Source organism: Actinomadura sp. NPDC023710 (assembly GCF_040639875.1).
GTDB lineage: Bacteria > Actinomycetota > Actinomycetes > Streptosporangiales > Streptosporangiaceae > Spirillospora > Spirillospora citrea.
Window position 1 is genome coordinate 1 of the sequence record NZ_JBFAGB010000016.1, and the last position, 57671, is coordinate 57671.

Annotated in this window: 50 protein-coding genes (1 of these 50 running past the window's edge); 19 read left to right on the forward strand and 31 right to left on the reverse strand. The window is 72.2% G+C overall.

The window, feature by feature from the left end; translation table 11 throughout:
- From AB0H37_RS19730 to AB0H37_RS19745, 4 genes are all read right to left on the reverse strand, one after another.
- A partial coding sequence (locus AB0H37_RS19730) for a right-handed parallel beta-helix repeat-containing protein (protein ID WP_360614201.1) occupies positions 1 to 1429 on the reverse strand: 1429 nt, incomplete at its 3' end.
- A gap of 190 nt (positions 1430 to 1619) precedes the next feature.
- Positions 1620 to 2981: a M28 family peptidase gene (locus AB0H37_RS19735; RefSeq protein WP_360614202.1), complete on the reverse strand. Its 1362-nt coding sequence runs from the start codon at positions 2979 to 2981 to the stop codon at positions 1620 to 1622.
- A 437-nt stretch (positions 2982 to 3418) separates the two neighbouring features.
- Positions 3419 to 4081, reverse strand: a complete 663-nt coding sequence (locus tag AB0H37_RS19740) for a hypothetical protein (protein ID WP_360614204.1) — start codon at positions 4079 to 4081, stop codon at positions 3419 to 3421.
- 11 nt (positions 4082 to 4092) lie between these two features.
- Entirely contained in the window at positions 4093 to 4782 is a 690-nt protein-coding gene (locus AB0H37_RS19745; protein ID WP_329098110.1) for a hypothetical protein, read from the reverse strand.
- A 244-nt stretch (positions 4783 to 5026) separates the two neighbouring features.
- Between AB0H37_RS19745 and AB0H37_RS19750 the strand changes: the two genes are divergently transcribed.
- Entirely contained in the window at positions 5027 to 6970 is a 1944-nt protein-coding gene (locus AB0H37_RS19750; RefSeq protein ID WP_360614207.1) for a twin-arginine translocation signal domain-containing protein, read from the forward strand.
- Here the strand turns inward: AB0H37_RS19750 and AB0H37_RS19755 are convergent.
- Positions 6960 to 8969, reverse strand: coding sequence for a PQQ-binding-like beta-propeller repeat protein (locus tag AB0H37_RS19755; RefSeq protein ID WP_360614209.1), 2010 nt, complete (start codon positions 8967 to 8969; stop codon positions 6960 to 6962). The genes AB0H37_RS19750 and AB0H37_RS19755 overlap by 11 nt on opposite strands.
- A 134-nt stretch (positions 8970 to 9103) precedes the next feature.
- Between AB0H37_RS19755 and AB0H37_RS19760 the strand changes: the two genes are divergently transcribed.
- The 8 genes from AB0H37_RS19760 (at position 9104) to AB0H37_RS19795 (ending at position 16974) form a co-directional block, all read left to right on the forward strand.
- Positions 9104 to 9871, forward strand: a complete 768-nt coding sequence (locus AB0H37_RS19760) for an amidohydrolase family protein (RefSeq protein ID WP_360614211.1) — start codon at positions 9104 to 9106, stop codon at positions 9869 to 9871.
- The gene (locus AB0H37_RS19765) at positions 9868 to 10629 is read left to right on the forward strand and encodes an amidohydrolase family protein (protein WP_360614213.1); all 762 of its coding nucleotides are present in this window, start codon (positions 9868 to 9870) and stop codon (positions 10627 to 10629) included. Before AB0H37_RS19760 ends, AB0H37_RS19765 begins: the two co-directional genes overlap by 4 nt.
- Positions 10630 to 11197: 568 nt before the next feature.
- Complete coding sequence (locus AB0H37_RS19770; protein WP_360614215.1) at positions 11198 to 12454, forward strand: sugar ABC transporter substrate-binding protein; 1257 nt, start codon at positions 11198 to 11200, stop codon at positions 12452 to 12454.
- 70 nt (positions 12455 to 12524) lie between these two features.
- A complete protein-coding gene (locus AB0H37_RS19775; RefSeq protein ID WP_360614217.1) occupies positions 12525 to 13490 on the forward strand; it encodes a sugar ABC transporter permease in 966 nt (321 codons plus the stop codon).
- Positions 13491 to 13495: 5 nt separating this feature from the next.
- Positions 13496 to 14326, forward strand: coding sequence for a carbohydrate ABC transporter permease (locus AB0H37_RS19780; RefSeq protein ID WP_360614219.1), 831 nt, complete (start codon positions 13496 to 13498; stop codon positions 14324 to 14326).
- A gap of 7 nt (positions 14327 to 14333) precedes the next feature.
- Positions 14334 to 15029, forward strand: coding sequence for an amidohydrolase family protein (locus AB0H37_RS19785; protein WP_360614220.1), 696 nt, complete (start codon positions 14334 to 14336; stop codon positions 15027 to 15029).
- Positions 15026 to 15802 (forward strand): amidohydrolase family protein, encoded by a 777-nt coding sequence (locus AB0H37_RS19790; RefSeq protein WP_360614222.1) that lies wholly within the window; start codon positions 15026 to 15028, stop codon positions 15800 to 15802. The genes AB0H37_RS19785 and AB0H37_RS19790 overlap by 4 nt, the downstream gene beginning before the upstream one ends.
- Entirely contained in the window at positions 15799 to 16974 is a 1176-nt protein-coding gene (locus tag AB0H37_RS19795) for a DegT/DnrJ/EryC1/StrS family aminotransferase (RefSeq protein ID WP_329098096.1), read from the forward strand. The genes AB0H37_RS19790 and AB0H37_RS19795 overlap by 4 nt, the downstream gene beginning before the upstream one ends.
- Here AB0H37_RS19795 and AB0H37_RS19800 read toward each other — a convergent pair.
- Positions 16956 to 17927 (reverse strand): LLM class flavin-dependent oxidoreductase, encoded by a 972-nt coding sequence (locus tag AB0H37_RS19800; protein ID WP_360614224.1) that lies wholly within the window; start codon positions 17925 to 17927, stop codon positions 16956 to 16958. The genes AB0H37_RS19795 and AB0H37_RS19800 overlap by 19 nt on opposite strands.
- Positions 17928 to 18037: 110 nt before the next feature.
- Here AB0H37_RS19800 and AB0H37_RS19805 point away from each other — a divergent pair, with 110 nt between their 5' ends.
- Positions 18038 to 19153, forward strand: coding sequence for a dipeptide epimerase (locus AB0H37_RS19805; RefSeq protein ID WP_329098093.1), 1116 nt, complete (start codon positions 18038 to 18040; stop codon positions 19151 to 19153).
- Between the two features lie 20 nt (positions 19154 to 19173).
- Entirely contained in the window at positions 19174 to 20136 is a 963-nt protein-coding gene (locus AB0H37_RS19810) for a dihydrodipicolinate synthase family protein (RefSeq protein WP_329098091.1), read from the forward strand.
- A gap of 138 nt (positions 20137 to 20274) precedes the next feature.
- Here AB0H37_RS19810 and AB0H37_RS19815 read toward each other — a convergent pair whose 3' ends face one another.
- Positions 20275 to 21456 carry a DegT/DnrJ/EryC1/StrS family aminotransferase gene (locus AB0H37_RS19815; protein WP_360614227.1) on the reverse strand — a complete coding sequence of 394 codons (1182 nt, stop codon included), beginning with the start codon at positions 21454 to 21456 and terminating at the stop codon, positions 20275 to 20277.
- A gap of 160 nt (positions 21457 to 21616) precedes the next feature.
- On the opposite strand from AB0H37_RS19815, the gene AB0H37_RS19820 reads away from it, so the two are divergent.
- A complete protein-coding gene (locus AB0H37_RS19820) occupies positions 21617 to 22846 on the forward strand; it encodes a hypothetical protein (protein ID WP_360614228.1) in 1230 nt (409 codons plus the stop codon).
- 49 nt (positions 22847 to 22895) lie between these two features.
- Here AB0H37_RS19820 and AB0H37_RS19825 read toward each other — a convergent pair whose 3' ends face one another.
- The 19 genes from AB0H37_RS19825 to AB0H37_RS19915 all read right to left on the reverse strand — a co-directional run bounded on the left by AB0H37_RS19825 (position 22896) and on the right by AB0H37_RS19915 (position 40478).
- Complete coding sequence (locus AB0H37_RS19825; protein ID WP_179837936.1) at positions 22896 to 24338, reverse strand: aldehyde dehydrogenase; 1443 nt, start codon at positions 24336 to 24338, stop codon at positions 22896 to 22898.
- Positions 24335 to 24535, reverse strand: a complete 201-nt coding sequence (locus AB0H37_RS19830) for a tautomerase family protein (RefSeq protein WP_179837937.1) — start codon at positions 24533 to 24535, stop codon at positions 24335 to 24337. The genes AB0H37_RS19825 and AB0H37_RS19830 overlap by 4 nt, the downstream gene beginning before the upstream one ends.
- Entirely contained in the window at positions 24535 to 25140 is a 606-nt protein-coding gene (locus tag AB0H37_RS19835; RefSeq protein WP_360614231.1) for an isochorismatase family cysteine hydrolase, read from the reverse strand. Before AB0H37_RS19835 ends, AB0H37_RS19830 begins: the two co-directional genes overlap by 1 nt.
- On the reverse strand, positions 25137 to 25862 hold the full coding sequence (locus tag AB0H37_RS19840) for an FCD domain-containing protein (RefSeq protein ID WP_360614233.1): 726 nt from the start codon (positions 25860 to 25862) through the stop codon (positions 25137 to 25139). The genes AB0H37_RS19835 and AB0H37_RS19840 overlap by 4 nt, the downstream gene beginning before the upstream one ends.
- Positions 25859 to 26983, reverse strand: coding sequence for an amidohydrolase family protein (locus AB0H37_RS19845; protein WP_360614235.1), 1125 nt, complete (start codon positions 26981 to 26983; stop codon positions 25859 to 25861). The genes AB0H37_RS19840 and AB0H37_RS19845 overlap by 4 nt, the downstream gene beginning before the upstream one ends.
- Positions 26973 to 27302, reverse strand: coding sequence for an extradiol ring-cleavage dioxygenase (locus AB0H37_RS19850; protein ID WP_179837941.1), 330 nt, complete (start codon positions 27300 to 27302; stop codon positions 26973 to 26975). Before AB0H37_RS19850 ends, AB0H37_RS19845 begins: the two co-directional genes overlap by 11 nt.
- A gap of 32 nt (positions 27303 to 27334) precedes the next feature.
- Positions 27335 to 28183: a hypothetical protein gene (locus tag AB0H37_RS19855; RefSeq protein WP_179837942.1), complete on the reverse strand. Its 849-nt coding sequence runs from the start codon at positions 28181 to 28183 to the stop codon at positions 27335 to 27337.
- On the reverse strand, positions 28176 to 29060 hold the full coding sequence (locus AB0H37_RS19860) for a creatininase family protein (RefSeq protein ID WP_360614237.1): 885 nt from the start codon (positions 29058 to 29060) through the stop codon (positions 28176 to 28178). The genes AB0H37_RS19855 and AB0H37_RS19860 overlap by 8 nt, the downstream gene beginning before the upstream one ends.
- A complete protein-coding gene (locus AB0H37_RS19865; protein ID WP_229810081.1) occupies positions 29053 to 29874 on the reverse strand; it encodes an ABC transporter ATP-binding protein in 822 nt (273 codons plus the stop codon). Before AB0H37_RS19865 ends, AB0H37_RS19860 begins: the two co-directional genes overlap by 8 nt.
- 53 nt (positions 29875 to 29927) lie before the next feature.
- On the reverse strand, positions 29928 to 30716 hold the full coding sequence (locus AB0H37_RS19870; protein WP_360614239.1) for an ABC transporter permease: 789 nt from the start codon (positions 30714 to 30716) through the stop codon (positions 29928 to 29930).
- The gene (locus tag AB0H37_RS19875) at positions 30713 to 31513 is read right to left on the reverse strand and encodes an ABC transporter permease (RefSeq protein WP_218935434.1); all 801 of its coding nucleotides are present in this window, start codon (positions 31511 to 31513) and stop codon (positions 30713 to 30715) included. Before AB0H37_RS19875 ends, AB0H37_RS19870 begins: the two co-directional genes overlap by 4 nt.
- A 27-nt stretch (positions 31514 to 31540) precedes the next feature.
- On the reverse strand, positions 31541 to 32536 hold the full coding sequence (locus AB0H37_RS19880; protein WP_360614242.1) for an ABC transporter substrate-binding protein: 996 nt from the start codon (positions 32534 to 32536) through the stop codon (positions 31541 to 31543).
- Between the two features lie 41 nt (positions 32537 to 32577).
- Positions 32578 to 33363 (reverse strand): fumarylacetoacetate hydrolase family protein, encoded by a 786-nt coding sequence (locus tag AB0H37_RS19885; protein WP_329098068.1) that lies wholly within the window; start codon positions 33361 to 33363, stop codon positions 32578 to 32580.
- Between the two features lie 284 nt (positions 33364 to 33647).
- Complete coding sequence (locus AB0H37_RS19890) at positions 33648 to 35210, reverse strand: ATP/GTP-binding protein (RefSeq protein ID WP_329098067.1); 1563 nt, start codon at positions 35208 to 35210, stop codon at positions 33648 to 33650.
- Positions 35207 to 36688, reverse strand: coding sequence for an SCO6880 family protein (locus AB0H37_RS19895; protein WP_360614244.1), 1482 nt, complete (start codon positions 36686 to 36688; stop codon positions 35207 to 35209). The genes AB0H37_RS19890 and AB0H37_RS19895 overlap by 4 nt, the downstream gene beginning before the upstream one ends.
- Positions 36689 to 36712: 24 nt before the next feature.
- Positions 36713 to 38176 carry a hypothetical protein gene (locus AB0H37_RS19900; protein WP_360614246.1) on the reverse strand — a complete coding sequence of 488 codons (1464 nt, stop codon included), beginning with the start codon at positions 38174 to 38176 and terminating at the stop codon, positions 36713 to 36715.
- Positions 38177 to 38245: 69 nt separating this feature from the next.
- Positions 38246 to 39289 (reverse strand): hypothetical protein, encoded by a 1044-nt coding sequence (locus AB0H37_RS19905; RefSeq protein WP_360614248.1) that lies wholly within the window; start codon positions 39287 to 39289, stop codon positions 38246 to 38248.
- Positions 39290 to 39342: 53 nt separating this feature from the next.
- On the reverse strand, positions 39343 to 39651 hold the full coding sequence (locus AB0H37_RS19910) for a hypothetical protein (protein WP_179837952.1): 309 nt from the start codon (positions 39649 to 39651) through the stop codon (positions 39343 to 39345).
- A 254-nt stretch (positions 39652 to 39905) separates the two neighbouring features.
- Positions 39906 to 40478, reverse strand: coding sequence for a DUF6668 family protein (locus AB0H37_RS19915; RefSeq protein WP_360614437.1), 573 nt, complete (start codon positions 40476 to 40478; stop codon positions 39906 to 39908).
- 435 nt (positions 40479 to 40913) lie between these two features.
- On the opposite strand from AB0H37_RS19915, the gene AB0H37_RS19920 reads away from it, so the two are divergent.
- From AB0H37_RS19920 to AB0H37_RS19935, 4 genes are all read left to right on the forward strand, one after another.
- Positions 40914 to 42080, forward strand: coding sequence for an NlpC/P60 family protein (locus AB0H37_RS19920; protein WP_360614250.1), 1167 nt, complete (start codon positions 40914 to 40916; stop codon positions 42078 to 42080).
- A complete protein-coding gene (locus AB0H37_RS19925) occupies positions 42077 to 42682 on the forward strand; it encodes a hypothetical protein (RefSeq protein ID WP_360614252.1) in 606 nt (201 codons plus the stop codon). Before AB0H37_RS19920 ends, AB0H37_RS19925 begins: the two co-directional genes overlap by 4 nt.
- Before the next feature lie 141 nt (positions 42683 to 42823).
- On the forward strand, positions 42824 to 44641 hold the full coding sequence (locus tag AB0H37_RS19930) for a TraM recognition domain-containing protein (protein WP_360614254.1): 1818 nt from the start codon (positions 42824 to 42826) through the stop codon (positions 44639 to 44641).
- Positions 44642 to 44861: 220 nt separating this feature from the next.
- On the forward strand, positions 44862 to 47228 hold the full coding sequence (locus AB0H37_RS19935; protein WP_360614256.1) for a hypothetical protein: 2367 nt from the start codon (positions 44862 to 44864) through the stop codon (positions 47226 to 47228).
- Here the strand turns inward: AB0H37_RS19935 and AB0H37_RS19940 are convergent.
- The 4 genes from AB0H37_RS19940 to AB0H37_RS19955 are packed head-to-tail and all read right to left on the reverse strand — an operon-like array spanning position 47204 to position 53502.
- Complete coding sequence (locus AB0H37_RS19940) at positions 47204 to 49429, reverse strand: transglutaminaseTgpA domain-containing protein (protein ID WP_360614258.1); 2226 nt, start codon at positions 49427 to 49429, stop codon at positions 47204 to 47206. The two genes, AB0H37_RS19935 and AB0H37_RS19940, sit on opposite strands and share 25 nt — an antisense overlap.
- Positions 49414 to 50556 carry a DUF58 domain-containing protein gene (locus tag AB0H37_RS19945; protein ID WP_360614259.1) on the reverse strand — a complete coding sequence of 381 codons (1143 nt, stop codon included), beginning with the start codon at positions 50554 to 50556 and terminating at the stop codon, positions 49414 to 49416. The genes AB0H37_RS19940 and AB0H37_RS19945 overlap by 16 nt, the downstream gene beginning before the upstream one ends.
- Positions 50557 to 50559: 3 nt before the next feature.
- A complete protein-coding gene (locus AB0H37_RS19950) occupies positions 50560 to 51546 on the reverse strand; it encodes an AAA family ATPase (RefSeq protein ID WP_329098048.1) in 987 nt (328 codons plus the stop codon).
- Positions 51547 to 51558: 12 nt separating this feature from the next.
- Complete coding sequence (locus tag AB0H37_RS19955) at positions 51559 to 53502, reverse strand: hypothetical protein (protein ID WP_360614261.1); 1944 nt, start codon at positions 53500 to 53502, stop codon at positions 51559 to 51561.
- Between the two features lie 340 nt (positions 53503 to 53842).
- Here AB0H37_RS19955 and AB0H37_RS19960 point away from each other — a divergent pair, with 340 nt between their 5' ends.
- Positions 53843 to 54271 (forward strand): peptidase inhibitor family I36 protein, encoded by a 429-nt coding sequence (locus tag AB0H37_RS19960; protein ID WP_360614263.1) that lies wholly within the window; start codon positions 53843 to 53845, stop codon positions 54269 to 54271.
- 25 nt (positions 54272 to 54296) lie between these two features.
- Here the strand turns inward: AB0H37_RS19960 and AB0H37_RS19965 are convergent, their stop codons facing one another.
- Positions 54297 to 55802: an MFS transporter gene (locus tag AB0H37_RS19965; RefSeq protein ID WP_360614265.1), complete on the reverse strand. Its 1506-nt coding sequence runs from the start codon at positions 55800 to 55802 to the stop codon at positions 54297 to 54299.
- Positions 55803 to 55960: 158 nt separating this feature from the next.
- Here AB0H37_RS19965 and AB0H37_RS19970 point away from each other — a divergent pair, with 158 nt between their 5' ends.
- Positions 55961 to 56884, forward strand: a complete 924-nt coding sequence (locus AB0H37_RS19970) for a LysR family transcriptional regulator (RefSeq protein ID WP_360614267.1) — start codon at positions 55961 to 55963, stop codon at positions 56882 to 56884.
- 443 nt (positions 56885 to 57327) lie between these two features.
- On the forward strand, positions 57328 to 57671 hold the 5' portion of the coding sequence (locus AB0H37_RS19975) for a DurN family substrate-assisted peptide maturase (protein ID WP_360614269.1). Its footprint extends 28 nt past the window's final position; only the first 344 of its 372 coding nucleotides appear in the window; it begins with the start codon at positions 57328 to 57330; the stop codon falls past the right edge of the window.

A 57671-nucleotide genomic window follows, 5' to 3' on the forward strand; every position in this document is an offset into this window, starting at 1 on the left:
CCGGCGGCAAACCCGCCAACCGCCGCCGCTCAGCCACCTTCTGCAAATTCGTCAACTTACGAATCTCACGCTTCACCCCCGCCAAACCGACCATCGCCTCCAAGCGCGCCAGCAGCACATCCGCCGACCCGCCGACCTGCTCCTGCGACACGGACGGCGCCGCCTCGGGCTCGGCCGGTGCTTCGCTCCCGGCCCCGGCCGGCGCGTCTCCCCCGGGCTTGGCCGGCGCCCCCTTCGCGCGCTGACCGGTCGCGGCGGCGAGATCGAAGTCGAACCGGTCCGGCTTCCCGTTGCGGACGCTCGTCAGGTTCTCGATCTGCACGCTCGTCCCGAGGCAGGTGAGGATGCCCCGGCCGATGTTGTCCGCCAGCGTGCAGCCGCGGATGGCGAGCTCGCCCCCCGGTTCCACGCTCACGCCCGCGAGCTTGTTGCCGGTGATCGTCGTACCTTCCATCAGGACGCGCGAGCCGGCGTCCAGCTCGACGCCGACCCGCCCCGTGTCGGCGACCCGGCCCCGGACCATCATGAGGTTCGCATCCCGAGCGAGGTAGATGCCGTTGGAGGGCGCGTTGACGACCTCGCAGTCGTCCAGGCGGACGGTGCCCTTCTCGACGACCATGCCGGTCCGCTGCGGCGACTCCACCTTGACCCGCCGCGCGGTCAGCGAGCCGCCGGTCGCCACCCACAGCGCGTCCGCGCCCGCGTCCACGATCAGGCAGTCCTCCGCGACCGCCTTGCCCTTCTCCACGGCGACCAGGGACGTCCGGCCCGAGCCGCGGAATTCGCAGTCGCGGAGCTCGGCCTCCGCGCGGTCGTCGACCCGGATCCCCGAAAGGGCCGGACCGCTGACCGTGCACTGGTCGATGAGCGGCTTGGACCCCTCGGTCGCCCAGATGCCGTGCCCGCCCGCGTCGATGATCCGGCACGACCGCAGGGTCACCGTGCTGCCGCTGCGGATCGCCACCGCGTTGCCGTCGGTGCCGGTGACCGAGGTGCCCTCCATGCCCCCGGACGAGGCGCTGTACACGACGGCGCCCTCCTGGACCTCGCAGTCCCGCAGGGTGAGCTGGGCGCCCTTTGACGCCCGCACGGCGATTCGGGACCGGGTCATGAACTCGCACTGCTCCGCCAGGATGGTGCCTTCCGCAACCTCCAGCGCGAGGCCCTTGTCACTCCAGTTCCGGACGATGAGCCCCTGCAGCGTCACCTTTCCGGTGACTTCGATCGTGCCGACGGTACGGCCGTCGAGCGTCACCGAACCGAGGCCCTCCACGGCCGTCATGACGAAGTCGCCCTTGCTGCGGAACCCCGTGTTCGGGTACGAGCCCGGCTCGATCAGAATATGCCGCCCACGCGGTGCGCCCGGCGGCAGCGGCGCGTTCAGCGCCTCCAGTACCGTTCGATACGCCCCGGGGGAGGTCAACGACACGACCAGACTATGCAACGGATCTCCTCACGAATCACCGTTATGGTGGCATGAGGAGACCCGTTCCCGCTTCTGCCAATCCCTCGAAGTGTGGAGGCGGTGGCCCGGACTCGTCTCGGCCGGCGCCTCGACGTGGACCGGCGAGAATGGTCTGCGTTCGGGCGGGCTGGTGCGGAGGCCTCGCCCGTTCTCGCTACTTGCGGCGCGCTACGTCGTAGAGGGCGCAGCCGATCAGTTCGAGGGACACCTGCAGCCGCTCCCGGCTGACGTTCTGGGCGATCGTGTCCTCGGGCGAGTGGTAGAAGGGCTCCAACTGGCTGGGCGCCTCACTGCCGCGCCAGCTGAAGTTGCCCGCCGGGATGCCGCGCTCGTAGAAGGCCTCGTGGTCGCTGGAGCCTCGGGCGGTGGGGCCCTTGGTCTGACCGGCGTAGCCGAGCCGGTGCGCGGCGGCGTTCACCGCGGCCGTGGTGGTGTTGTCCGCGCCGTCCACGGACAGCAGCCAGTACGTGCCCGCGGGGGGATGACTGGTGGCGACCATGTCGTTCTGGAAGCAGCCGGTGATCTGCGCGACGCCCGCCGCGTCGAGTTGCTTCACGTAGTGCCGGGCACCGACCAGGCCGTACTCCTCCGAACCCCACAGGCAGACGCGGATCGCCTGCTGGGTCGGCAGCCGCCTCAGCACGCGCGCCAGTTCCAGGCAGAGCACGGTTCCGCTGCCGTCGTCGTTGGCGCCGGGTGAGCCGGGGACGCTGTCGTAGTGTGCGCTGACGATGACGGCCTTGCCGGTGGGGTTGGGCAGCGTCGCCTTCCGCTCGGCCAGGACGTTGTACGAGGTCAGCCCCGAGTGATGGGTGACCGCGAAGGACAGCCGCCGGGCGCCCGCGCGGATCCGCTCGCCGTGGTATTCGGCCAGGCCCAGCACAGGGATCGCGACCGTCTCGTTCATCGTCGGGACGAAGGAGCCGGGCTTGCGCTCGGGATAGGTGACCGAGCGGGCGTTGACGATGAGGGCCGCCGCTGCTCCGGCGCCCGCGGCCGCCTTGGCCTGCGCGGTCTCCATACCGGGCACCCGGTCGAACAGCACGAGTCTGCCGCGCACATCGCCGGTGACCTCGGTGGCCTGGCCCACGTCCACCACCGTGCCGTCCACGGCGGCGACGGCCCCCTGCGGGGAGGCACTGCACTGCCAGACCCGCTCGCCCCGGGAGCGGATCTCCGCCAGGTACTTGTCCGCGACCGGGAAGGGCTGCAGTTCGACCGTGTAGCCGAGATCGCGCAGACGGCCGGCGATGTAGCGGGCGGCGCGGTGCTCCGACGGGGTGCCGGCGATGCGCCAGCCGATCTGGTCGCTGAGCACTTCCAGGTGCCGCAGCGCCCGGCGGGCGTCGACGCGGGCGACCACCGCCCTGTCGCCGGCGGTGAGGGAGGGTGACCGGAGGGCACCGGGGCGCTGCCGGGTCGCGGCGGCGGCGGTGCCGGGGAGCAGGCCGACGGTCGCGAACCCGGTGAGGGCCGCGGCCCCGGCCAGCAGATCACGGCGTTTGACCTCGGACATGGCGTCTCCTCGGGAGATGGGCGGCCGGCGCGCGGCCGGCCTCGGATCTCGGCGTCGGCAACGGACGGCGAGACAACGAACTTCCCCCGGTTGAAGCGAACATACAAAATCGCCACAAAACCGACAAGACTCTTACGGTCCACAGACCAGATCGTGATCAAGCTTGCGGCACAGCCCCCATGGACCACCAGTTTCCGCCGGATCACCCGGCCTGAGGCATGCCAATGGGAAACCGGCCGAGGTGAATGGCATTGCATTCCACGTGCAGGCTCATCGGTAGCGACACATTCGCGAGGGCGAGGACATCGCCGACGAACTGCTTGGTCCTTTTATACGGCTCGGAACTCGTCCGGCGCCCGGGCAGTTCGCACGGACGGTGGGCGCCGGGCGTGCCGGATCATGCGCGGCGCCGAATCGATCAGCTTGGGCCGCTGGGTTCAGTGCCCGGGCGTCAGACCTGAGTAGACCGACTGGACGTAGTCCGGGGCTTTGGCACCGCGGCGGGGCCGGAAGTCGAACGCCGACCCGTCGGTGAAGTCGATCCGGATGAACCATTCCGGCCGCGGGGTGCGGCCGAGCGGCACCGCCCGCAGTCCTCGGACCGCCGTGAACGGAATCTCCCAGCAGGTCGTCAGGGGCCCGGCCGGGTCGTCCGAATGGTCGCCGCGAGCGCCGCGGACGCGACCACGCAACCCGCCCGGCCTCGCGGAGGGACGCGCGAACCGTGACTCGACGGACACCGCGAGCCGCCGGTCCGTGAGCAGCAGCCACGCCTCGTCGGTGTACCCGGTCATGTGGGCGGCGACCGCGGCCGCCGCCGCGTCCGGTCCGGGCGCGTGCGCCCACCCCCAGATCACCGGGTCGTCGGCCCATTCGTCGTACCAGAACCGGCCCGTCCGGACCGGATCGGTCGGCAGGGGCCACGACGGGTCCGGGACCGACGAACCGCCCGGGACGGCGGGCGGGTGCGGGGCCGCGCTCAGCCCCCGTACGGTCGCGCCGATGTGCCCGGCCGCGTGGTCGCCCATGACCAGCCTCTCGCCGGGCGCGCACCAGTGCGCGCGGGCGATCTCGTACAGTTTCTGCTCGTTGCGAGGCACGTGGTCACCCGTCAGGAACGTTGCGTGGCGAGGCGGGCGAGGCGCTCTGCCGCCTCGTCGTCCGGTGCGGTGACGTCGAAACCGGAACCGTCCCGGAGCCCGATCCGCAGGACAGGGACCTTGCGGGGGCGGTACCCGGACGGCAGCTTGCGCCGGTCCAGGCCGAGGTGCGCGATCTGCGCCGCCGGAACCTCCGCGAGACCTGCGACACGTGACAGCGGCACCGGTTCACCCGCTGGATAAGGATGGTCACGAGCGAGCGCGCGTCCCAGATCCGCCGCCCCGGCGGCGATTCTGCGGGCCCGTGACAGCACGCCCGCCTGCGACTCGCGTTGCTCTCCGGACTCGGCGGCCTCGCCCCGCGTCATCGCGACGATGCCGATCCGGTACGGAGTGAGGACCCAGTAGCGAGTCTCCGGGGAGTCGGGAAGCGTCACCCGCGCGGCCGTGCCGCTGCCCGGCCCGTAGACCACCATCGCCGGCGGGTCGAGGTTCTCCTCGCGGAACGCCGAATCCATGCCGGCTCCGACGGCGTTCAACACGGCGCGTCCGCCACCGCCCGGGACGCCCCGCCAGTTGTGGCCGTCCACATCGAAACGCAGGGCGGGACCATGACAGTAGAGGCACAGCAGGACGGGCTCATCCGGCCGGCACCAGTGCCGCCGCAGCGCCAGCGTCCCGCTGAGCTCGCGTCCGCTCATCCCGGCGCCCTCCCGATCATGATGGCGTGATCATAGTGGGGCTCCGCGATCGGCCGCGGGCCAGGCACGCGCCCCTCTTCCCACACCTGGCATCCCGGCGTCCCGGGAGGGCCTGTGGGAGACGGGCGATGCGAGTGATCGATCTAGGAGCTCGCGGCGGTCTCGCGAATTTGGGTCCTGACCGAAAGGTCGGTGGACGCTAGTGTGAGGGGCGGCTTCCGGTCCTGACCGAAAGGGTTCTATCATGATCCAGCGTCGCCAGTTCCTCCAGACGGCCGCGGCGGCCGCCGTCGCAGGCGGTACGCCCCTCCTGTCCCCCGGGCTCGCACGTGCCTCGGACCGCTCCCCGGACGAGGTGGAGGGCACGGTCACCGATCTCGGACCGGCCAGCGTCACCACCCCGCTCGGCAACGGCGAGTTCGTGAACGGGGTTCTCTACGCGGGCACCCGCGGACTGTCCCCCAACGTCGTCGGCGCGTACGACCTGGCAAAGGACGCCGTCACCGCCCACGTCGACATCCCGACCGGCATCGGCGTCTGGGCGATGTGCAAGGTCGGCACCGACGTCTACGTGGGGACGCACAGCCAGTCCGACCTCTACCGCCTGGACACCCTGACCGGCTCGGCGGCCAAGGTGGGCGCGTACCCCTATCACTTCATCTGGAACCTCGCCGCCTCTCCCGACGGCAAGGTCTTCCTGGCCATCTCCGAGCCGGGCCGCGTGGTGGAGTACGACCCGGCGAGCGGTGAGAGCCGCGACCTCGGCGTCACGGTCGAGGGCGAGGCGTACGTGCGCAGCATCGCCGCCGACGAGACCACGATCTACGCGGGCGTCGGCGCGCGCGCCCACCTCGTGACGATCGACCGCGCCACCGGCGCCAAGCGCGACATCCTCCCGGCCGCGCTCGCGGGACGCGACTTCGTGGCCAGCCTGGACGTCTCCGGCACGCACCTCGCGGGCGGCATCTCGTCCAACGGCGAGGTCCTGGTGATGTCCAAGAGCGACCCCGCCGACCACCGCATCCTCACCACGTCCGAGAAGTACGTCCCGTCCGTGCTCCTCCACGACGGCTTCGTCTACTTCACCGGGCGCCCCTCGGGCACGCTCTACCGCTGCGCGCTCGACGGCGGCGAGGTGGAGGCGCTCGGCATCGCGCAACCGGAGGCCGCCACGCACCGGCTGCTCGCGCACGAGGGGAAGGTGTACGGGGTGCAGGACGGCGCGGTCCTGGTGTTCGACCCGGCCACCAAGGCGCTCGACTACGTCAACCTCGTCCAGCGCGGGTTCAGGGCCGCGCCGGAGCAGCCGATGTCGGTGCATTCCGACGGCAGGCGCGTCTACGTGGGCGGCAAGGGCGGGGCCGACATCCACGACCTCGCCACCAGGACCCGGACGCGGCTCGGCATCCCCGGGGAGCCCAAGACCGCGCTGACCGTGCGCGACCGCACCTACCTCGGTGTCTACACCCAGGGGCTGCTCTACTCGCATCGGCCGGGCGAGGCCGAGGCGACCCTGCTCGCCAGGACGGGCAACCAGCAGGACAGGCCGCGCGATCTGGCCTACGACCCGGCGACGGGCCTGATCGCGATGACGACGCAGCCGGAGCCGGGGCACGTCAACGGGGCGCTGTCGCTCTACTCGCCGCGCACCGGACGGTTCGAGACCCACCGGCCGGTGGTCGAACGGCAGAGCCTCTACGCGGTGACGTGCCGGCGGGGCGTCGCCTATATCGGCACCAACGTCCAGGAGGGGCTCGGCCTGCCGCCCGTGACGACGACCGCCCGGCTCGCCGCGTACGACCTGCGTCGCCGCAGGCTGCTCTGGCAGGTGGAGCCGGTGCCCGGGGCGAAGGTCGTCCCCGGTATCGCGCACACCGAGCGGGCCGTCTACGGCGTCACCGACACCGGGGTGCTCTTCGAGTTCGACCTGCGCCGCCGGAAGGTGACCCGCACGGTGAAGGTCGGCGCGCGCGGTTCCGACCTGCACATCGTGGGCCGCAGCGCGTACACGACGGACGGCCAGGCCGTCTACAAGATCGACCTGGCCGCCCTCACCGTCCGGACCATCGCCGGCGGACTGGCGGGCGAGTGGTTCGGCGGCGAGCCCAAGCTCGCCCTCGATCCCTCGCGCCGCGCGCTCTACGGGGTGAAGGGTCGCGATCTGGTCCGCATCGCGATCACCGGCTGACCCCGGCCGGGACGGTCAGCGCGGGGCACCGAGGATCGAGCCTGATCCGGGCCAGGTCGCGGCCGACCAGGGCCCAGGCGTCCCAGGAGCCGGGCTCGAAGGCCAGCTGCGGGTTGGTGTACCACTCGTCGCCGAGGCCGGTCGCGACGAGCTTGGCCTCGGTGCCCAGGACGTGGACATTGCCCCCGCCGAAGTAGGTCGAGGCGAACACCCGCCCGCGATGCACTTCGATCTCGCCGTACCCGGGCAGCGGGCCCTGGTGCGTGATCGTCCGGGTGGCGAGGTCCATCGCGAACCAGCTCGCGGTGCGCTTGTAGACCCCGTACAGCACGCCGTCGTGCGCCTTGACGTCCTGGAACGTCCGGTAGCCCGGCACGGGGTCGACCTGCCAGAGGACCTTGCGGGTGCGCAGGTCGAACGCGGCGACCGACGCGGACGTCCTGGTGGGCGGCGCGCCTCCCCCGCCGAGCACGTCGCCGCCCAGGTAGACGACGCCCCTGGCGGAGTCGAGCGAGAGGCTCATCAGGCTCTGGTCGGGGATGACGTCCACGTACACCTGCTTGTCGCCGGTGTCGGGATCGACCACCGACAGCGCGCCCTTGAGGTTGGCGCCGAGCGGCGCCGTCGCGACGAGCAGCTTGTCGGTGCGGGGGTCGTACTCCAGGTCCCACGGGCGCTGCTGCCCCTGCCCGAGGTAGCCGAGGCTCCGGATCCGGCCGGTGCGCGGGTCCAGCTCGATGATCTGACCGCTCGGGTAGATCGCGGCGTACACCTTGCCGCCGCGCCGGACCATCGCCTTCGGCTCGCCCGGAACCCACAGCCGCCGCTGCCCGCCCGTGCGCAGGTCCCGTACGGTCACCGAGTAGTGCCCGCCGACGTAGAGCGCCCGGCGGCCCGGGTCGAGCAGGATCGACTGGGGCCGTTCCGAGCCGGTCGTCAGGCCGGCCTCGATGAGGTCGGTGTAGGTGACGGCCTTCGTGGTGAGGTCCATCGACCACATGCCGCCGCTGCCGGCGAAGCCGGTGAGCCGGTCGCCGTCCGGGACCAGCCTGCGCGTCTCCTCGCCGAGCCGCGGCGTGCCGAGCTCGGTCGGCGCGGTGTCGCCGGTGCGGTAGCGGTAGATGGTGCCGTTGGGCCGGGACGCCAGGTAGGCCGTGCCGTCGGCGCCGAAGGCGATGGTGTCGAGGGTGGCGCCGCCGAGGTCCACCGAGCGCAGGTCGGTGCCGTCCTTGCGCACGTCGAGGAGCGTCGTGCCGCTCGCGGCGAGCACGCGGTCGCCGTGCTCGGCCACCGCGCCGATCCCGGTGGTGCCCTGCGCCAGCTCGCGCACGGAGCCGTCCGACCGTCGGATCGCGACCAGCCTGCCCTTGTCGAGCAGCCCCGCGTAGACGTTGTCGGCGTCCGCCGCGACCGCCCGTACGTAACGTTCGCCTGCGGCGAGCACGCCGAAGTCGCGTACGGCGCCGGTCGCGGGCACGTACTCCCAGACCTTGCCGTCGGGGTAGGTGCCCGCGTAGATCGTCCCGTCGGGTGCGGTGGTCAGGCTCCAGACGAAACCGCCGTTGCGGCCGAACGAGCGCAGGTGCTTCACCTCGCCCGTCGCCGGGTCGAAGCTGTAGAGGTCGGGCACCGGGTAGGTGCCGATGTAGATCTTGCCGCCGGACACGGTGGTGGCCCAGGCCCCCTCGGCCTCCCCGGCGGCGGGCGCGTCGGGCAGCCGGAACTCGCGGACCACCTTCCCGGTGGCGAGGTCGATCTCGGCGAGCAGCGGCGGCTTCAGGCCCCGGGTGACGACGTAGGCCTTGCCGTCGAGCACCGTCGCCCCGACGATCGCGCCGGTCAGGGACGCGGGGCCGAACGTCGTGTAGCCCGGCGCCGAGCAGGACGCCGTCGGGGCGGCCGCCGCGTGGGCCGGGTGGACCGGTTGGACCACGGTTGCGGCCAGGAGGGCAGAGACGATCACGGCCCGGGCCTGGTGGCGGGAACGGCGTGAGGACATGCCGTACCTCCTCTGTAGACTTATGGCCTGGACCGTAATCAGAGGTTGCGGTGCTCGTCAACGGCTTCTCGCCCTTGCTGCCAAGCCGACACCCCGCTTAGGGTCTTGACCGATATCGGAAAGAGAGTGGTTCGATGACGGCATTCTCGGCGGAACGTCTGATCGGGGAGCTCACGGTCACGCTCGATCTCGACGTCCTCGTCGGCGCCCACCCGGATCGGGACGGCCCGTCCGGGACCCCCGAGACGGTCCTCGGCGCGCTCGCCGCGCACCGCGTCACGGGCGCGGCGGTGGCGAGCCTGCGCGCCGCGCTGTTCGACATGGCCTCGGGCAACGACGAGGTCCTCGCCCTGGCCGCCGAGCGTCCCGAGGTGGTGCCGGTCGGCGCCGTCGACCTGCGCGACCCGATCGGCGCCGCGGCGGAGATCGACCGGCTGGCCGCCGCGTCGGTGCGGGCGGTCCGGCTGTTCCCGGACGAGCAGAACGTGGAGGCCGGCTTCCCGTCCGTCCGGCATGTCGCCAAGCGCGCCGCCGGACACGGGCTCGTCCTGCTCACGGGCGGCGACGTGCGGCGATTCTGGCGGCCGCTCGGAGGCCTCGGCGCCACCGTCGTCTTCCTCGACACGCACTTCTACCACCTGGGCGACTTCCTGGTGGCGGCGGCCGACGAGCCCGGGTTCCACACCTCCACCCGCCTCCTCAACTCCCCCGACGCGCTGGAGACCGTGGCCGCTCACCTGGGCGCGGACCGGCTGGTGTTCGGCTCGCGCACGCCGCACACCGAGACGACCGTGCCGCTGCTGCGCCTGGCCACCGGCGGGCTCGCCCCCGCCGACGTCGCCGCCGTCGCGGGCGGGACCGCCCGCCGCCTCCTCGGACTCGACGCCGGAGCCGCCTCGTGATCATCGACGTGCACGCCCACTGGGGCCCGTGGTTCTTCACCATGGACGTGACCGGCCTGAGCCTGCGGACCATGGACCGCTACGGCATCGACCTCGCGATCGTGTCGGCGACCGAGGCCGTCATCTACGACGCGCCGGGCGGCAACCGCGCGCTGGCGGAGGTCCTCGAGACGACCGAACGGCTCTACGGGTACGTGACGGTCAACCCGCGGCGGCTCGCCGACGCCGAGAAGGACCTCGACGCCTACCTGCCCACCGGGCGGTTCGTCGGCGCCAAGATCCACACCGACTACACCGGGTCGCCGGTGACCTCGCCGCAGATGCGCGACGCCCTCGCCCTGCTCGGCTCGCTCGGCTGCCCGGCGCTCGTGCACACGTGGGGGACGTCGGTGCTCGACCTCGCCGCGCTCTGCGCGCAGACCCCGGGCCTGAAGGTGATCGCCGGCCACATGGGCGCGGACGGGTACCGGCATGCGATCGAGGCGGCGAACGGCTGCGACCGGGTCTACCTCGAACCGTGCTGGTCGCAGGCCCCGGCGGGGCGGTTCGCCGAGGTGGCCGCGGCCGTCGATCCCCGGCAGCTGCTCTTCGGCACCGACTCGACGCTCATCGATCCGGCCTCGGCGTTCGGCGCGGTCGCGGCCGCCGGCCTGTCGGACGAGGTGGCCGAACGGGTCGCCTGGCGCAACGCCGCCGACCTGTTCGGCCTGCCCGCACCGGACCTGCGGAACACGCAGATCGGCTCGCGGGCCGTGTAGGGATCGAGGTTCGGGCGCCCGGCGAGCCGGGTGCGAAAGGAACCCGCCGCGCCGCACGGGATGGACCGCGCACCCAGAGACGGTCGCGGTACCTCGCCGTACGCAGCGCTTTGCGGCGTGCTGTCGGAGGTCACTCCCGCGCCGGGTGAGCCCGCGGTCGGCTCGGGCGGCAGCGGCCCTGACCGAAAGCTGTGGGGCCTCGACGGCGCATGCCTTTTACGCCCTCGATCCGTGCGCTGGAAGACGCGTTCGGCGCCTGACGCTCGGCACCGGAGGCGACGTCGCCGCCGCCCGCACGGTCTTGTCCGCGCGCCTGGGCGGCAGCAAGATCTACAAGCTCGCCCCCGGTCACGTCGCGAACCGATGCTCCAGGTGGATCATCCGCACCGGCGGCTCGGGGTGCGCGACGGCGGACCACCGGACTCCGGCGACGGCGCGGAGATGTTCCCGGATCGCTCTCAGGCATTGACACCCGAAATCCAGCACGGTTACTTTCGGCCTAGACCGTTATTGCCCCCGCTCCGCCCCCTGCCCCCCGCGTCACCTCGAACTAAGGGGTCCCGTCCCGATGAAGATCCGTGGCAGCCGCCTCACGGCGTCGCTCACCCTACTCACGCTGGCCACCGGGCTCACCGCCGCCTGCAACGGCTCCGGAGGCTCCGACAAGTCGCTGACCCTCTGGATGTATCCGGTGATCACCGACGTCCAGGCGAACAACGCGTACTGGAAGAAGATCGAGACGGACTTCGAGGCCGCCAACTCCGGCACCGACCTCAAGATCGAGCTCCAGCCGTGGGACGGGCGCGACACCAAGGTCGCCACCGCCCTGTCCGGCGGCAAGGGCCCCGACGTCGTCCTGCTCGGCCCCGACCAGGTCCCCCAGTACGTCGCCAACGGCACGCTCAAGCCGGTCGACGGCGCGGTGGCCGCCACCAAGGGCTCCTTCCTGCCCAACGCGCTCAGCTCGCTCAGCGTGGACGGCAAGCTCTACGCCGTCCCCATCTACCACACCGTGACCAGCATGATCTTCAACAAGAAGCTGCTGGCGGAGGCGGGCATCACCACGCCGCCGCAGACCTGGGACGAGATCAAGGCGGCCGCGCCCAAGCTCAAGGCCAAGGGCTTCGCCACGCTCGACTACTCGGCGTCCCCCGAGGCCTCGCTCAACATGAACTTCTATCCGCTGCTGTGGCAGGCGGGCGGCAGCGTCTTCACCCCGGACGGCAAGAAGGCGGCCTTCAACAGCCCCGAGGGGCTAGAGGCGCTCACGTTCCTCACCGACCTCTACAAGCAGGGCGCGGTGCCGAAGAGCGCGCTCACCAACAAGAACGTCGTCGCCGACCAGGCGCTCGGCAAGCAGCAGGTCGCCGCCGGGCTGATGAACGTCCCGGCCGACGCCGAGATCGCCGCGAAGACCTGGGGTCAGGACAACGTCGTCGTCGGCCTGCCGCTGCAGGGCAAGAAGCGCGTCGGCTTCGGCATCCCCGGCGGCCTGGCCGTCAACGCCAGATCCGAGCACACCGCGGCGGCCGAGAAGTTCCTCAAGTTCATGATCGACCCCAAGCAGATCACCAGCCTCGGCACCGCCTCGGGCTTCGTGTCCCCGCGCACCGACGTGAAGGTCCCGGCGCCCAACCCCCGCGCGGCCAAGTTCGCCGAGGCCCTGCAGTACACCTACCCGGGGGACGCCAACCCGGCCGCCCGCCAGGTCATGGCGCTGCTGCGCACCGAGATCCAGGCCGCGCTCACCGGCAAGAAGACGCCGAAGCAGGCCCTGGAGGACGCCGCGAAGCAGTCGGACGACCTGCTGGCGAGGCAGCGTTAGCCGACCGCGGATGAACGCGAACGAACGGCCGGGTCCGGGCGGCCCCGGCCACGGATCCGAGGAGGCGTCTGTGCCCACGTCCAGCACGGCTCCCGTCACCTCTCCACCCGGCGACACCGCCGCGAGGGGCCGGGCGGCGAGCGGCACGTCACCGCCCGGCGGCGGCGGGCGGACCCGCCGCCGCCGGCAGGCCCGGGTGGGTCTGCTCTTCGCGGCCCCGATGCTCCTGCTGTTCGTGGTGTTCAGGTTCGGGCCGGTGCTCGGGGCGGTCTTCCTGTCGCTGACCGACTACCGGCTGAGCGGCGAGTGGACGTTCGTCGGGCTCGAGAACTACACCCGGCTCGGCGGCGACGAGCTGTTCCGCGAGAGCCTCACGGTCACGCTGCTGTACGTGGTGATCTTCGTGCCGCTGACCGTGCTCATGTCGCTGGCCACCGCGGCGATGCTGCACCAGGTGGTCTGGCGGCGCGGGCTGTTCCGGGGGATCTTCTTCCTGCCGTACGTGACGAGCATCGTGCTCGCCGCCGTGATCTGGAAGTGGATCTACGACGCCGAGGACGGGCTCGTCAACGGGCTGCTCGGGCTCGCCTCGATCGGCCCGGTCGACTTCCTCGGCCGCGGCGAGCTGGTGCTCCCCTCGATCGCGCTCACCTCGGCGTGGAAGGGCTTCGGCTACTCGATGCTGATCCTGCTCGCCGGGCTCCAGGCGATCCCGCGGTCCTTCACCGAGGCGGCCATGATCGACGGCGCCGGGCCGTGGCAGCGGTTCCGGCACGTCACGCTGCCGCTGCTGCGGCCGGTGCTGTTCTTCGTGCTGGTGATCGAGACCATCACCGCGTTCCAGGTCTTCGACGCGATGTACGTGATGACCGGCGGCGGGCCGGTGCGATCCAGCTACTCGCTCGTCTACCTGCTCTACGACTCGGGCTTCAAGTTCTTCGACTTCGGCTACGCGAGTGCGATCGGGCTGGTGATCTTCATCTTCGTGCTGGGCGTCTCGCTCGTCCAGCGCCGGTTCCTCGGAAAGGAGGACTGACCGCCATGGCGGTTTCCCGCACCGCGGCGCGCACCGGGCGGCTCACGCTGCCGGTGCTGCTGGTGCTCACCGCGATCGTCACCATCACCCCGTTCGCGGCCATGGTGCTCGTCGCGTTCGCCCCCGAGAGCGGGCAGACCTTCCCGGACGCGCTGCTGCCGGACAAGATCACGTTGGCGAACTTCGAGCACGTGCTGTCCAGCTCCGACGTCCCGCGCTGGACGCTCAACTCGCTGATCTTCTCGTTCGTGTCGGTCGTGCTGATCCTGCTGTTCGCGTCCATGGCGGGCTACGCGTTCGCCAAGAAGCGCTTCCCGGGCCGTGACGCGCTCTTCTGGGCGCTGCTCGCCACGCTGATGGTGCCGTTCCAGGCCACGCTCATCCCGTCCTACATCCTGGTCTCGCGGCTGAACGGCGTGGACACCTACTGGGGCATGATCGTGCCGACGCTGGCCAACGTGCAGGCGATCTTCCTGATGCGGCAGTTCATCGTGCAGCTCCCGGACGAGCTCTTCGAGGCCGCCGAGATGGACGGCGCCTCGGAATGGCGGATCTTCACCACGATCGTGCTGCCGCTGGTGCGGCCCGCGCTCGCCACCCTGGGGGTCTTCGTCTTCCTCTGGCACTGGAACGACTTCCTGTGGCCGCTGGTCATCGGGCAGTCCGGTGAGATGCAGACGCTCACCGTCGGGCTGGCGACGCTGCAGAGCGAGAACGTGCCGATCAACCAGATCATGGCGGGCGCGACCATCACGGTGGTGCCGAGCCTCCTGGTCTTCGGCCTGCTCCAGCGCTACCTCACCGACAGCATCGCGATGACGGGTCTCAAGGGCTGACCGGCCCGTGATCATCGACATCGACCGGGTGCTCGGCCCGATCCCCGGTGACGACGTGGCGAGCGCGGACGAGCGGGGCCTGGTCGCCGAACTCGACCGGCACCGCATCGACCTGGCCTGCGTCGTGCATTCCCACGCGCTCTTCTACGACCCGACCGCCCGCCCGCCGCGGACGGTGTCCGACCGGCTCGTGCGGGTGCCCGTCCTGGTGCCGGGACCGCTCGGCACCGGTGGCACCGCGGCGCGGCTGGTGCGGCTCTGCCCGGCCGAGCACCGATTCGCGCTCACCGGTCCGCACGGGTCGGCGCTGGCCGGTGACCTGGCCGACCAGGGCACGGCGGTGCTGCTGGGCTGGCGGTCGGCGACGTTCGACGAGATCCACCGGCTCGCGACGCGGCACCCCCGGCTGCGCCTCATCCTCACCGACACCGGGTACCGGAGCCTGCGCGAGCTGGCCGACCTGATGGACGCCCACCCTCGGATCGGCGTCGACACCGCGACGCTGAACGGTCACCAGAGCGTCGAGTGGCTGGCCCGCCGTCACGGCGCGCACCGCGTGTGGTTCGGCACGGGCGCGCCGGTCGGCGACGACGCCGGGCCGCGCTTCCAGCTGGACCATCTCGACCTCCCCGACACCGACATCGCGCTGATCGCCGGCGGCAACGCGCGTGCCCTGCTCAAGCTCGATCAGGACGGCCGATGAGCGGCCCGCACGCCTGGCGCGGCAAGGTCATCGACGCCCACGGCCACCTCGGCGGCTGGTTCAACTTCGCCATCGCCGACACCTCGACCGAGAGCCTGGTCGCGGTGATGGACCGCTGCGGCGTGGCCACGATGTGCGTCTCGCACCTGCTGGGCGTCGGCCCGGACGCCCGCGCGGGCAACGCCCTCCTGCTTGCGGAACTGGCCCGGTGGCCCGGCCGGTTCCTCGGTTACGCCGTGTACGATCCGCACGACCCGGAGGCCCCCGGCCGGCTGCGCGACCTCCTCGGCGAGCCCGGTGTGATCGGTGTGAAGCTGCACCCGGACACGCACGAGCACCGGCTCGACGACCCCGGCTACGAGCCCGCGTTCGCCCTCGCCGCCGCGTCCGGCGCGATCGTGCTGTCCCACGGCGAGTACGGCTCGCCCTGGTCCGACCCGGCGCGCTTCGCGACCGTCGCCGGACGCCATCCGGCCGTCCCGCTGCTGATGGGGCACGCCGGGCTGTGGCCTTCCGGCTTCGCCGCCGCGGCGGACGTCGCGGAACGCCGGCCCAACGTGGTGCTGGAGATCTGCGGCTCGCGGATGACCGCCCGGCATCTGGCACGGCTGGTGTCGGCCGTCGGCGCGGACCGCATGGTGTTCGGCTCGGACGCGCTCTTCCTCGACCTGCGCGTCGGCCTCGGCCGCGTGGTGCTGGCACCGCTCGACCCGGCCGACCGCGACCTGCTCCTCTTCGGCACGATGACCCGGCTTCTGGAAGGAGCACGATGAGGCTGGCCCTCGACGGCGGCACCCCCGTCCACACCTCCGGCTGGCCCGCCTGGCCGCCGCCCGCCACTCCCGAGCAGCGCGCGCTGCTGCTGGAGGTGCTGGACGGCGGTGCGTGGGGCGCGACGGCCGGGACCAGGGTCGCCGAGTTCGCGACGGCGTTCGCCGCCTCCGTGGGCGCCGAGCACGGCGTCTGCGTGGTGAACGGCACGGTCGGGCTCTTCCTCGCACTGCGCGCCCTCGGCGTCGGCCCGGGCGACGAGGTGATCGTGCCCGCCTACACGTTCGTGGCCAGCGCGACCTCGGTGGTGCTCGCGGGCGCCCGGCCCGTGCTCGCCGATGTCACCCCGGACACGCTGCACCTGGATCCGGCGGCGGTGGAACGCGCGATCACACCGCGCACCAGAGCGATCATGCCCGTGCACCTGGCCGGTGCTCCCGCCGGCACCGAGAGCCTCCAGGCGTTCGGGATCCCGCTCGTGGAGGACGCCGCGCAGGCGCACGGCGCCGCGCGGCACGGGCGTCCGGCCGGATCGCTCGGCGCCGTGGCCTGCTTCAGCTTCCAGTCGAGCAAGGCGATGACCGCCGGGGAGGGCGGCATCGTCGTGACCGGCTCCCGGGAGGTCTACGAGCGGCTCTGGTCGCTGCACAACGTCGGGCGGCGGCTCGGCGGCGGCTGGTACGAGCATCCCGAGATCGGCTGGAACCTGCGCATGACCGAGTTCCAGGCGGCCGTGCTCACTCCCCAGCTCTCGCTGCTCGACGGCCAGGTGGCCGCCCGCGAACGCGCCGCCGCGTACCTGGCCGGGGAACTGGCGGCGGTCGGCGGGCTGAGCCTGCTGCCGGGACCGGAGGGAACGACGCGGCACGGCAGGCACCTCGGCGTCGTGCGCTACGTGCCGGCGGAGTTCGGCGGGCGGTCCAAGGCCGACTTCGTCGCGGCGATGGCGGCCGAGGGGGTCCCGCTGGACGCCGGCTACCGCTCCCTGTCCCGCGAGGCCGCCCTCCGCCCGTACGTGGGCGAGGCGTCCTGCCCGGTGGCCGAGACCGCCGAGGACTCGGTCGTCTGGATCCGGCAGAACCTCCTCATGGCGGACGAGGACGCGCTCGCCGACATCGTGTCCGCGGCGGCCAAGGTCAGGCACGAGTTTCGGGCTCAGCCGGAAATGACGTGACCGAAAGCCTCGATGGTGCGGAGTGCGTCCGCCTGCGGCATCCCGGGCGGCTGGACGCGCAGCACGACCCCGTCGGCGCCCATCGCCGCGTAGTGCGCCAGCCTTTCCTCGCACTGGCCGGGCGAGCCGATCACGCTCCGGGCGGCGATCTCCTCCCAGCCCTGCGCGTAGCGGCCCGCGTCCGAGGATGTGCGCTTCCAGCCCGTGTACGCGTCGTACAGGTCGCGCAGCGGCGCCTCCAGCGCCTCGCGCGCCCCCTGCGACGTCGGCGCGCAGTAGCCCTCTCGGCAGACGATGACCTCGGCGCCCAGCGTGCCGGGGCCCCGCTCGTACGCGCGGTACTCCTCGATCTTCCCGGGGAGGTCGGCGTCGACCTCGTTGAACGAGGTGGTCCAGCCGTCGCACATGCGCGCCGTCCGTTCCAGCACGGCCGGAACCCGGCCGCCGTTCCAGAGCCGCGGGCGCGGCGCCTGGACGGGGCGCGGGGCCAGGAACGCCTCTTCGACCTGCGTGAACCTCCCCTCGAACGTCACCTCGTCCGCCGTCCACAGCCGGGTGAGGAGCTCCAGGCACTCCTCGAACCGGGCGACCCGCTCCCGCTGGGGCACCCCGAAGAGGGCGAACTCCTCGGGCCGGTAGCCGAGCACGAACCCGGCCGTCAGCCGGCCGCCCGACAGCACGTCGATGTGCGCGAGCGTCTGGGCCAGCGCGACCGGGTTGTAGAACGGCGCGACGATCCCGGCGGTGGCCAGCCCGATGCGTTCGGTGTGCGCCGCGATCCAGGTCAGCGAGGTGAGGATCTCGTGGTAGCCGGGCCGGTGCAGGTGGCGTTCGCCCAGCACGACCCACGCGAAGCCGGCCTGTTCGGCGAGCCGTGCCTGCTCGACGGCGTCGTCCAGGGACGGGCGGTCCGCCGCGTCGCCGTACAGGTTCAGATACAGGCCGAGGCGCATGGGGCCGCCCTCCAGTCGTCGGTGGCATTGACATCAGCCAAGCACGCTACTTACGGTCTAGACCGTAAATCATTTGCCCTCTCATTGCGACCCCAGCAGAGGAGTCAGCCTTGAGCGTCGCCCTCCCCCGCCCCGGCGAGCGCCCGCCCGCGACCGGAGGCCCGATCGCCGCGATCCGCACGCGCGTCGTCCGGGCCCCCTACCGCCGCCCGTTCCGGATCAGCAGCGGGGTCAGCACGGAGCTGATCAGCCTGGTGGCGGAGGTGGAGACGGCGGACGGGGCGATCGGCGTGGGCGAGACCTCGCCGATGACCGCCTACACGGGCGAGACGCTGGCGGGCGTCGCCGCGGCCGTCGAGGAGCATCTGACCCCCGCCCTGATCGGCCGCGACCCGCTCGACCGGGCCGGCGCGCACGTCGCGATGGACGTCGCGCTGCGCGGGCAGCACGTCGCCAAGGCCGCCCTCGACATCGCCCTGCACGACCTGGCCGGGCGGCTCGCCGGATGGCCGGTCACCGCGCTGCTCGGCGGCCGGGTGCGCGACCGCGTCCCGATCGCCTGGGTGGTCGGGCTCGGCACGCCGGACGAGATGGCGGCGGAGGCCGCGGACCACGCCGGGCGCGGGTTCCGGCACATCAAGATCAAGGGCGGCCACGACCCCGAGCGCGACCTCGACCTCGTGCGCGCCGTCCGGGCCGTGCTGCCCCCCGGGGCCGAACTGTGCCTGGACGCCAACGAGGGCTACGACCTTTCGGCGCTGCCCGTGCTGGCCAGGATGGCCGACGCCGGGCTCTCCCTGCTGGAGCAGCCGCTGCCGCACTGGGACCTTGCGGGACTGGCCCGGCTCCGCGAGCGCCTGGACGTCCCGGTGATGGTGGACGAGAGCATGCAGTCGCCGCAGGACGCGCTGGAGATCGTGCGGCGCGGCGCGGCCGACGTGCTCAACATCAAGATCCTCAAGGTGGGCGGGCTGCACCCCGCCCTGCGGATCGCGGCCATCGCGGAGGCGGCGGGGCTGGCGGTCAAGATCGGCTCCATGCCGGAGCTGGGCGTGGCGACGCTGGCCGCGCTGCACCTGGCCGCCGCGCTGCCGGGCGCCACCGTGCCCGCGGACCTGGTGGGGCCGCTGCTGGTGCGGGAGGAACCGCTGGCACCCTCGGTGTTCACCGCCGTCGACGGATGGGTGGACGTCCCGACCGCCCCCGGCCTCGGCCACGACCTGTGATCCGGAACGGAGACCCGACGATGCACGACCTGGTCGACCGGTTGCGCGGCACGCTCCTGCCCGCCGTGGTGACCCCGATGGACCGGCAGGGCGTCGTGGACCACGACGCCCTCGCGGCCTACGCCGCGCGGATCGCCGCCGAACCGATCGGCGGCGTGGCCGTGTGGGCCCACACCGGGCGCGGTCTGCACCTGTCCGCCGACGACCGCGCCCGGGTGCTGACCACCTGGCGGCTGGCCACCGCGGCGCCCATCGTGGCGGGCGTCGGCGTGCCGCGGTCGGTCTCCGCCCCGACACTGGCCGCGGCCTCGGACGCGACGGTGGCGATGGCGGTGCGGGCGGCGGAGCTGGGGGCGGACGCCGTGATGGTCTACCCGCTGGCCGCGCTCCGCGAGGAGCCCGACGGGCACGGCCAGGCCGTACGGCTGCACCAGCGGGTGGCCTCCGAGAGCGGGCTGCCGCTCGTCGGGTTCCTCCTGCACGACGAGGCGGGCGGCTACCCGTACCCGCCCGAGCTGATCCGCGACCTGCTGGCGCTCCCCGCGATGCTCGGCGTCAAGACCGCGACGCTCGACAGCGCCATCGGTTGCCAGGACGCGATCTGGGCGGGCCGCGGCACCGGCAGGCTCTCCATCACCGGCGAGGACCGCATGTTCGGCCCCTCGTTCATGTGGGGCGCCGACACCGCGCTCGTCGGCATCGCCGCGGCGCAGGCCGCGCTGAGCGCAGACGTGCTGCGGGCCTGGACCGGACGCGACCACACGGCGTTCGTCGAGGCCTCGGACCGCCTCGACCGGTTCGCGGCGGCGACGTTCTACGCGCCGATCGAGGGATACGTGCAGCGCATGCTGTGGGCGGCGGTCTGGGAAGGGCTCATCCCCGAGGCCGCGGCGCACGACCCGTACGGCCCCGCGCTGCCGTCTTCGGAGCGCGACCGGGTGATCGCCTGCCTGGAGGACCTGCACGCCGCCGCGGCGCACTGATCAGCCGGACCCGGTGCGGGAACGGGCGGCGAGGAGCGCGGTGAACGCCTCGCGGCCCGTCTCCCGGTGGCCGGACGTCCGGACGCGGTGCCGCCGGAATGCGTCGGTCGTGCCCGTGAGGCCCGGCGGACCCGGCCCTCACGCCAGCCGGTCGTGCACGCGGCGCACCGCGTGGGCGATGACCTCCACGTGCTCGGCCGTGTAGCCCTCGTTCCAGTGCAGGACGACCAGCGTCCGGTCGATGAGCCGCTCCGCGTTCGGGCAGAGCCCGGCCGGATACGACCGGCCCTCCAGCGGAAAGCGCGAAGAACCGTAGACGGGCTCGTCGGCGAGCGCGGGGTTGGCGTACAGGGGGCGCTCCAGATACCCGGCGACCGCCGGAACGCCCTCCGCGACGAGCGCCTCCGCCCAGACGCGGTTGCCCGGGTGGTCCGGCACCGTGAACGGGAACAGCCACCAGGCGTGCCCGGCGGGATCGGGGAGGCCGATTCCGGTCAGGTCCTGGAGCGAGGAGAGGAGCTGCCCGGCGCGTTCGGCACGGCGGGCGACGACCCCGGCTGCCTTGGCGAGCTGGGCGCGGGCCACCGCGGCCACGAGCTCGGTCATGCGGTAGTTGAGGCCGAGCGACAGGTGCAGCCGCCCGATCGTCCGGTCCCAGCCCTTGTCCATGAACAGCCGCATGCGGCGGGCCAACTCGTCGTCGTCGGTGCAGCACAGACCGCCGTCACCTGCGGTGATGTGCTTGTACTGCTGGAGGCTGAAGCACGCGATGTCGCCGACCGTGCCGAGCAGGTCGCCCCCGGGAGTGGTGCCGAGCCAGGCCTGGGCGCAGTCCTCGACGAGGATCAGGCCGTGCCGGTCGGCGACCGCGCGGAGCCCCGCGAGGTCGGCGGGCGCGCCGAACAGGTGCACCGCGATGATCGCCCGGGTGCGCGGGGTGACGGCCGCCTCGACCGCGGCGGGGTCCAGGTTGCCGGTCGCCGGATCGACGTCGGCGAAGACGGGCACCCCGTTCTGCGCGAGGATCGGCGCGACGGTTCCGAAGTCGGAGATGGGGGTGGTGATGACCTCGTCCCCGGGGTCGAGGCGTGCCGCCGCGACGGCGAGATGCAGCGCCGCCGTGCCCGAACTCGACGCGACCGCCGCGCGGCGGCCGTACAGCGCGGCCATCTCGGCCTCGAGGGCGCGCGTCTCGGTGCCGAACGTGCTGCACAGCACGGCGCTGTCGAGGACGCGCAGGACCGCCCGGCGCTCCTCGGCTCCGATCGTCCGGCCGCCCGGACCCAGCACATCGGGGAACCGTCCGCCGTCCGCGCCCATGCCTCTCCTCGTCGTCGCGCCGTACCCTTTTACGGTCTGGGCCGAAAGTTATGTCACCTGAAGAAATCCGTCAAGAGGACGAGCAGGGAAGGTAACGAACCCTGCGAGTAGTGCACTAACCTAGCCGGTTGAGGGCTGGACCTAAATAGAGGAGCAGAGAGTGCCCATCACCATCGGGGTCGTGGGTCCCGAAGACCTGGTCCACCGCGCCATCGCGGTGGGCACCGAGATGGGCGGCGCCATCATGACCGGCCTCGCCTACCGGCACGAGGGCGAGGCCGTGGAGGTCGTCGCGTCGGCCCTGGAAGAGGTCGACGCGTTCCTGTTCACCGGCGTGGTCCCGTACACCACGGCCACGGCCGCGGGCGTGGTGACGCGGCCCTCGATGTACGTGTCCTACGACGGCGCGACACTGCTGCGGGCACTGGTGGAGCTCCTGCGCCTGGGCCACGACGTGACGCGCCTCTCGGTCGACACGCTCCGCCGCGCCGAGGTGATGGAGACCCTCACCGAGGCCAAGCTGCCGACCGACCAGGTCCAGGTGCTGCCCTACAAGGCCGGCCTCACGTCCGAGGACATCGTCGCGTTCCACCGCACCGCGCGCGACCGGCACGACACCCGGGTGGCCATCACCTGCCTGGGCTCCGCCTACAACGTGCTCGAACCCCTGATGCACACCGTGCGGCTGGCCCCGTCGCGCTTCTCGATCCGCTCCACCATCCAGGCCCTCACCCTGACCGCGGTCGGGCAGCAGGTCGGCGACGCCCAGGTCGCGCTGGGCCTGATCGAGCTTCCCGGCCCCGACGACACCCTGGCGGCGGACGTGGTGACACTGGGCGGCAGCCTGGCGCCGCTGCCCGGCGGGCGCCACCTGATGGTGACCACCCGCGGCCTCCTGGAGCAGGCCACCGAGCAGTTCACCCGGCTGCCGCTGCTCGACCGGCTCGCCGCCCGGCACCCGACCGTGCACGTCGGCTTCGGCATCGGCCGCACGGCGGCGGAGGCGGAGTCCCTGGCCAAGCGGGCCCTCGGCCGGGCAGAGGCGATCGGCGCCTCGGTGGGCGTGGTCGCGATGGCCGACGACGTCGACATCGTGATCGAGCCCGCCGACGGCGACGAGCCCCCCGCCGAGCGCGGCGCCGAGAGCCTGCCGCTGCTGGCCCGCCGCGTCGGCCTCAACGCGCAGACGCTCGCCCGGCTGCGCGAACTGGTCACCGACCGCCCGGACGGCCTGACCGCGCACGATGTCGCCGGGCACCTGGACGTGCAGCAGCGCACCGCGCGGCGCGTGCTCAAGCGCCTGGAACGAGCCGGGATCGCCACGCCGACCGGCAGCCAGCAGCAGGGGCGCACCGGCCGGCCGCCGACCGTCTACCGCGTGAACCTCTGACCGCGGCTCACCCTTGTTCCGCCGGACTCGTCCGGGGCTTCCGACCGGGTCATCGATTCGTGTCGATCGCCATGACCACGGCCTTGGGCTCGGTGAAGAACTCGCGGCTGTAGGTGCCGCCCTCGCGGCCGAGGCCGGAGTCCCCGACCCCGCCGAACGGGGCGCGCAGGTCGCGGATGAAGAAGCAGTTCGTCCACACCGTGCCGGCCTTCAGGGCGGCCGACACCCGGTGCGCTCGGGAGAGGTTCTCCGTGAACACCATCGCGTTCAGGCCGTACGGGGTGTCGTTGGCCGCCGCCACGGCCTCGTTCTCGGTGTCGAAGGGCGTGACCACGGCGACCGGACCGAAGATCTCCTCCCGGCGCACGCGCGCGGTCGGCGGCGCGTCGAGGACCACGGTCGGCCGGACGAACAGCCCTTCGGCGCCCACGCCGCCGGTGGCGATCTTGCCGCCCTCGCCGGGCACCCCGTCGAGGTACGCCTTCACCTTCGCGTAGTGCTCCTCGGAGGCCAGGGGGCCGAGCTGGGTCGCGGGGTCCTTGGGGTCGCCGGGCACGAGGGCCTCGGCCGCGGCGATGAAGCGGTCCAGGAACTCCTGGTAGACCTCGCGCTGGACGAACAGGCGGCTGCCGGCCAGGCAGACCTGTCCGGCGTTGCTGAAGATGGCCTTGATGGACCAGGAGGCGGCGAGGTCCAGGTCGGCGTCGGCGAACACGAGGTTGGCGCCCTTGCCCCCGAGCTCGAAGCTGACCGGTGTGAGGTTCGCCGCCGCGGCCCCGGCGATGGCGCGGCCGGTGGCGGACTCACCGGTGAAGGTGATGCGGTCGACGCGCGGGTCCCTGGTGAGCGCCTCGCCGACGGAGCCGGGTCCGTAGCCGTGGACGACGTTCAGCACGCCGGGCGGCATCCCGGCCTCCAGTGCCAGCCTCGCCAGCAGGGACGCGGAGGCGGGGGTCTGCTCGGCCGGCTTCAGCACCACCGTGTTGCCCCACGCCAGCGCCGGGGCGATCTTCCAGGTCTCCAGCATGAGGGGGAAGTTCCACGGCGCGATGGCGGCGACGACACCGGCCGGTTCGAAGCGGGTGTAGGCGTGGTGGCCGCTGTCCATCGGCAGTGCCTCGGCGGCCGACAGCCGCGCGTGGTCGGCGAAGAACCGGAAGTTGTAGGCCGACCGCGGAACGTCCTTGCCGCGGGTGTCGGAGACGGGCTTGCCCATGTCGGTGGTGTCGGCCAGGGAGAGCTCGTCGATGTTGGCCTCGACCAGGTCGGCCAGCCTGTGCAGGATCGCGCCCCGTTCCGCGTACCCCATGCGCGGCCAGGGGCCTTCGTCGAACGCGCGGCGCGCGGCCGTGACGGCGAGACCGGCCTCCTCCCGGCCGCCGAGCGCCACCTCCGCCCAGGGCCGCCGGGTGTAGGGGTCGACGGTGGAGAATCGGCTGCTCTGGCGGGACTCGGTCTCCCGGCCGTCGATGACATGGGGGATCAGGTTCATGGCTGTTCCTCGTTGCGTTCTTCGATGGTCACGTCTCCGGCGGCCCAGTGGGTGGCGGGCACCTCGCGGAGGATGACGCGGATGTTGCGTCGGGGTGCCCCGGTGGCCTCCTCGGCGGCCTCCGTCAGGCGGGTGATCAGTGTGCGCAGTTGCCCGGCCGGCCGGCCGGCGACCAGGGTCACCTCGATCAGGGGCATCAGCGCTCTCCCGGCGTACGGGCCAGTGCGTCGGCCGCGTCGGCCACGGGGACGACCTCGGCGAAGACGGTGCCCATGAGGCGCAGGCTGCCCAGGTGCAGATCCTCGATGTATCCGGCGACCGCCTCCCGCGCCACGATCGCGCGCAGGTCGCGGAAGAAGGCGGCGCGGACGGTCGATTCGACGCAGAAGTCGGTGCGCACACCGGCCACCACGAGCGTGCCGACGTCGAGGTCGCGCACCAGTCCGTCCAGCTCGGTGCGGTGGAACGCGTCGAAGCGCGGCTTGGTGATCTCGTGGTCGCCCAGCGCGCGGTCGAGACCGGCGAGCAGTTCGCCGCCCCACGTCCCGCGCCTCAGTCCGCTCGCGCGCAGGAACGGGCTCCGCTCGGCCAGCAGCCCCACCTCGGCGTCCTGCGCCCACTCCATCCGCACCCAGATGACGGGCCGGCCCGCGGAGCGGGCGGCGGCGGTGAGGGTGTTGACGTGCCCGACGAGGTCGTCCAGTCCGGTGACGCGAAGCCCGGCCCGCGCGAACACACCGTCGGGATGGCAGTAGTCGTTCTGCATGTCGATGACGAGCAGGGCCGTCTGCCGGGTGTTCATGTGCCGCCTCCGCGGGTGGCGGTCAGCGCGGCGTGCGCCGCGACGGCCGCGTCCAGGCGGTCGGGGACGTCGCCCGCGATGGCCTCCACCAGTTCCTTGTGGACGGCCGGCCCGTCCACGTATCGCGTGGACGGCTCGTTGGACGTGACGCCGCGCAGCCTGTTCTCCACGAACTCCAGCAGGGAGATATAGGTGTGCTGCAGGACCTTGTTCGGGGTTATCTCGGCGATCCGGCGGTGGAGGGCCCAGTTGGCGGCGAGGTAACCGACACCGTCCTGGGCGTCGCTCTCCACGGCCACGGCCATCGCCTCGGCCAGCCGGCGCAGATCCGCGATGTCGGCTTCGGTGCGATGCCGCATGGCCTCCCGCACGAGCAACGGTTCCAGCGCGTCGCGCATGACCAGGCAGTCGGAGACCGAGACCGAGTCTCCGCTGAGTTCGAGCATCTTGCGGCCCAGGCGCACCAGCGGCGGCGGGGACGCGACGAAGATCCCGCCCTTGACGCCGGGACGGACGGAGATCGTGCCGCGCGAGGTCAGCAGGCGGACCGCCTCGTTGAGCGTCGCGGCCGCCACGTCGAACTCGCGGCGCAGGCTGTCCCGGGTGCCGAGGCGGTGGCCGAGGGCCAGGGCGTCCTCGGCGATGCGCGCCTCGATCCTCCTGGCGACGGTCTCCGCCAGGGAAGGCCGGGGCAGATCGGTCGCCGCCTTGTCGGTGCTCATGTGGGGTGTCCTTCGACGGGGATGGGGGGAGCGGAGGGTTCTTCGACCCGTTCGTCCGGGTCCGGCCGGGCGACGCGCAATCCGAGCAGACGCGCGGCGTTGCCTCCCAGGATGGCGGTCTCCTGCCCGGCGTCCACGCCCAACGCGCGCACCGTCCGCAAGGGGTCGTGGTCGACCAGGTCGAACGGGGTGTCGGTGCCCAGGAGGACGTGGGCGGCCGTCATGTCCTCGACCAGCCGGCCGAGGGCGCCGGTGTCGAACACCGCGGTGTCGTACAGGAGCCGGCGCAGGTAGTCGCTCGGCGTGCGGCTCGTCACCCGCGCGACCGGCTTGCGCCGCCAGCCCAGATCGAGGCGGCCGCTGACGGCGGGGACGCACCCGCCGCCGTGCGCGAGGCAGAGGACCAGGTCGTGCCGGTCCAGCACACCGCCGAAGACGAGCCGGGACGTCGCCAGCGCGGTCTCCATCGGGTAGCCGAGCAGCTGGACCAGGTGGTAGTCGGCCAGCCGGTCGCGGGAGGAGACGCGGCTCGGGTGCAGCAGCGTGAAGCAGCGCCGTGCGGCGAGGGCCTGCCACAGTTCCTCGTTGACCGGGTCGTCGAGCTCCCGTCCGCCGCCGAAGGTGCCCAGGGTGGCGCCCACCATGCCGAGCTCGTCCAGGCAGCGGGCCAGCTCGTCCGCCGCGCCCGGATGCCCCACCGGCACGGTCGCCAGGCCGGACAGGCGGCCGCCCGAGCCGGCGACGAACTCGGCGAGCGCGTCGTTGGCCAGGCGCGTGACCTCCAGCGTGAGCCGGTCGTCGTCGGACTCGGAGGCGAACAGGAACGGAGGTGCGGCGACGACCTGGTGATCCACTCCCATCGCGGTGAGGGAGGCCAGGCGGCGTTCCATGTCGTGCTGTTCGGGGGCGAGCGGGATGGGCGATCCGGGCGCGAGCCCGCAGATCGCCGGGTCGAGGTTCAGCACGCGCTCCGCGCCGCGGGACAGGTCGGCCAGCCCCTTGCGCTCCAGGTGCCGCAGGAACGGCATCGGCATCGCGTGCGTGTGAACGTCGATGACCGGCGTCCGGGGACGGGGCCCGCGACCGGTCGGGTCTGCGTGGGGCACGGCCCTACTCACCACGCTCGGCCATGTAGGAGTCGTACCGGTCTCCCAGCAGGGACTTGAGCAGCGCGGTGGCGGCGCCGGAGGTGCCCGCCGTCTCGCCCGTGCCGTAGATCAGCCGTGCGAGCTGGGAGAGCAGGTAGGGATGCAGGCCGAGTTCGAACAGCTTGCGGAAGTCCCGGTCCAGGATCGCCGTGCGCTCCTCGCCGGTGAGCGGATAGGCGTCCAGCACCTCCTTCTCGGACGACTCGAACCGGGCCCGCAGCTCGCGGTCCCATTTCAGGTCCTGCACGAGATCGTTGGTCCGCAGCAGCGGGTCGAAGTATTCGAGTGCCATTTCCGGGTCGTCCATTCGTGTAGGCGGCGGGGTCATGAAAGGTCCCAGCGGACCGCGCCGAAGCCGCAGCGCCACTGGTCGACGGCCGCGTAGCCCAGCGCCTTGCACGGGCGCGGGCCGATGGCGCCCATGACGACCATCCAGGACAGCAGCTCCGCGGTACCGCCGGAGCCGGCCTCTTCCATCCGCTCGAACGTCGCGTCGGTGAGGACCTTCTCGTGATCGCCCTCGACCAGCAGGTCCATCCACCAGCGGTCGAACTTCTCGTCGATCTCCATGTAGCGGGGCCCGCCCGGCTCGTGGGACAGGCCGCCCGAGCCGAGCAGCCCGACCCGCAGCCCCGCCGGCAGCCGGGTGCGGATGGCCTCGCCGAGCGTCTCGCCGAGCGCGTAGCAGACACGCTCGTCCGGGACGGGCGGCACCGTGCAGTTCTGGAGCACGGGGACGACCGCCACACCGGTCGAGACGAGGTCCGCCATGGTGACCGGGACCGAGAGGTTGTCGTCGTAGCGAAGGTTCTCGCGGACGGCGCGAACGCGCGGCGCACGGTCCTTCACGCTCTCGTACAGGACTTCGGCCACGTCCGGGCGTCCGGGAAGCTCGTAGTCCGCGACGCGCAGCCAGGGTTTGAACCACTCGTCGGGGCCGGAGTGCCGTTCGGCCAGGCCGAAGGTGAAGTCGGCGTAGTCGCTGACCAGGCCGTTGGCGATGTGGTCGTTGGCGATGACCAGGAGCACGTCGGTGCGGGACTCCACGACGGCGGCGTGGATCTCGGCGTAGGCCGCGAGCACGGTCTTCCGGTCGGCCTCGGGGGCCTTGTCGAACCAGCCGGTGAGGCCGGGAGCGTGGCTCGCGGCCATGGCGACGCTGATTTCAGCCATGGTTCCTCCGTTCTGTCTGGGGGTGGGCCGAGGCGTTCTGCCGCAGGCGACGCGTGTCGTCCCGCAGGCGAAGCACGATCGCGGCGGCGGCCTGCTCGGCGGCGGCGGTCTGGATGCGGAGTCCTTCGGCGGCGTCGGCCGCGGCCGGGTCGCCGAGGTAGCCGTCCGGGGTGACGCGGCGTGCGTGCTCGTAGCCCTGGCGCCAGATGGCCAGTTCGCCGGGGCCCACACCGCTGGGTTCCAGCCGCGCGCGGACCTCCTCGCGCACCAGCCGCGGGTGGGTGTGCATCATGAGGGACGTCTCCCAGCTCCCGGCGTGGACGTCGACCGGACCGTCCGGCGGGGGCTCGTCCGGCCCGTACAGAGTCAGGTAGGGGTCGTCCGCTTCGAGGCCGATGCGCCGGGCCAGCGCCGGCTCGGTCACGAAACTCGCGTCCGCGTCCGTGCGTTCGCAGGCCGCTCTGACACCTTCGTGGACGGTGCGGTTGTGCAGCGCGTCGCCGTGCCCGGAGAAGCAGAACACGTGCCTGAAGCCGTCGCGCGCCATCCCGGCGAGCAGGTCGACCATGATCTCTCGCATCAGCTCGGGCCGCACGTCGTAGGACGCGGGGAACGCGCCCGAGACCACGTTGACGCCCCAGTAGTAGGGCGGCACGATCAGCGCCTGGACGCCGCGCTCGGCCAGCAGCGTCCGCACGGCTCGCAGCCGGGCCACCGGCAGGTAGACGTCCGTCCCGGTCGGCAGGTGCGGACCGTGCTGCTCGATCACGCCGAACGCCCAGAGCAGCACCGCGCCCGACCGTGCGGCCGCGTCGACCTCGTGCCAGGTCAGCTCCGCCAGCGTGCCGGCGAAGACGTCGCGGGTGCCGTCATCCATCGCGGCCCTCCCCGGGATCGGCGGCGGGGCGGGCGCGGTCGCGCCGGTGGTAGGTCTTGGCCTGCTGCACCTGCGAGTAGACGTGCGCGCGCAACTCCGCGAAGCGCGGATCGGAGCGCGTCGCCAGCTGCTCGCGTTCCGCGGGCAGGTCGATCGGGGTGTCGTCCATGATCACCGTGGGGGCCGCGGAGAGCACCAGGACGCGCTGGCCCAGGTACACCGCCTCCTCGATGTCATGGGTGACGAACAGCACCGTCATGCCGAGCCGCCGCCAGAGTTCGCGGGTGAGGTCCTCCAGCTCCGCGCGGGTCTGGGCGTCCACCGCGGCGAACGGCTCGTCCATGATCAACACGGCCGGCTCGTAGGCGATGGCGCGGGCGATCGCCACCCGCTGCTGCATCCCGCCGGAGAGCTGCCAGGGGTAGGCGCCCGCCGCGTCCGCCAGGCCGACCGATTCCAGCGCCTCGGCCACCAGCTCGCCGCGCCGCCGCTTGGGCACCTTCTTCTGCTTCAGCGGCAGCTCGATGTTCTGCGCGACGGACAGCCAGGGGAACAGGCTCCGTCCGTACTCCTGGAAGACCACCGCCATGTTCTCCGGCGGCCGCAGCACCGGACGGTTCTCCAGCACCACCTCTCCGCCGCTCGGAGCCAGGAGGCCGGCGACGCACTTCAGCAGGGTGGTCTTGCCGGCGCCCGACGGCCCCACGATGCAGGCCAGCTCGCCCGCCGGGATCCCGAACGTGAGGTCGCGGATCGCCTCGACGGTGCGGTCGGCCGCCTGGTAGGTCTTCCTCAGCCCCCGCACGTCGAGCAGGACCGAGCCGCTCCCGGTGCCCACCGCGGTGGGGGACGCGATATCCGTGCCGGTCATGACTTTCCTTTCTGGGCTTGGCGCCACCCCCGGTACCAGCGCAGCGCGCGGGCCTCGAACCGCCCGAAGAGCAGCGACAGCAGGAACCCCAGCAGGCCGAGCAGCAGGATCCCGCTCCACATCTCGGGGATCTCGAACCCGCGCTGGAACTGGACGATCGTGTAGCCGAGGCCGCTGGAACTGGCGAACATCTCACTGATCACCATGAGGATGATCGAGATCGACAGCGCCTGCCGCATGCCGGTGACGATCTGCGGGGAGGCGGCCGGCAGCACCAGGCGGCGCAGCCTGGCGGCGCCGGTCAGCCCGTAGGAGCGGGCGGTGTCGGCCAGCACCTCGTCGATCGCGCGGACGCCCTCGGCGGTGTTGAGCAGCACCGGCCACATCGACCCGATGACGATGACGGTGATCTTCATGGTGTCGCCGATGCCGACGAACAGCATCAGCACCGGGATCAGGACGGGCGGCGGGACCGCGCGGAAGAACTCCAGCACCGGCTCGGCCAGCAGCCTGATCCGGCGGCTGGACCCCAGCAGGACGCCGACGGTCACGCCCAGCGCCACCGCGCCGAGGTACCCGGCCGCCAGACGGGCGACGCTGGGGAGCACGTCGTCCCCGATGCGGCTGGAGAACCACGTCTCGCCGAACGCGCTCAGGATGGTCCGCAACGGGGGGAAGTAGAAGTCGGTGCTCGAAGCGGTCAGCACCCACCAGAGGGCGAGCAGCACAGCGGGCAACCCCAGCAGGTAGCCGAGCCGTCCGGCGCCGCGGAGGACGGTCCTCATGCCGGCACCTCCGTCCGCATCGACGCGTGCCAGGCCAGGACGCGCCGCTCCAGCGCACGGGTCAGGAGGTTCACGCAGACCCCGAGCGCACCGGTGACGAAGATCAGCGCGTACATCTCGGCGACGGCGTTGCTCGCCTGAGCCAGCCCGATCGCGCTGCCGAGCCCCGGGGACCCGATGATGAGCTCGCCCGCGACGGCCAGGACCAGCGCCACCGAGGCCGCGAGCCGCACGCCCGTCAGCAGGTACGGCAGCGCGGTCGGCCAGATCAGGTACCGGAGCCGGCCCCACCGGGAGAAGCGGTAGGCGGCCGCGGTCTCCCGGGCGACGGGGTCGACGTCCTGCACTCCGTGGATCGCCTGCACCAGCACGGGCCAGGCGGCGGCGTACACCACCAGCAGGAGCGTGGAGCCGAGCCGCGTGCCGTAGAGCAGCACGGCCAGCGGGACGAGGGCCACCGAGGGGATCGGGCGCAGGAACTCGATGGTCGAGGCGGTCGCCTCGCGCAGGACCCGGACGCTGCCGATCAGCAGGCCCAGGCTCAGACCGGCCGCGACCGCGATGGCCAGCCCGTATCCCCAGCCCCGGAGCGTGTCGAGCAGTGAGCCCCAGAACCCTGCGCTGCCGGCCTCGTCGGCCAGCGCCCGGACGATGGCGCTGAACGGGGGCAGCTCGTCCGGCGAGACCACGCCCGTCCGCGGCAGCACCTCGAGAAGCGCGGCGAAGGCGGCGACTCCGAGCAGGCCGAGGAGCGAGTCGGGCACGACGCCTCCGCGCCGCCGGCTCTTGATCATCATGATGTCCTCGTCATGTCACTCGTCCTGTCACCGGGCGAACAGCTCGTCCAGCGGACGGGTGCTGCCGATCAGGCCGGTGTCGACGGTGAGCTGGGCGAGCGGGGCGATCTCGGTTCGCCCGGCCTCCGGGTTCCAGCCGGGAAGGGTCACCTTGTCGCTGAGCCCCGGGTCCAGCTTCAGATAGCCGTTCAGCGCGGCCCGCGCCTCGTCCGGGTGCTCCTGGGCGTACTGCAGGGACTCCTTCAGCGCGGCGGAGAACCGCTTCACGACGTCGGGGTTCTTGGCCGCGTACTGCTTGGAGGTGAACCAGCCGGCGAACGGCAGGTTCGCGCCCATCGCGGCGTAGCTGACCGGCAGTGGCTTGGCGCCCTGCCCCTGGGCGATCGTGATGAACGGTTCGCTGAGCATTGCGGCGTCCACCTGGCCGGCCTTCAGGGCGGCGGGCATGTTGGGGATGGGCACCTCCACCAGGGTGACGTCGCTGGTCTTCAGCCCGTTCTTCTGCAGGACCGAGGCGACGGCGACCTCGTTGATGCCCTTCAGGGTGTTGATCGCGATCTTCTTGCCCTTCAGGTCGCCCACCTTGGCGATCCCGGGGTTCGCGGTCATCAGCTGCCCGGATCCGTCCTTCATCGCGTTCTCGGAGGCTCGGGCGCCGACGGAGACCATCGTCACCGGCACGCCCTTCTCGCGGGCGACGAGCAGGCTGACGAGGTTGGAGTAGCCGAACTGGAAGTCGCCGCTGACCACGGCGGGGACGATGGCGGCGCCGCCCTGGGCGTCCTGCGTGGTGACCGTCAGCTTGTGGCGGGCGAACACGCCCTTGCTGATCCCGAGCTTCACCGGGGCGATGTCGATGATGGGGATGACGCCGAGCTTCACCTTGGCCGCGCCGGAGGCGGAGACCTCACCGCCGGTGTCGGAGCCGCAGCCGGTGAGGGCCGCCAGCCCCAGCACGGCGGTTGCCGCGCCTGCGATGAGCGGTGTGAGGCGCCTGGGGCGGCCGCGATGGAAGAAGGACATGTCGGTACTCCTGGGCGAAGGCGCGCTGGGCGCGGAGGGGCTTAGCGGGTTCCGGTGAGGGACAGGGCTCCGAGTGAGCCGAATGCCACGGAGACGGTGCTGCCGGGGTGCAGGGGAACGGCGTCGGTGAGTCCGCCGGTGAGGATGATCCAGCCGGGTTCGATGGCCAGCCCCCGCTCGGCCAGCCCGTTGGCGGCGAGCGCGAGGGCGTTGGCCGGGTGCCCGAGGACGGCCGCGCCCGTCGCGGTGTCGACGGTGTCGCCGTCGACGCTCAGCCGGCAGGCCTCCTCCGCCAGGTCCAGGCCCTCGGGTGGGACGGCGTGGCCGGAGAGGACGAACCGGCAGGCGGAGGCATTGTCGGCCACCACGTCCGGCAGGGCGAAGTCGAAGTCGCGGTAGCGGCTGTCGATGACCTCGAACCCGGCGTGCACGCTCCGGACCGCGCTCATCGCCTGCTCGGCGGTCACGCCGGGGCCGCTCAGCCGCGCGCCCATGATGAAGACGATCTCGGGTTCGACGCGCGGGTGGATGAACTCCCCCACGGCCACCGGCTCGCCGGGCGCCAGGGTCATCGCGTCGGTGAGCCAGCCGGTCAGCGGGACGTCGACGCCCATCCGCCGCTGCTTGGCACGCGAGGTCAGGCCCAGCTTCACGCCGACGACGGTCTGCCCGCCGCTCGTCTTGCGGCCGAGCAGGGCGTCCTGGATCCGGTAGGCGGTGCCGAGGTCGAGGTCCGGCCACCCTTCGGTGATCTTGGCTCCGTCCTCGCGGCCGTGCTCGCGGCGCAGCAGTTCGCCGACGGTGGTGTCGATCGTCCACTCGGACATGGCGTGGTCCTTCTCTCGTGCAGAGCCAGGGCGGGCGTCCCCGGGCGGACGGCTCAGCCGGTCCCGGACACCACCGGTGCGATGACCTGCGGTGTCGACGCGTCTCCGTGACGCATCAACCTAAAACACCTAATGGATATATTCAATAGATCCATACGATCTGTTCAAGATCTGGTGAGGCGGGAGCGCCGGCGGCCCGCGGGCGGGAAACGGGCGGGAAAGACGACGGCGCCCGCCCCGCGGCTCTTGCCGCGAGACGGGCGCCGGGGGGGCGACCGCGCAGGTCAGATGGCTTCGGCCGGGGGCCTCGTGGTCGAGTTGGTCCAGCGCTTGTTGGTGTCGTTGACGCCGCGCTCGACGGAGGTGAGCTCCACCTTGAACGGGATGCCGGGGCGGCCGCCGACCTTGACCAGGAACCTGCCGCGTCCCGGGGGCTCGCTGTCCCGCTTGAGCTCGGGGTTCCAGGACGGCGGCGTCGACCAGTCGACGATCATGCGTTCCTCGATGGAGGACATCCGGACCACTTCGTTCACCATCGCCATCTCCGCCTGCGGGAGCCCGCCGCAGATCACCATGCCCGCGCGTTCGGCGAAGCCCTTGGCCTTGAGGCGGTCGGCGTGGTCGCTCAGCGAGAGCAGGTCGGCCATGGTGTGCGTGATCATCACCTGCCCCGTGCCGCGCTGCCGGTTGAGGCGGGTGAGGGCGTCGACCCGGTCCACCAGGCCGCGCCCGGAGCGCAGCACGCGCCACAACTCGTCGAGGACGACGAAGAAGTGCCGCTGCGGTTCGAGCCCCTCGTCGGCCAGCGCGTGCGCGGCCTCGATCGAGCCGAACCCGTCCGACCAGCACGCGAGCAGGACGGCGGCCTGCAACTCGGCGTCGGCGTCGTCGATCCCGCTGATGTCGATGCAGACGCCGCCCGGATTGTCCAGCTCGATCGCGGTGGTGGTCTGGTGCGCGAACGTCTCGCCCATCGGACCGTCCAGGACCCCGAGCAGCGAGGCGTGCAGCGGGTCGACGGCCGCGCGGTACCGCGCCTCGTCCCCGCGCGCGAGGGTCACCGCGCGAAGGCGTTCCGGCCCGTCGTCGATCACCTTGATGAGGTCGGGCAGGACGGGCACGCCGCGGTGGCGCTCGTCCAGCACCCGCAGGGCCGCGTTGAGCACGGTGCGCTCGGTGTCGGCGATCGGGCCGCCGCGCAGCAGCGTGAGCAGCGCGCTGACCATGTTCAGCCGGCGGCCGTGCGCGTCGGCGACCAGCTTGGTCCGCGCCGCCTCGGGGAGCCTGGCCGCCGCGCCCGCCGTCGCCCCGGGGTCGAGCACGTTCAGCGAGCCCAGCCCGCGGCCGAGCTTGATGATCTGCCCGCCCATCGCCCGGACCAGGTCGACGTAGTCGGGCTTCAGGTCGCCGAGCACCATGGGGAACACCCCCTGCCCGACCAGCCCCACCACCATCCTGCGGATCAGCGTCGACTTGCCCAGCCCCGGCTTGCCCAGCACCAGGGCCGACGGGTTGTGGATCAGGCTCGCCCGCTGGAACCACGAGATCGGATCGCAGCACAGCGCGGCGCCGGTGGTCAGCTCCCGGCCGAGCGGCACCCCCACCATCGGCGTTCCCGACCCGGCCCCGAACGGCCACAGCCCGCACACCTGGACCGTGGTACCGCGCCATTCCGACGGCATCTCCACGTAGGAGGCCCGGCCCCCGCCCCGGCGGCTGAACCCCCTGAATCCGGGTTTGGGCTCGGGCCTGCCCTTCTTCTTGTCCTTCTTCCCCTTCCCGCCGTCCTGTTCGGCGGCAGGCTCTCCGGCCGCCCCGCCGGGGACCGATTTCGCAGAACGCTTCACAGGGATTCCCTCACCAGCGCCGGCACCTGAAGGTGGTCGGGAAGGACGATGCCCAGGGGAAGGGCGGCCGCGAACGCCGACGCCTGCGACCCGTACATCTGCCGCAACCGCAGCCGCGCGGGGCCCGTGAGCGTGTCGACGGCCGCCGCCGCGACCGGAAGCTCCTCGGCCGAGCGGACGGTGGCGGTGACGAGGACGGTGAACCGGATCACTCCCGCTCCCCTGGCCTCCTCCAGAGCCGACTGGTCGCTCTTGATGACGTCGATCTCGTTCCGGGCGGCGCTGGCGGCGCCGTCGAGGCGGAAGCGCGAGTCCCGCCGGTCCCGTTCCACGATCCGGGCCGCGGAGGCCGGATCGTGCGGCCGGTAGAGGAAGGTGACGCGCTTGCGGGCGATGTCGTGGTGCGGGGCCACCAGCCCGGTCATCACGTTGGACAGCACCTCGCCTCGCGGCGCCTCCGACATGCCCCAGGTGATGGAGCAGCCGCTGTCGTGGACGTAGTGGTCCCAGGACTCCTGAGCCGCGACCGGCCCGGCGTCCTCCCAGCTCGTCTCCTGGTCCTCGGCGGCCTCCAGGACCGTCTGCGCGTCCGGGTCGTAGGCGATCCGCACGGCGCGGGCGAGTTCCTTCGCGGTCAGCGCGCGAGCGGACCCGGCGCCGGTCATCGACAACCCGGAGACCAGCCCGGGGATGCGCATCCCGATCTCCCGCACCATGGCGTCCTGGTCACGGCGCTTGCCTCCGAGCTGCGGCAGGGCCGCGTAGGTGACCGCGATGCGGGTGGAGACCCGCGCGCTGCCCACCGGGTAGTTCCAGACGATCTCGTCCAGAGCCTGCCGCGCCAGCTCGGGCGCGTTCGGGTCGGTGTTGGCGTAGATCTCCTCCCGGAGGCGGGTTCCGGTGTCGGGGGCCGTCTCGATGGTCACGCTCGCGGCGACCAGCCCCGGTTCGTAGCTCAGCGAGGCCATCCACTGCCCCCAGTGGGAGACCCACGTGTCGATCTGGCTCTGGTCGACCAGCGCCGCGCCCTCGGCATTGCACTCGAACACCACGGTGTAGTGCTTCGTCGACGGGATCACGACCAGGGCGAACGGGCGCCCGTAGGAGTCGCGTCCCTCCACCAGCCGGGACTGGGCGAGCAGCCCCGGAAGCCGGCACGAGCCGTGCGAGACCACGCTCAACGGTCCCGAACGGTAGAGGTGCCACCCCTGGGCGCGCCCCGACCACCAGGTCAGCCGTGCCGTGAGCGACTGGAGGGCGGTCCGCCCGTGCGCGTCCTGGATGACCAGCGGCAGCATGACCAGCCCCAGCACCACGGCGCCGGCCAGGCTCACCGCCAGCGACACCGTCGCGATCAGGGTGATGAGGATCAGCCCGACCATGAGGATCAGCGTGCCGGCCAGCCCCAGCCGCCCGATTCCGGGGGACACCGGCTTCCGCCAGTTCCCGTACGTGGGTTCACGATAGTCGGACGTCACGCCGCCCCCGCCTCATTCCTCGGCCTAAGCACTGCCACTTGGACCACCCGTGTTTCCGCTACTACCGCCTGGGCCACGGCCCCCGGAAGGAGGAGTGCGCCCGGTGCCTCCGCCTGACGAGGAGCCGGGCTCGGGGGGCCGGTAGGGGGGAACCTCGCTGCCGCTGCCCCCGATAGAGGAGAAGTCAGGCGCGGGAACCTCGTACGCGGGAACCTCATACGCGGGAACGCCGGAAGAAGGGTCGGCCCCCGAGGGGCCCTGCGATCCTCGGCCGTCGCCCGAACCGCTGTCCGTACCGCTGCCCGAACCACCGCTCGGTCCACCGGTCGGTCCGCCGGTCGGTCCGCCGCCCGGTCCACCGGCCGGTCCACCGCCTGGTCCACCGCCCGGTCCGCCGGTCGGTCCACCGCCCGGTCCGCCGCCCGGTCCGGTGGTCGGCCTGGGAGTCGGTGTGCCGCCGCCCGTGCCGCCGCCCGTGCCGCCGCCCGTGCCGCCGCCCGTGCCGCCGCCTCTACCACCCCAGCCCCATCCACCCCAACCTCCACCCGGTCGGGTGCTCCGCACGGGAGTCGACGCGCTGCCACTGCCGCCGCCCCCCATCAGACCCGTGAAGAGACCGGACGCCCGATTGCGCATGGTCATCGCGGTACCGCCGTACGTGAAGTGGCCGACCTGACGGATGCCGAAGAAGCTGAGGCCTTCCGTGGCCGCGGGCATCACGGCGCGCATGGTCGCCGGCAGAGCGAACACCGAGCCGGCGGCGAGGGCCAGGCCGAAAAGGCGGTCGGCCTCGTACTCGGACGCCATCAGCTTCAGGGCCCCGCCGTCGATCACCGCGATGACCGGCTTGACCGCGGTGAAGGCGACCAGCAGGCCGACGCACTGCCTGTAGGCGGCGTTTCCATAGGCGCTGAACCTGGCCGCGGCGAGGGTCGGGAGAATCCCGACCAGGATGATCAGGGCGCCGCTCCGGAAGAGCATCAGCACGAACTGGATCGCCGACGAGAGCGCCGCGGCGAGGGCGAAGAAGGCGAGAATGAACGACGTGTCGCCCTCGTCGCCCCCGAGTAGATCGAGGCCGTTCTTCCAGTTCTCTATCCAGGCGTCGTCCTTCGGCCCCATGCCCTCGATGATCCAGTGGGAGAACCTGTCCCCGGCGATGTTCGCCAGATTGACCAGCGTGGCAAGCGTCAGGATGATGACGGCCAGCTCGAAGAACTGGGTCATCGCCTGCCGGAAGGGTTCGCCCTTGCGTTGGATCGCGATCCGGAAGGCCGCGACGAGGAAACCGGCGAACGCCATCGCGGCGGTCAGCCAGTTGGTGTACTCGCGGAGCATGTAGAGCACTCCGCCTCTTTCCCCGCCCAGGTTCACGCTGTAGGCGCTGTCGCTCATCCACCAGGTGAGGAACGTCTGAAAACTCGACAGCGCCCAGTCCAGCAGTTTGTTGACGAGCCACGCCCATGCCTCGTTGAGGAGGTCATCCATCAGTGACCACCTGGACGGACGGAGCGGGAACCACGAAGTCGATCAACTCGCGCACGATGGGCTTTCTTCTCAGAAGGGATCGAGCAGAAGGCTGACGAAGGCGATGGCCAGTCCTGAGCCCGCCATGACGCATGCGACCATCACCCATCCCAGGCCGGCCGCATGCGCTCCGAACTCGCCCCGCTTGTGCTTGAGCCCCATATTGCCGCCGACGAGTATGAAGCCCAGGACGCAGGCCGCCAGGGCGGTCCAGAGCAACCAGCGGAGCATGGGCTCCACCGGTTCGGTGACCCCGCCCACTCCCTTCGCGTGGCCGCGCGGCAGCGACGCGTCGGGTCTGGCGTGGATATCCGGCTTTCTTCCGGTGGGAGGCTTGAGTACGGTCGTCTTCTTCTCAGAATGGTCTTCTTTGCACTGCTTCGGGAACATCCCGCTGCTGTGCTGCCACTGATCGCAGTACTCATCCACTCCCCCCACGCAGTCGATCTTCTCCTGATCGGTCTTCAGGTCCCAGCAGGAGTCGTTCTTCTTGTCTTCCTTCGGCCACTGGGCGCTGTTACTGGTGTTGCAGTAGCCGTCCGGGTCCGAATCGCTCCGGCGAAGGCAGACCTTGAACTGGTACTTCGAACCCGTGGTCCGCTTGTAGTCGGGAATCTCGATCTCGTCGCACTTGCCTTTTCCGGCCCCGCGCACGCTGGCCACCTCTTGCCCGTCGACGATGGCATAGCCGCGCGCGAGGTGACCGTCGTTGTTGTGGTCGCACACCCTGATCCGACCGGTCGCGGGGTCGAACTGGAGCTTGCCGCCAGGGTCGGTGTCGATGGTCTCGATGTCCTCCGTCTTGCCCCAGTCGACGGGTTCCGCCAGTGCCGCGAGGCCGACGCTCCCCACCCGGCCCGGCGCCCGAGCGGCCGGGAGGGCCTCGACCGCGAGCCGCGCCGGGCCGGCGGCGATTGGATCCACCGGTTGAGACCGTTCCAAAGCCTCCACTTCGCGCTGCCCGCTCAGGACGACCTCGGGCACGGGAGCGGGAAGAAGGCTGATCACGAGCAGGACGGCGCCCAGCGCGAGGAGCGCGGCGGACAGGACGGACCCGCGTCCTGGCGCGGGCACCCGGCTCCCGCGGCCCCTGACGCCCGCTGCGCGGTGATGTCGGGGCGCGGGCATCAACTGGCGAGATTCTTGACGATCACTCCCGCGCTCACGATGAGCAGGCAGCCGAATCCGACGATGAACATGCTCCCGATGTGATTGCCCCCCTCGCCCTTCCTGTGCTGGATCCCCATGCGGGCGCCGATGATGACGAAACCCGCGACACAGGCCAGCAGGCCGCCCCAGGCCGCCCAGCCGAGCAGCTTTTCGATCTTTTTTGCGAACGGCGGTGCCTCGCCCTGACCGGGATTCGGGATGTCCCTGGCAAGGGCTGCCGCATGGTCGAGCAGGTGGGCCGTCCACGTGATCGTCGCGTCGAGCATGCGCGTCCTCCGAGATGATGCGATCGAGGTCCTGACCGGCCATGCGCGGGCGGTAGGCGACTTGGCCGGAGCCCGCCGCCGCGCGTCGCGGCGCGCCGCCGCCCGCGTGATCGACAGGCCCCTTCCGAAAGGGGCGGACGCCGGTCAGGACTGGGCCGGCGAGGCACCTTCCGAGCACGGTTCTGTACTTGTACTGGACGGTCCTGAGGCCGAAGTGATCGTCAAGCGCCCGGAAGGCGGCAACTCTGGCACGATCACGCGGGAGCCAGGCCGCCCATGTCCCGGACCAGACGCGAGTAGGCGGGGGGAAGCCGCACCCGGTCCGGAGGTTCGCCGAGGCGGAAGGCCTCCACCCACGGCAGGTCCCAGAGGTGCGGCACGCCGCCGCCGATCAGGCGCAGAAGATCTGCCAGCGGTTTCGGACGCTTCCCGGGGGCGTCGGCCACCACCGCCAGGCCGAGCAGGTGCACGCTCGGGAGGACGCCCGCGGCCCACTGCGCCACGGCGGCCTGGGCGGCGCACAGCCCGGCGGCATGGCTCCTGGCGACCAGCAGCACCTGGGACTGCCCCGGGGGTGCGGGCGTCGGCCAGTAGCGTCCTGCGCTCACGCTGTTGGCTATGAGAGCGGCCAGCGTGGAGGCGCCGGCTCCCCCATGGCACGAGGAGAGCCAGAGTCCCGGGGCTCGGCCGTTGTAGGTGACCAGTCCGAGCGCGCTCCTCGGGACGGGTGCTTGTTCCGCTGGAATGACCGCCTGTGCGGCGTACCCCTCCCTCTGGGGCCGCCCCTGCTGAGCCGGATACGCCGGTGCGCCCGGCATGCCCGGCATGCCCGGCGGAGCCTCAAGGCCGATCCCCCCGCGCTGCAGGGCGTCGCTCTCTGTTGCCCGCACCACGGGTGCCCACCTCCAGAAAGTCACGAGCGGCTCTGCTCGCTCGCGCGGCACCGCGCCGGCACCGCGCAAGCGAAGATCAACGTACTCCTGGGACCGACCGTCCGCAGGGCGTCGGTCCCGTCAACCCGCTGCAACGGCTCCACGACACCCGCATCATCCGGGCCCGGACGCGCACGACCGCGGGAGGCACCTTGCATCACCGCGCGATGACCGCACGGTCTTGGTCGGCGGGCCCCGGGCAGGCGGGGCCTGCCCGAAGAGGACGCCGACGGTGGCGGCTCGGCGCTCCGCCGCCCGGCGGAAGGGGCGGGCAACGTCATCGCCGATCTGGGAAGGCCACATCATCAACTGTTCCGGAAATGATCTCCGATGGTGACTTTCGGCTTGGGGAAGTTCATCCTCAGGACAGGCTGCCTCGGGGTGGTCGCCATTCTGGTGCTCATGGTCGCGGTGATGTTCATAGCGATCCAGAACGTGGCCTCGCTCGGCATCACCAATGTGTGCGGACCGGCGAACCCCGACGGCCCCGAACTCCTGAGTCCGGCGCCCAAGCCGAGCCCGGGGACCGGGGGGCCGACCGTGGCCCCGGCGGCCTACGAACGTGGCCCGGACGGAGGGCCGCTCGGTTCCGGAGCCGTGCAGAACGTCGCCGCGGCGGCCAAGGCACCCGCGAACAGCATCCCCGAGAACTACGTCAAGCTCTACAAAGCCGCAGGACCGAAGTACGACATCCCCTGGTACGTGCTCGCCGGAATCGGAAAGGTGGAGACCGACCACGGCCGCTCCACTCTGCCGGGGGTCCACTCCGGGGCGAACTACGCCGGTGCGGGCGGTCCGATGCAGTTTCTGCAGAGCACCTTCAACGCCTACGCGGTCGACGGGGACAAGAACGGTCAGAAGGACCGCTACAACCCGGCAGACGCGATCTTCAGTGCCGCCAACTACCTGCACGCCAGCGGCGCACCGGCCCAGACCAGGAAGGCGATCTTCGCCTACAACCACTCCTGGGACTATGTGAACCTCGTGCTGTCGTGGGCCGAACGCTATGCGGGCGGCAAATTCGCCCTCGGCGGGGCCAACAATGCCGGAATGTCCTGCGCCTCGTTCGGCGGCGGCGCCCCGTCGGCGCTCGGCAAGAGCATCATCTCTCACGCCAAGCGCTGGTTGAAGACCCCCTACGTGTGGGGCGGCGGCAATATCAACGGCCCCACGGGCGGCGGTTTCGACTGCTCGGGCCTGACCTTGTACGCGGTGTACCAGGCGACCGGCGGGAAGATCCAACTGGCGCACTACACCGGAGACCAGCTCAGGGACTCCCGCGGCACCAAGGTGAGCCGCTCGAACCTCCAACCCGGTGATCTGGTCTTCTTCACCAAGCCTGGCGATGCCGACCCGCATCACGTCGGTATCTACGTCGGCGGGAACCAGATGCTCCATGCGCCGTACACGGGCACCGTCGTCAAGATCGGCCCTATGGACGAGAAGGAATTCAGCGGGGGAGTCCGATTCACCGCACCGAAGACGGTGAAGGCATGATGCCGAATTCTCGTCATGAACGACCGTCCGGGCGCCGCGGCCGGCCCGCCGTTCTGGCCGTCACCGCGCTGCTGCTCGCCTCGGGCTGCGGGCTGCCGCATCGGGAGAAGGCGGAGGGCGCCGCCACGTCCCCGCCCTCCGCCCTTCCTTCGACTCCTCCCGCCCCGACCGCGACTCCCCACGGCCTGCCCGACCCGAAGACCGTCGACCGGCACGACGCGACCGCGGTGTCGCGAGCCGCCGTCCAGGTGATGTGGACCGTCGACGCGTCGATCGACCGCGGCCAGGGCGACGCCTACCGGCGGGCCCGGCCCTACCTGACTCCGGAATACGCCGCGCGGTCGGACGCCCAACCGCTCGGAGCGGTGCCCTCGGTCTGGCGCGACCACCGCGCCTACGCCCGGGTCCGCTTGAAGCCCCAGACGCCCGAAGACGGCGCGCCCCCCGACAACGCCCGGACCTCCCACCGGCAATGGGAGGTCACCGTCACCCCCACCGGCCGGGACGGCTGGAAGGGAACGCCCACCCAAGCGATCGCCTTCGTCACCCTGACCCGCGACGCCGGGGACGCCTGGCAGGTCTCGGGGGTCACCACGGCATGACCCACGGCATGACCCACGGGCGATCCCCGCAGCACCGGCGCCCGCCACGGCCCCGGCCCGGAAGTGTCGTCCCCGCGCGCTCCACTTCCGCGACGTACGGCATATCCCGGCACACCGGGACATCACGATTGAGGAGGCTCTATGGCCGGTAACGACGATGACGACGTTTACGTGGTCTTCATAGGTATTGGCTTTGTGGGCGCGCTGCTGGGCGGGGCCAGCAGTTTCCTGACGTGGCTGGCGGGCCAGTTGTCCGGGGTCCTCTCGGGCGGCGGGTGGCCGGATTCCAGCCCGACAGACTGTTTGCGCATCACCTACAACCTCCTGCGCCATCCGAACGATCCGCGGAGTGCGTGGCCGCCCGCGGCCGCCGCCGCCCTCGGGTCCGCCCCCATCTTCTTCGCCCTGCTGGCCGTGATGCTCCTGGCGACGGCCCTGGGCGCCTACATCCTTATCCGGCTTCTGCTGAACTGGCGGCGGCACCGGACGTTCCGCCGGCTGCGCCTGGGGTTCGCCTCCGGCTGGGAGGTCCGCAAGCTGCTGAGTGCCCGGACCGTCCAGAGCAAGGCGGCGCAGGTCCGGCCGTCCACGCAGAGCCTTCCCTCGCGCTCGGTGAAACCCGAGCAGGTCGGGTTCTACATCGGGAGGGACATCAGGTCCCGGCGGAAGCTGTACGCGTCTCTGGAGGACACCGCGATCGTCGTCGCGGCGCCACGGCAGGGAAAGGACGTGCATTTCGTCACGCCGTTCACCATCGACGCGCCCGGCCCCTGCATCGTCACGTCCAGCCGGCGGGAGACGTTCATCAACACCGCCATGGTGCGGGCGCAGTTCGGAGAGGTGTACGTCTTCGACCCGTACAACTGGACCGGCTGGCCAAACCGGATGCGCTGGTCGCCGCTGCAGGGATGCGAGGACCCGAACGTGTGCGCGGTCCGGTCGGGGACGCTCGTCCAGTCGAGCGGTTTCGACATCGGGCATGAGGGGGGCAGCACGCTCAGCGGCATCGTCACCATCATCCGCTGCCTGCTGCACGCCGGCGCCATCGGCAGGCTCAACTTCCGCGAGGTGATGCGCTGGATCTACGAGGCCAACGGCGAGGAGGCACTGGAGATCCTGCGCCAGGGCGAGCGCGAGGGGCGGACCGCCCCCGGATATCCGGGGGCGCTGGAGTTCAGCATGCGGAACGAGAGCCTGTGGTCCGGAGTGATCCAGGTCATGTCGTGCTTCTCGCAGCCCGAGGTGCTGGACGACTGCACGCCGGACCCCGGAGAGGAGTTCGACTTCAAGAAGTTCCTCCAGGGCCGGAACACCCTGTACTTCGTCTCCAAGAAGCAGAGCGACTGGGGAGGCATCGCCCCCATCGTCACGACCATCATCGAGCAATACTTCCGTAGCGCGCGCGGCACGGCGATGAAGAATCCGACCGGTCGCCTCGACCCGCCGCTGACGATCGAGCTGAACCAGGTGGCCGACATCTGCCCCCTCGGCGGCCTGGCCACCTACATGGGCGAGTCCGGCGGCTACTCCATCAGCCTGCACGTCTACCTGACGTCGCTGGCGGAGGCTCGCAGAGTGTGGGGCTCGGACGGTGCGGCGTCCCTGTGGGACAACGCCACAGTCAAGATCATCTCGGGTGGTTCCGGCACGGCCAAGGACCTCTCCGACCTCTCCGACCTCGTGGGCAAGCACGACGGGAAGCAGATCCTCAGCCCCGAGGAGCTGCGGACCATGCCCTTCGGCCGTGCCGCCGTCGTCGCCGGCACCGCCCGTCCCGTCGAGATGTGGCTCACGCCCTGGTGGAAGCGCAAGGACCGGGACGCCATCGCGAGGGGCAAGGCGGCGGCGGAAGCGATGATCCACAAAATGCACGCCGGTCAGCCGGCCGACATCGCCTCGACCCACGACGCGCCCGTTACGGGCGACGATGACAGCGACGCATCGGCCATCGTCTGGTGACAGGGCCGATCGATCGGCGGATCGGGAGCGCGACCGGGTTGCGCAATGACGCCGCGCACGGACGACTAGAAGGGATGGGCACTACACTCGACGGGTCAGCGAGGAGGGTCTCTGTGCCGACGTCCGACCATCTCGGCCTGAACCTGGCCGCCGAGGATCGAGGCCGCGGGCACCCGCATCGGGTGGCCCGGTCGCGCCGGCTCGGCTAGGCGGGGCCGACGTGACGGTCACCCCACCGAACCTCATCGTTGCCGGGCACCCGGACCTCGCCCGGAGGCTGCGCGCCACCGGGCGTTTCCCGGCCGTGTTCGACGCCGCCTCCGCCAGCGGGCTCCGAGACCTGTCCAAGAGCGGCGAGGTCCGCGCCCCGGCGGCGTTCCTGTTCGCGCCGGACTTCGACGAGGACCTGCCCGAGGCCGGCGTCCCCTTCCTGGCCGACAGGCTGGCGGCGAGCGGCCACACCGTGATCGTCCACGGTTTCTTCACCGAGCGCGGCGACGTCTTCGCCCCGGCGGTGATCGCGACGGCCAAGCCGCTGACGCTGGCGGAGCTGCTGGAGCTGCTCGGCGCCGCCCAGCCCGAGCGGGCGTCGGCCCCCGCCGGGACGACGTTCACCTGGCCGTCCGACGGCCCCCCGCCCGAGCTGCGCGTCGCCGGGCCCCGCGCGGGCGACTCGTCGAGCCTGATACCCGGGTACGGCGGGCTGTCGATCGTCCATCGCGGCACGGGCTCGGTGACCTACCGCGCCGTGCACGAGGAGTCCGGCGCCGCGGTCGCCGTCAGGGTGCGGCTCGACGGTTCCGAGACCCCGGCGGAGGAACTGGCCGCCCTCGAACGCGCCTCCCGCAGCGATCACTTGGTGAGCGTGCTGGAGAGCGGCCGCGCCACCACCGGGCAGATGTACACGGCTTCGGAGTACTGCCCCGGCGGCGCCCACGCGCCGGAGCCCCTGCCGATCGGGGACGCGGTCGGCAGCGCGGTCTCGACGGGCCGGGCCCTGCAGGCGCTGCACGACGAGGGACTGGTCCACGGCGACGTCCGTCCCAGCCGGATCCTGCGCGGCGAGGCGGGACATCTGCTCACCGGTGCGGCCACCGCACGGGGGCTGGCCGCGCACGCCGCGCCGGGCGTCCTGGAGCCGGTCGCCCGGGAACGCATCGATCCCGGGTTCGCCGCTCCGGAGGCACTGCGGGGGCAGCCGCAGACCGTGCAGGCCGACGTGTACGGGCTCGCCGCCACCTTGTGGGGCCTGCTGGCCGGGCATGCCCCCTTCGCGGCCGACGGGGACCGTCCCTCGCACGACGCGGTGCCCCGGGTGCCGCGTGACGACGTGCCGGAATGGCTCGGGAACGCTCTCGAAAAGGCGCTGGCGAGCGAGCCCGCCGACCGTTACCCGACGGCGGCGGCGTTCACCGAGGCACTGGAGGAAGGGCTCCGCGCCGTTCCCTCGCAGGACGCTCAGCCGGACAGCGCGCCGTGGCCGCCGAGTGAGGAGGCGGCGCCGGAACCCGATCCGTCCCCGGTGGCCGTCCCTGAGCAGCAGGCGCCCTTCGCGGACGAGGAGGTGCACTTCGCGGAGCCGCAGGCCCCGGTCACCAGCCGGGAAGTGCCTGTCGCGGAGACGCAGGCGCCTTTCGCGGATCAGCAGGCGCCGTTCATGGAGCAGCAGGCGCCTTTCGCGGATCAGCAAGCACCGTTCGTGGATCAGCAGGTGCACTTCGCGGAACCGCAGGCGCCTTTCGCGAACCAGCAGGCCCCCTTCACGGAACCGCAGCCGCCTTTCACGGAACCGCACACGCTCTTCGCGAACCAGCAGCCGCCTTTCGCGGATCAGCGCACGTCCTACGCGCAACCGTCCTACGTGCATCCGCACACACCCTTCGCGGAATCGCAGGTCCCCTTCGCCGAACCGCTCACGACCTTCGCGAACCAGCAGGTCCCCTTCACGGAACCGCAGGCGCCCTTCACAGAACAGCCGGTGTCCTTCACAGAACAGCCGGTGCCGTTCCCGGAACAACCGGTGCCGTTCCCGGAACCGCAGCGGCCGTTCGCGCCGCAGCAGGCGGAGCCCGCGGGGTCGCGCCGACGCGGGATCGCGCTGATGGCCCTGGTGGCGCTCGTACTCGCCGCGGTCGTGTTCAGCGCGGTCTCCCTCCTGACGGGCTCAGGAACGACCGAGCGGCGTCGTGCGGACCCGCCTCCGGTGCCCGTCCCGACCTCGCCGGGGCCCGCCCCCACCTCGCCCGCTCCCGACTCGGGCACGCAGGCGCCCACGTCCAGCCCGACGGCGGTGCGGCCGGAGAACAGGTACAGCCCGAGCCAGGTCCAGATCGTCGACAGCCGGGTCTCGATCGAGATCAGCTGGCGGGACGCCACCGGGGGCAAGGCCGCGTACTACGTGGTCGGCGGCCCGACGGGGCGCACGCCGTCCACCATGGCCAACGTGCCGGCGGGAACGGCGAAGGCCGTGATCCTCGCCCTGAACCCGAGCGTGGAGTACTGCCTGACGGTCGTCGCCGTGCTGGACGTCGACCGGGTCGCCTACGCCAAGCCCGTCTGCACTCACCGCGGCAGGCGGGCGGGCTGAGCCGCCCACAGCGGCGCGCGCGGGTCCCACCACCAGAGCAGGCGGCGCGGAAGCGGCCGGGAGCGGCGCAACGCGACGGTCACGGAACGGACTTCCGCGACCGTGAACGCGGCGTCCTCCGGGGTGACCGAGCCCCCGTAGCGGACGGCGTTCACCAGCCCGCCCACCCGGCGCAGCCGTTCGGGGTCGGTGCGCGGCAGCTCCCGCGCGAGCCGCCCCGCCATCTCGACCGGAGTGGCGGACGCGGGAACGGGCAGGCCCGCGACGCGCGTCGCCACCAGCAGCTCGGTCCAGGCCGCCCGGATCCGGTCGGGCGCGGCGCCCCGGTGCAGCCGGCGGAACCGGATCGCGCCCAGCAGCGGGGTGCCGAGCAAGAAGGCCAGCAGGGCCAGCGCCGGGAGAACGAGCAGGATCTCCGCGCGCGAACCCGAACCCGTGCGCCCGCCGCCGCCCGCACCGCCCTGGTCACCGAGCCCTTGGGCGTCGGGACCGTCGGGCTGGTCGCCGCCTTCCTCGACCTGCTCCCCGGAACCGGTCTGGGGGGTCGCCTGCGAACGCTCCCGCGGGTTCGGGTCGTAGGGCACCCAGCCCAGGTCCCGGAAGTAGATCTCGCCCCAGGCCACCGCGTCGCCGGTACGGACCACGCGGTCGCGGCCGCCGCTTCCCGGCCCGAAGCCGACCGCCACCCGGCTCGGCAGCCCGGCGGCCCGCGCCAGCACCGCGAACGCGCTGGCGAACTGCTCCGACGTCGCGCCTCCGCCCCGGCGGCCCGGAGTGACCAGCAGTTTCGTGAGTTCGGCGTAGCCGTGACCGCCCGGGGCACCCGGCTTGAAGGTGTAGGAGGCGCGCAGGTACGCGGCGAGGCGGGAGGCGCGCTGGTGCGCGGTGCCGTCCCCGGCGGCCCTGCGGGCGATCTCCTCCAGCTTCGGCGGAGCACCGGGCGGCAACCGGAGGTAGCGCTGGTATCCCTCGCCGGAGGCGATCGTGGCTTCGGCCGTCTGCGATCCGCTCCACTCCGGGACGTCGCCCGTCACGGAGTACTTCCGCCCGGCCACCGGGCCGTCCGAGGACAGGAGACTGCCGGAGTCCTCGTCCTGCTGGACCGCGAGGCCGTCCACCCGGGACGGGATACCGGGAACCGGCACCCAGCCGCCGGGCAACGTGCCGACCGAGACGCGCATCCTGGTCCGCACCGTCTTCGGCGGCATGTCGACGGGAGGCAGCAGGCTCGCCCCGCTGGGAAGGTAGGTGTTGTCGGGCAGCCAGCTCGGCCCGGTGAACTCGGAGAGCACGGCCCACCGCAGTTCCGTCCTCGGTCCCGACACGCTCAGCAACGGCACATCGGGATCGGCGGACCACGCCGACAGGTAGGACAGGGGGTTGCGTTCTTCGGCCGGCGCCGCGGGGGGCCCGGCGGCCCGGCGGGGGTCCGCCGCCTTGACCGGCCAGTCCTCCAGCACGCCGGACCCGCCGACCACGGCGACGGCGCCGGGCAGGGCCACCGCGCAGGCCACCGCCGCCACCGCCGCGCCGATGCGCGGGCGCGGCCGTCGCCGTGCGGGCGTGGACCCCGCGTCCGCCGGGTCCCCCACGCGCACGGTGAACCCGGCGCTCGCGGTGTCCGGGCGGACCTGCGGCGCGGCGGCGAGCAGCACGGCGCCGCCCGCGGCGACCAGGGCGGCCGCCCAGTAGCCGGGCCCGGCCGCCTGCGGGTTGAGCGCCGTGGCCCCGCACAGGAGCAGCGCACCCGGCAGCAGCGCCGGCAGGACGCGGCCCTCGCGGCACAGCACCGTCGCGATCGCCGCGGCCAGCCAGACCGCCGCCACCGGGAAGGCCAGCAGGTCCACGGTCACGGGAGCCCGCGGCGAGGTCGTCAGGATGCGGGCGCCCGAGTGCAGCACCGCGTCCACGGCGGCCGGCACCGGGCCCTTGACCGGCCCGGGAGCCCAGGAGGCGAGGACGACCAGCCAGACCGCGGCCACGGGCAGGCCCGCCGAGATCGCGGCGGGTCCGAGCCCGCGCAGCATCCGGTACGCCACCGACGTCACCGCGACGGCGAGGGCCGCGGTGAGCGCCAACACGGTGAACGCGGGAAGGGGCCGGTCGTACCCGACCGCCAGCAGCGGCGCCGACGCGACGGCCGCCAGCGCGACGGCGGCGGACGACAGCGCGGTCCGGATCCGGGTCACTGCGCCCACCATCGGCTCTCGTTCCATCGCTCGGCGAAGCCGGCCGGATCGGCCGCGCGCAGGAGCCGGACCCCGGCGGGCGGCGCGAGGCCGCCGCCGCCGGTGTCGCCGGGGCCGATCAGGCCGACCAGCGAGACGGTGTGCCGCGCCGCGAGCGGCCGCATGGCCGCTGCGGTGTCCTCGTCCGCCGCGCTCGTGGACAGCAGCACGATCGCGCGTCCCGTCGGGGCGGAGCGCAGCCCCGCGCAGGCGGCCGGGAAGTCCGCGCCGGGCCGGGCCACCGCCTCGGCGAGCACGTCCAGGTGCGCGGTGACGCCCGCGGCGGCGGGAGAACGCACGCCGCCGGCCAGCCGCAACTCGATCGGGACGTCCGGCCCGGACCGCACGATCGACGCCGCGGCCTCCACGAGGAGGTCCAGTTCGTCCGGACCGTACCGGTCGTCGACCAGCACGGTCATGCCCGTGCCGGCGGAGTCGGCGTGCTCGCGGACCATCAGGCGCCCGCGGCGCGCCGACGTCCGCCAGTGGATCTGGCGGACGTCGTCGCCGGGCGCGTGCTCGCGCAGCCCCGCGAAGGCCCCCTCGGACGCCCGGACCGACGCCGACGATGTGTCCCGGCCCCCGCCGCCGGCCGCGGGCACGGGGACGAGGTGGTGGTGGCGCGGATGCACCAGCAGCCGCACCGGCACGTCGTCGGCCGCCCGGACGGCGCGTGCGAGCCCCAGCGGGTCGGTGCGGACCAGGCTGAGCGGCCCCGCCTCCACCACACCGCGCCGCTGGGGTGTCAGCTCGTACCGGATCCTGGCGTGGGCCGGGCCCAGAGGCAGGACGACCGGCGCCCCGACCCCGGTGACGCGCTCGGCGACGGTGGCCCGTCCGGTGCCCTTCCGCGCCGTGACGTCCAGGACGACGGTCACGGGTTCTCCGGCGCGGACCCGCGGCGCCGTGATCCGGCGGCCGACCCGGGTGGCCGGGAGGCGGCCGGCGAGGGCCATGGCCAGCGCGACGACCGGGAAGGCGAGCGCCCCCAGCGCGCCCGGCGCCAGGTAGCCCAGCCCGAGGCCCCCGCCGCACAGGACGGCTCCGGACACGAGCAGCGCCCAGCCACGGGCGGTGGGGCGGAGGGTGCCGCCGGCCACGGCCTAGCCGTTCCCCTGCGCGGCCGGGACGGGGACTTCGGCCAGGACGCCGTCCAGCAGCTCCGCTGTCTCCGCCGCGCCGGCGGCGCCCGAGAGCGGCACCAGCCGGTGCGCCCAGACCGGCCGCGCCAGGGCCTTGACGTCGTCCGGGGTGACATACCCCCGGCCGTCGGCCAGCGCGTAGATCCGCGCCGTCCGGCACAGCGCGATGGAGCCCCGCAGGGAGACGCCGGCCCGCAGGTGCGGATGCCGCCGGGTGCGCTGGGCCAGCCGCAGGACGTACTGGTGGACGGAATCGGCGACCGCGACCCGGTCGGCGGCCGCGCCGAGCCGCGCCATCTCCTCGCCGATCAGCACCGGGGCCAGGTCCTCGGGCTCGGCCAAGGCCGAGCCGCGCAGCAGCGACAGCTCGGCCTCCTCCCCCGGGTATCCCAGCGACAGCCGCATCAGGAAGCGGTCGAGCTGCGCCTCGGGCAGCGGGAACGTCCCCTCCAGGTCGATGGGGTTCTGCGTCGCCACCACGAGGAACGGACGCGGCACCGGGTGCGCCTGCCCGTCCACGGTGATCTGGCCTTCCTGCATCACCTCGAGCAGCGCCGACTGCGTCTTCGGCGAGGTCCGGTTGACCTCGTCCACGATGACGACGTTGGCGAACACCGGGCCCGGATGGAACTCGAACTCGCGGCTCCGCTCATTGAAGATCGTCACTCCGGTGACGTCGGACGGCAGCAGGTCGGGGGTGCACTGCACGCGGCCGACCTTCCCGCCGGTCACCGCCGCCAGGGCGCGCGCCATGGTCGTCTTGCCCATGCCGGGCAGGTCCTCCAGCAGGACGTGCCCGCCCGCGGCGAACGCGGTGAGGATCAGGCGCACCGTGGCGGGATCGCAGCGTGCCGCCGACTGGATGCCGGAGGCCATCCGCTCGAAGGCGGCGGCGGCCAGCAGCGCCTCCTCGTCAGGCAGCGCGGACGTCGCGGTCGTGGTGCTCACTCATTACCCTTCTTAGCCGCAGTTGGCCCAGCCGGCCGAGGCGCTGGCGCCGGACGCGCCGCCCGAGTACCGGACGCAGTCGCCCGGCGCCTGGACGAAGACCGGTCCGGCGTAGTACTTGAACGTGCCGTTGTCTGAGGCGACCTTGCCGCCCGTCTGGCTCTGGAGGCGGACCCAGACGTTGGTGCCCTTGCCGATGTCCGCGGTCTTCATCGTGACCGCGCAGTTCTTCTTGGTGGTGGCGCTGTAGAGCTGGTAGATCCGCCCGCCCGTGAACGACGACGACCGCTGGACCTTGTAGTTGCCGCCCGCGGTCGCGTTGCAGACCTGCGCCGGCGTGTACGGGTTGCTGGTCTGAGTGGGCTTGGGCTTCGGCTTGGTCGGGGTGGGCTTGGGCGTGGTCGGCTTCGGCGTGGTCGGCCTGGGCGTGGTCGGCCTGGGCGTCGTCGGCCTGGGCGTCGTCGGCCTGGGCGTCGTCGGCCTAGGCGTGGAGGGCCTGGGCGTCGTCGGCCTGGGCGTGGTCGGCCTGGGCGCCGTCGGCCGGCTCGTGGGCGACGCGGTTCTGGTGGGCGACTTCGTCGTGGGGGCCGTCGTGGGCGTCCGTGAGGGCGGCCGAGGCGACTGGGTGCGCGAGCCGGGCGTCGCCGGAGGCCGAGGCGCTTCCGTACGGCCGGCCGGAGGGGGCGATCCGGGTCTGCTGGACGGTGGCGTCTCGGGGGTCTCGGGAGAGGGCCTCGGGTCGAGCGGGTACGGGAAGACCGGATCGCCGGGCGGTGCCGGTACCGGAGGCGGGCTGCTCGCCCCGCCGCCCGGCTTGTCCGGGCGCTCACCGCCCCGCCCCGGCCCGCCCGGGTACTTGCCGACCTTGCGGGCCACCCCGTCACCGCCGACGACCAGGGCGTCCGTGCTGCCCGGCGCGTTGACGAACAGGTTGCCCTCGCGGACCTGGAGCTCCATGTCTCCGCGCCCCGCCGGCATCGTCAGCATGCCGGTCTGCCGCCCCGCCGGCTCGAAGACCCGGACCTGCCCGGTCTCCCGCACGGGCAGGTACACCTTGCCGGCGAACGGCACGGCGGGCTCCTGGACGGGATCGGTCAGGGGGAACGACCGGACCGGGCCGCCCTTGCGCACGTCGCCCAGCGTGACCACCGAGCCCGCGCCGGGGACCGTGACCGCGGCCAGCGCGCCGTGGGTGCGCGCCGGCACCATCGCGCCGGCGAGCGACACCGGGGCCGTGACCCGGCGGGTCTCCCCGCCCGTCGCGACCACCAGCTCGCGCCCGCCGCGGTCGACCACGAGCGCGCCCTCGTCCAGTACGGTCATCGTCAGATCGTGGTCGGGCGGGGCGGCCTCGGCCGTACGGACGACGGTGGGGCCCTGGGCGGTGACCTTCACGGCGATGACGGTGCCCTGCCGGGGCACGGCCACCCACAGCTGGCCGGCGTCGTCGAACTCGCCGCCGACCAGCGGTCCGGGCAGTTGCAGGACCGGGCCCACAGGACGCAGCGTGGCCGGGTCCAGCGCGCGCACCGCGCCGGACGTGCGCTCGACCAGCGCGGCTCCGTCGGCGCCCATCGCCAGGTGCGGATCACCTCGGGTGCCGATGTCCAGCCGTCCCGAGAAGCCCAGGCCGTTCAGGTCGAGCGACGACACGCGACCGGTGTCCAGGTCGTGGATGAGCAGGAACTTGTCGTTCTGGGTGACCTGCACCCGGTGGCCGCGGGCGTCCCTCACCTCGCGGCGCTGCTCCACCCGTCCGCTGTCGGGGTTGACCCGGTCCACCTCGCCCGCCGTCCGGCTCCACAGCCAGGCGCTGCCGTCGGTGGCCGCGACGGCGAGACCGACCCGCCCCCCGCCGAGCAGCGTGGCCAGCAGCAAGACGGTGACCAGCGCGGCCGCGGCCCACCAGCCGCCTCGCGCGCGAACCATCTCGGCGCCCTTCTTCCGCGACTTCACGGCCGCTCCTTCATCCCATGGCCTCGCGGTGCGGGCTCGCCCCGCTCATGTCGACGGCCATCAGGGCAGGTCTTCTTCCCAGGTCAACGATGCTTGTCGAACCGGCCGGCGGACGGCCGGGTCTCGACGGCGCCGGCGATGCCGCCGAACAGGGCACCGCGGCACCACGCTACAGATCACCGTCCGGAGTCCGGGCGATCTTGCAACCACCGGAACCGTCGCGCGGAGGAGGCGGCCGCGTTCAGCGGCTGGAAGCCCCAGCGCGGGCGGGGTTACACTGCGAACCGACTACAGAAAGTAATCACCTCGATACAAAGAGAGCACGGGAGGCAGATCGCAGATGCCGTCGATCCGAACGACCCCGGCCGTCCTGGTCCTGGCCGCCGGGACCGCGCTCGTCCAGGCCCCGTCCATCGCCTCGGCGAGCACGCCCAGCGCCCCGAACACCGCGTCGCCGGCTGCCCTTCGCTCCTGGGCCGACTGCCCCCAGGGCCGGATGTGCATCTGGCGCCTCCCCAACGCCCACGGCTCGCGGGGCTCCTATGCCAAGGTCGCACGCGACCTCAGTGAACTCGGCGGCGGCCTCAACGACCACGCCCTGTCCTTCTGGAACCGCACCGGCAAGACCTGGTGCATGTACTCCGACGCCCGTTTCAAAGGCGAAGGCCGCAAGTACCCCCGCGAACCGCTGGTGGGCGCCGAGGGCAACACCGGCCAGTTCGGCTACAAGGTCAGCTCGCTCCGGCCCGCCTTCCTCGGCCGCTGCTGACAGGCGCTACTCGTCCCGCCCAGAGCTAGCAGTTCGAGGGCGGTTCCACCATCGGCGTGGTGAGAGCGCAGTGCCGATGGCGGGCCGACCGGGCGGGCGCGTCGGGGCGGCCGATCCCGTACCAGGACGCGGCGGCGCCGAGGAGGAAGAGCCCGGCGCACGCGACCATGCCCACGGTGAACCCGCGGCCGAGGGCCCGCGGACTGTGGGCGGCGTCCTCGGGCAGGTTCGCCAGCAGCGGCAGCGCGGCGATGACCAGGAGGCCCGCGGCGCGGGCGACCGCGTTGTTGACCGCGCCGGCGATGCCGGCGCGGCTGTCGGGGACGGCGGACAGCACCGCGATGCTGACGGGAGTGGTGATCGCCGAGATGCCCAGGCCGGCGGCGACGACGGCCGGCAGGACGTCGGGCAGGTAGGAGGCGTCCGGGCCGATGCGCACCGCCAGCAACGCCGCGGCCGTGCAGACGACCGCGCCGACGGTGAGCGGCGCCCGCGGGCCGAAACGGGTGACGAGGGTGCCCGCGTGGGGTGACAGCACGAGCACGACGACGGTGATCGGCAGCAACGCCAGCCCGGCGGCGAGCGGGGAGTAGCCGCTGGTGATCTGCAGTTGGATCGGCACGAGGAAGAACATCCCGGCCACCGCGCCGTAGATGCAGAACGAAGCCGCGTTCGCCGCACTGAACCGCCGGTGCGACAACAGGGCCGGCGGCAGCATCGGCGCCTCGGCGCGCCGCTCGACCAGCACGAAAGCGATCATTGCGAGAACGCCGAGCACGGCAGCGGCCGCGGGAAGGAGCCCGCCGCCCGAGGTGTCGGTGAGGCCGTAGGTCACGCCGGCGAGGCCGATCGCCGCCAGCGCGGCACCGGCCACGTCCAGACGGCCGCGCACCGCCCCCTCGTCCCGGGTCTCGGGTACGTGGCGGCTCACCGCCGCCGCCACCGCGACGGCGACCGGGACGTTGATCCAGAACACCCACCGCCAGCCCGCCGCATCGACCACGGCGCCGCCGAGCAGCGGCCCGGCCGCCCCGGCCATCCCGCTCATGCCCGACCATGCGCCGACCGCCCGCGCCCGGTCATCGCGGTGGAAGGCCGCCTGGACGAGTGCCAGCGACCCGGGAACGAGCAGCGCACCGCCGACGCCCTGCAGCGCCCGCGCGGCGATCAGCCAGCCGATGGTCGGGGCCAGGCCGCCCAGCAGCGAGGCGAGCGCGAACAGACCGAGGCCGGCCAGGTAGACCCGCCGCCGCCCGTAGCGGTCCCCGAGCGCGCCGCCGAAGAGGACCAGACCGGACAACGCCAGCGCGAACGCGTTCACCGTCCACTGCATGCCGGCCATGCCGGTACCCAGGTCGCGCGCGATCGCGGGCAGCGCGACGTTGAGCACCGTCGTCTCCAGCAGCACCAGCCCCGCCCCGAGCGCGGTCGCCGCGATCGCCCACCGGCCGGAAGGCTGCGACAGCCGCAACTCACCCCCGATATCGACCGTTCTCCCACCCGTCATGTCCGATGTGCCGGTGGCCGTCATCCGGATCCCTTCGCGCCGCGCCGGCCATCGACTCGTCCACGCCGGCATGGGGTTTCCACGAGCGTGATCGATGGCGGGTTCGACCATCAACACCGATATATGCAACGATCGATGTCGTCACCGCATGGATCGTGGCCGACTCTGCCCGGAGGCATCGATTGACGGACCTGCGGCAGATAGAAGTGTTCTTGGCGCTGGCCGAGGAGCTGCATTTCGGCCATACCGCCGACCGGCTCCATCTCACCCAGCCGCAGGTGAGCCGGGCCGTCGCCGCCCTGGAAAGCCATCTGGGCGGCCGATTGTTCGAACGCACCAGCCGCCAGGTCCGCCTCACGCCTTTGGGCCGCCGATTTCGCCATGAGGCCGAGCCCGCTTACCGTCTTCTGACGGAGGCCCTGCAGAATGCCCGCGCCCGAGCCCGCGACACGGCGCAGCCGCTCCGCATTGGTTTCTTTCTCTCCGTTGGCGGGGAGCCGCTCAGCCGCCTGGTCCGCGCGCATGAGGCCCGCCACCCCGGAATCCAGATATCCCTGACGAACGTCCCGTACGTCGATCCCTATGAACCGCTCCGCCGCGACGAGGTCGACGTCCTGATCTCCTATCTCATCGTCGACCCTCTCGAAGAACCCGACCTGACCACGGGCCCGGCGATCCATCACACCGCCCGGGTCCTGGTCGTCGCGGCCGGCGACCCACTGGCGGGCAGGCCGTCGCTGTCGATCGAAGACCTCGCGGGCCGCAGGACGGTGGCACGACCGCCCCGGCTCCCCCGCGCTCTCTTCGACCACTTCGTGCCGCCCGCGACCCCCTTGGGCGAACCGATCCACCGCACCTACGACCTCGGTGAAGGCGACGCCTACGGCGCGGCGGTGGCCGCGGCCGCGCGGGGCCACATCGTCCACCTGAGCGCCGACATCTTCACCCCCCTCCTGGCCCACCGCCACGACCTCGACCTCATCGCCATCCGCGATCTGCCCGATATCCCGATCGGCCTCATCTGGGTCACCGCCCGCCAGAACGCCGCCATCAGCGCCCTCGCCGACACCGCCGCGAGCCTCTCCGCGGCCACTCCGCGCGACTGATCCGGAAGGGCCGCGCGGGGACGCGCGCCGTGATGACACATCAGGGGGCAGTCGCGCTGACGGTCGCCCCCATCGCTCCGGAGGCGGCGGACTTTCCTCCATTCCGCCGATCGGGTGTGCGCGCCGCCGGTGGACCTCCCCGATGGACGAGGTACCGGGATGCGGAAGGGTGCCCGGGGGGAACTGAAAGCTGGCCGTGGCGGTCAGGTGGGGTACTCGCATAGCGGGCGAGAAGGCTTCAATCGGTCGTCGAATTGCTTCGTTCTCCCGATATCGACGGGTCGGTGCGCCGGCTTTCTTCCATTGACCGGCCCGGCGCTCCTTGTTATGGTCACTCTGCGTGAAAGATTGCGTACGCAGAGTTTCCTGATGTCCGTCCCGCGGGCTGCCGAATCGCGACGAAGAATGGCGCGCCGGCGGCCGGGAGCGCAAGGAGGTGAGCCGTGAGGTCTGGCCCGAAGCCACCCAGCGACCTGACGAAGCACAAGGGCATCGAGACCGTCCGCCAGATCCAGTTCCTGATGGTCCTGTGCTCGGTGCTGCCGCCGGACGGAAAGGCGCGCGAGATGCTCAGGCTCGCGCTCGACGTCCGCAACGAGGAGTTCCCGGACGGTGTCGAGCCGATTCACGATCTCCACCCGCAGGCCACCAAGACCTGGCTCGAGTTCTTCTGGACTCGGGTCGGCATTTCCCCCGAGGAAAGGGAGTTGATCGACTGGCAGAACGACAAGCCGAGCATGGACATCGCCGTCGAAGAGCTCCAGGAGGCCGAGCGCAGACTCGGCAT

Bases quoted from the DNA above. Each gene is read 5' to 3' on its own strand.
- AB0H37_RS19960 (WP_360614263.1), top strand. From the start codon at position 53,843: ATGCCGTCGATCCGAACGACCCCGGCCGTCCTGGTCCTGGCCGCCGGG.
- AB0H37_RS19965 (WP_360614265.1), bottom strand. From the start codon at position 55,802: ATGACGGCCACCGGCACATCGGACATGACGGGTGGGAGAACGGTCGAT.
- AB0H37_RS19750 (WP_360614207.1), top strand. From the start codon at position 5,027: ATGATCCAGCGTCGCCAGTTCCTCCAGACGGCCGCGGCGGCCGCCGTC.
- AB0H37_RS19920 (WP_360614250.1), top strand. From the start codon at position 40,914: ATGGTGACTTTCGGCTTGGGGAAGTTCATCCTCAGGACAGGCTGCCTC.
- AB0H37_RS19795 (WP_329098096.1), top strand. From the start codon at position 15,799: ATGAGGCTGGCCCTCGACGGCGGCACCCCCGTCCACACCTCCGGCTGG.
- AB0H37_RS19800 (WP_360614224.1), bottom strand. From the start codon at position 17,927: ATGCGCCTCGGCCTGTATCTGAACCTGTACGGCGACGCGGCGGACCGC.
- AB0H37_RS19755 (WP_360614209.1), bottom strand. From the start codon at position 8,969: ATGTCCTCACGCCGTTCCCGCCACCAGGCCCGGGCCGTGATCGTCTCT.
- AB0H37_RS19880 (WP_360614242.1), bottom strand. From the start codon at position 32,536: ATGTCCTTCTTCCATCGCGGCCGCCCCAGGCGCCTCACACCGCTCATC.
- AB0H37_RS19830 (WP_179837937.1), bottom strand. From the start codon at position 24,535: ATGCCCCTGATCGAGGTGACCCTGGTCGCCGGCCGGCCGGCCGGGCAA.
- AB0H37_RS19790 (WP_360614222.1), top strand. From the start codon at position 15,026: ATGAGCGGCCCGCACGCCTGGCGCGGCAAGGTCATCGACGCCCACGGC.
- AB0H37_RS19735 (WP_360614202.1), bottom strand. From the start codon at position 2,981: ATGTCCGAGGTCAAACGCCGTGATCTGCTGGCCGGGGCCGCGGCCCTC.
- AB0H37_RS19925 (WP_360614252.1), top strand. From the start codon at position 42,077: ATGATGCCGAATTCTCGTCATGAACGACCGTCCGGGCGCCGCGGCCGG.
- AB0H37_RS19885 (WP_329098068.1), bottom strand. From the start codon at position 33,363: ATGTCCGAGTGGACGATCGACACCACCGTCGGCGAACTGCTGCGCCGC.
- AB0H37_RS19850 (WP_179837941.1), bottom strand. From the start codon at position 27,302: ATGGCACTCGAATACTTCGACCCGCTGCTGCGGACCAACGATCTCGTG.
- AB0H37_RS19815 (WP_360614227.1), bottom strand. From the start codon at position 21,456: ATGGGCGCGGACGGCGGACGGTTCCCCGATGTGCTGGGTCCGGGCGGC.
- AB0H37_RS19900 (WP_360614246.1), bottom strand. From the start codon at position 38,176: ATGGATGACCTCCTCAACGAGGCATGGGCGTGGCTCGTCAACAAACTG.
- AB0H37_RS19770 (WP_360614215.1), top strand. From the start codon at position 11,198: ATGAAGATCCGTGGCAGCCGCCTCACGGCGTCGCTCACCCTACTCACG.
- AB0H37_RS19910 (WP_179837952.1), bottom strand. From the start codon at position 39,651: ATGCTCGACGCGACGATCACGTGGACGGCCCACCTGCTCGACCATGCG.
- AB0H37_RS19915 (WP_360614437.1), bottom strand. From the start codon at position 40,478: ATGCCGGGCATGCCGGGCGCACCGGCGTATCCGGCTCAGCAGGGGCGG.
- AB0H37_RS19875 (WP_218935434.1), bottom strand. From the start codon at position 31,513: ATGATGATCAAGAGCCGGCGGCGCGGAGGCGTCGTGCCCGACTCGCTC.
- AB0H37_RS19780 (WP_360614219.1), top strand. From the start codon at position 13,496: ATGGCGGTTTCCCGCACCGCGGCGCGCACCGGGCGGCTCACGCTGCCG.
- AB0H37_RS19930 (WP_360614254.1), top strand. From the start codon at position 42,824: ATGGCCGGTAACGACGATGACGACGTTTACGTGGTCTTCATAGGTATT.
- AB0H37_RS19810 (WP_329098091.1), top strand. From the start codon at position 19,174: ATGCACGACCTGGTCGACCGGTTGCGCGGCACGCTCCTGCCCGCCGTG.
- AB0H37_RS19745 (WP_329098110.1), bottom strand. From the start codon at position 4,782: ATGAGCGGACGCGAGCTCAGCGGGACGCTGGCGCTGCGGCGGCACTGG.
- AB0H37_RS19855 (WP_179837942.1), bottom strand. From the start codon at position 28,183: ATGGCTGAAATCAGCGTCGCCATGGCCGCGAGCCACGCTCCCGGCCTC.
- AB0H37_RS19840 (WP_360614233.1), bottom strand. From the start codon at position 25,862: ATGAGCACCGACAAGGCGGCGACCGATCTGCCCCGGCCTTCCCTGGCG.
- AB0H37_RS19760 (WP_360614211.1), top strand. From the start codon at position 9,104: ATGACGGCATTCTCGGCGGAACGTCTGATCGGGGAGCTCACGGTCACG.
- AB0H37_RS19870 (WP_360614239.1), bottom strand. From the start codon at position 30,716: ATGAGGACCGTCCTCCGCGGCGCCGGACGGCTCGGCTACCTGCTGGGG.
- AB0H37_RS19940 (WP_360614258.1), bottom strand. From the start codon at position 49,429: ATGGTGGGCGCAGTGACCCGGATCCGGACCGCGCTGTCGTCCGCCGCC.
- AB0H37_RS19860 (WP_360614237.1), bottom strand. From the start codon at position 29,060: ATGGATGACGGCACCCGCGACGTCTTCGCCGGCACGCTGGCGGAGCTG.
- AB0H37_RS19835 (WP_360614231.1), bottom strand. From the start codon at position 25,140: ATGAACACCCGGCAGACGGCCCTGCTCGTCATCGACATGCAGAACGAC.
- AB0H37_RS19825 (WP_179837936.1), bottom strand. From the start codon at position 24,338: ATGAACCTGATCCCCCATGTCATCGACGGCCGGGAGACCGAGTCCCGC.